Annotated in this window: 46 protein-coding genes and 1 other RNA gene (1 of these 47 cut by a window edge); 23 read left to right on the top strand and 24 right to left on the bottom strand. The window is 43.2% G+C overall.

Going from position 1 to position 52,553, the window contains the following annotated elements:
• On the bottom strand, positions 1-1,021 hold the 5' portion of the coding sequence (locus F6K46_RS01180) for a nucleoside-diphosphate sugar epimerase/dehydratase (protein ID WP_293055124.1). Its footprint begins 899 nt before the window's first position; the window shows 1,021 of its 1,920 coding nt (coding positions 1-1,021); the start codon lies at positions 1,019-1,021; the stop codon falls past the left edge of the window.
• 56 nt (positions 1,022-1,077) lie between these two features.
• Between F6K46_RS01180 and F6K46_RS01185 the strand changes: the two genes are divergently transcribed.
• Positions 1,078-1,215, top strand: coding sequence for a hypothetical protein (locus F6K46_RS01185; RefSeq protein ID WP_293055126.1), 138 nt, complete (start codon positions 1,078-1,080; stop codon positions 1,213-1,215).
• Here the strand turns inward: F6K46_RS01185 and F6K46_RS01190 are convergent.
• Together F6K46_RS01190 and F6K46_RS01195 are read right to left on the bottom strand one after the other, a co-directional pair.
• Positions 1,208-2,194: a glycosyltransferase family 4 protein gene (locus F6K46_RS01190; RefSeq protein ID WP_293055128.1), complete on the bottom strand. Its 987-nt coding sequence runs from the start codon at positions 2,192-2,194 to the stop codon at positions 1,208-1,210. The genes F6K46_RS01185 and F6K46_RS01190 overlap by 8 nt on opposite strands.
• A 363-nt stretch (positions 2,195-2,557) precedes the next feature.
• Complete coding sequence (locus F6K46_RS01195) at positions 2,558-3,775, bottom strand: IS4 family transposase (RefSeq protein WP_293055130.1); 1,218 nt, start codon at positions 3,773-3,775, stop codon at positions 2,558-2,560.
• Between the two features lie 409 nt (positions 3,776-4,184).
• On the opposite strand from F6K46_RS01195, the gene F6K46_RS01200 reads away from it, so the two are divergent.
• Complete coding sequence (locus F6K46_RS01200) at positions 4,185-4,457, top strand: hypothetical protein (RefSeq protein WP_293055132.1); 273 nt, start codon at positions 4,185-4,187, stop codon at positions 4,455-4,457.
• 52 nt (positions 4,458-4,509) lie between these two features.
• Here F6K46_RS01200 and F6K46_RS01205 read toward each other — a convergent pair whose 3' ends face one another.
• The 3 genes from F6K46_RS01205 to F6K46_RS01215 are packed head-to-tail and all read right to left on the bottom strand — an operon-like array spanning position 4,510 to position 6,829.
• Entirely contained in the window at positions 4,510-5,001 is a 492-nt protein-coding gene (locus F6K46_RS01205) for a DNA-binding protein (protein WP_293055134.1), read from the bottom strand.
• A gap of 57 nt (positions 5,002-5,058) precedes the next feature.
• Positions 5,059-5,220 carry a hypothetical protein gene (locus F6K46_RS01210; RefSeq protein WP_293055136.1) on the bottom strand — a complete coding sequence of 54 codons (162 nt, stop codon included), beginning with the start codon at positions 5,218-5,220 and terminating at the stop codon, positions 5,059-5,061.
• The gene (locus F6K46_RS01215) at positions 5,192-6,829 is read right to left on the bottom strand and encodes a lipid-A-disaccharide synthase (protein WP_293055138.1); all 1,638 of its coding nucleotides are present in this window, start codon (positions 6,827-6,829) and stop codon (positions 5,192-5,194) included. The genes F6K46_RS01210 and F6K46_RS01215 overlap by 29 nt, the downstream gene beginning before the upstream one ends.
• A 55-nt stretch (positions 6,830-6,884) precedes the next feature.
• On the opposite strand from F6K46_RS01215, the gene F6K46_RS01220 reads away from it, so the two are divergent.
• The 8 genes from F6K46_RS01220 to F6K46_RS01255 all read left to right on the top strand — a co-directional run bounded on the left by F6K46_RS01220 (position 6,885) and on the right by F6K46_RS01255 (position 18,960).
• Positions 6,885-7,034: a hypothetical protein gene (locus F6K46_RS01220; protein ID WP_293055140.1), complete on the top strand. Its 150-nt coding sequence runs from the start codon at positions 6,885-6,887 to the stop codon at positions 7,032-7,034.
• Between the two features lie 511 nt (positions 7,035-7,545).
• Positions 7,546-11,538, top strand: coding sequence for a magnesium chelatase subunit H (locus F6K46_RS01225; RefSeq protein ID WP_293055142.1), 3,993 nt, complete (start codon positions 7,546-7,548; stop codon positions 11,536-11,538).
• An 847-nt stretch (positions 11,539-12,385) separates the two neighbouring features.
• Positions 12,386-12,640 (top strand): hypothetical protein, encoded by a 255-nt coding sequence (locus tag F6K46_RS01230; RefSeq protein ID WP_293023148.1) that lies wholly within the window; start codon positions 12,386-12,388, stop codon positions 12,638-12,640.
• A 390-nt stretch (positions 12,641-13,030) separates the two neighbouring features.
• The gene (locus F6K46_RS01235; protein WP_293055144.1) at positions 13,031-14,062 is read left to right on the top strand and encodes a pyridoxal-dependent decarboxylase; all 1,032 of its coding nucleotides are present in this window, start codon (positions 13,031-13,033) and stop codon (positions 14,060-14,062) included.
• Positions 14,063-14,229: 167 nt separating this feature from the next.
• Positions 14,230-15,270, top strand: coding sequence for a PLP-dependent transferase (locus tag F6K46_RS01240; RefSeq protein WP_293055379.1), 1,041 nt, complete (start codon positions 14,230-14,232; stop codon positions 15,268-15,270).
• 13 nt (positions 15,271-15,283) lie between these two features.
• Complete coding sequence (locus F6K46_RS01245) at positions 15,284-15,655, top strand: SET domain-containing protein-lysine N-methyltransferase (RefSeq protein ID WP_293055146.1); 372 nt, start codon at positions 15,284-15,286, stop codon at positions 15,653-15,655.
• Between the two features lie 928 nt (positions 15,656-16,583).
• Entirely contained in the window at positions 16,584-17,867 is a 1,284-nt protein-coding gene (gene iscB / locus F6K46_RS01250; RefSeq protein WP_293055148.1) for an RNA-guided endonuclease IscB, read from the top strand.
• Positions 17,845-18,960 carry a tyrosine-type recombinase/integrase gene (locus tag F6K46_RS01255; protein WP_293055150.1) on the top strand — a complete coding sequence of 372 codons (1,116 nt, stop codon included), beginning with the start codon at positions 17,845-17,847 and terminating at the stop codon, positions 18,958-18,960. The genes iscB and F6K46_RS01255 overlap by 23 nt, the downstream gene beginning before the upstream one ends.
• A 27-nt stretch (positions 18,961-18,987) precedes the next feature.
• Here F6K46_RS01255 and F6K46_RS01260 read toward each other — a convergent pair whose 3' ends face one another.
• The 6 genes from F6K46_RS01260 to F6K46_RS01285 form a co-directional block, all read right to left on the bottom strand.
• Positions 18,988-20,325 (bottom strand): Gfo/Idh/MocA family oxidoreductase, encoded by a 1,338-nt coding sequence (locus tag F6K46_RS01260; protein ID WP_293055152.1) that lies wholly within the window; start codon positions 20,323-20,325, stop codon positions 18,988-18,990.
• The gene (rnc, locus tag F6K46_RS01265; protein WP_293055154.1) at positions 20,322-21,035 is read right to left on the bottom strand and encodes a ribonuclease III; all 714 of its coding nucleotides are present in this window, start codon (positions 21,033-21,035) and stop codon (positions 20,322-20,324) included. Before rnc ends, F6K46_RS01260 begins: the two co-directional genes overlap by 4 nt.
• Before the next feature lie 86 nt (positions 21,036-21,121).
• Positions 21,122-21,566: RNase P RNA component class A (gene rnpB, locus F6K46_RS01270), an RNA gene on the bottom strand.
• A 146-nt stretch (positions 21,567-21,712) separates the two neighbouring features.
• On the bottom strand, positions 21,713-22,090 hold the full coding sequence (locus F6K46_RS01275) for a hypothetical protein (RefSeq protein WP_293055156.1): 378 nt from the start codon (positions 22,088-22,090) through the stop codon (positions 21,713-21,715).
• Positions 22,062-22,649 carry a type II toxin-antitoxin system antitoxin SocA domain-containing protein gene (locus F6K46_RS01280; protein ID WP_293055158.1) on the bottom strand — a complete coding sequence of 196 codons (588 nt, stop codon included), beginning with the start codon at positions 22,647-22,649 and terminating at the stop codon, positions 22,062-22,064. The genes F6K46_RS01275 and F6K46_RS01280 overlap by 29 nt, the downstream gene beginning before the upstream one ends.
• 108 nt (positions 22,650-22,757) lie before the next feature.
• The gene (locus tag F6K46_RS01285; protein ID WP_293095790.1) at positions 22,758-22,913 is read right to left on the bottom strand and encodes a hypothetical protein; all 156 of its coding nucleotides are present in this window, start codon (positions 22,911-22,913) and stop codon (positions 22,758-22,760) included.
• Between the two features lie 451 nt (positions 22,914-23,364).
• Between F6K46_RS01285 and mgtE the strand changes: the two genes are divergently transcribed.
• Positions 23,365-24,756, top strand: a complete 1,392-nt coding sequence (mgtE, locus tag F6K46_RS01290) for a magnesium transporter (RefSeq protein WP_293055162.1) — start codon at positions 23,365-23,367, stop codon at positions 24,754-24,756.
• Here the strand turns inward: mgtE and F6K46_RS01295 are convergent.
• From F6K46_RS01295 to F6K46_RS01310, 4 genes are all read right to left on the bottom strand, one after another.
• A complete protein-coding gene (locus F6K46_RS01295; protein ID WP_293055164.1) occupies positions 24,734-24,904 on the bottom strand; it encodes a hypothetical protein in 171 nt (56 codons plus the stop codon). The two genes, mgtE and F6K46_RS01295, sit on opposite strands and share 23 nt — an antisense overlap.
• 277 nt (positions 24,905-25,181) lie before the next feature.
• Entirely contained in the window at positions 25,182-26,360 is a 1,179-nt protein-coding gene (locus tag F6K46_RS01300; RefSeq protein ID WP_293055166.1) for a M20 family metallopeptidase, read from the bottom strand.
• Positions 26,361-26,464: 104 nt separating this feature from the next.
• On the bottom strand, positions 26,465-27,856 hold the full coding sequence (locus F6K46_RS01305; protein WP_293055168.1) for an AtzE family amidohydrolase: 1,392 nt from the start codon (positions 27,854-27,856) through the stop codon (positions 26,465-26,467).
• 83 nt (positions 27,857-27,939) lie between these two features.
• Positions 27,940-28,128 carry a DUF4089 domain-containing protein gene (locus tag F6K46_RS01310; RefSeq protein WP_293055170.1) on the bottom strand — a complete coding sequence of 63 codons (189 nt, stop codon included), beginning with the start codon at positions 28,126-28,128 and terminating at the stop codon, positions 27,940-27,942.
• A gap of 299 nt (positions 28,129-28,427) precedes the next feature.
• On the opposite strand from F6K46_RS01310, the gene F6K46_RS01315 reads away from it, so the two are divergent.
• Entirely contained in the window at positions 28,428-29,282 is an 855-nt protein-coding gene (locus F6K46_RS01315) for a DUF4351 domain-containing protein (RefSeq protein ID WP_293055172.1), read from the top strand.
• Positions 29,283-29,296: 14 nt separating this feature from the next.
• Positions 29,297-29,437, top strand: coding sequence for a hypothetical protein (locus F6K46_RS01320; RefSeq protein ID WP_293055174.1), 141 nt, complete (start codon positions 29,297-29,299; stop codon positions 29,435-29,437).
• A 14-nt stretch (positions 29,438-29,451) separates the two neighbouring features.
• Here F6K46_RS01320 and F6K46_RS01325 read toward each other — a convergent pair whose 3' ends face one another.
• From F6K46_RS01325 to F6K46_RS01345, 5 genes are all read right to left on the bottom strand, one after another.
• Entirely contained in the window at positions 29,452-29,604 is a 153-nt protein-coding gene (locus F6K46_RS01325) for a hypothetical protein (protein ID WP_293055176.1), read from the bottom strand.
• Positions 29,598-32,501 carry a tetratricopeptide repeat protein gene (locus tag F6K46_RS01330; protein ID WP_293055178.1) on the bottom strand — a complete coding sequence of 968 codons (2,904 nt, stop codon included), beginning with the start codon at positions 32,499-32,501 and terminating at the stop codon, positions 29,598-29,600. Before F6K46_RS01330 ends, F6K46_RS01325 begins: the two co-directional genes overlap by 7 nt.
• Positions 32,502-32,782: 281 nt before the next feature.
• Positions 32,783-37,882 (bottom strand): hypothetical protein, encoded by a 5,100-nt coding sequence (locus F6K46_RS01335; protein ID WP_293055180.1) that lies wholly within the window; start codon positions 37,880-37,882, stop codon positions 32,783-32,785.
• The gene (locus F6K46_RS01340; protein WP_293055182.1) at positions 37,861-39,231 is read right to left on the bottom strand and encodes an AAA family ATPase; all 1,371 of its coding nucleotides are present in this window, start codon (positions 39,229-39,231) and stop codon (positions 37,861-37,863) included. Before F6K46_RS01340 ends, F6K46_RS01335 begins: the two co-directional genes overlap by 22 nt.
• A 360-nt stretch (positions 39,232-39,591) precedes the next feature.
• The gene (locus F6K46_RS01345; protein ID WP_293055184.1) at positions 39,592-40,125 is read right to left on the bottom strand and encodes an ureidoglycolate lyase; all 534 of its coding nucleotides are present in this window, start codon (positions 40,123-40,125) and stop codon (positions 39,592-39,594) included.
• 341 nt (positions 40,126-40,466) lie between these two features.
• Here F6K46_RS01345 and gntT point away from each other — a divergent pair, with 341 nt between their 5' ends.
• The 3 genes from gntT (at position 40,467) to F6K46_RS01360 (ending at position 43,755) form a co-directional block, all read left to right on the top strand.
• Positions 40,467-41,786 (top strand): guanitoxin biosynthesis MATE family efflux transporter GntT, encoded by a 1,320-nt coding sequence (gene gntT, locus F6K46_RS01350; protein WP_081431370.1) that lies wholly within the window; start codon positions 40,467-40,469, stop codon positions 41,784-41,786.
• Between the two features lie 255 nt (positions 41,787-42,041).
• On the top strand, positions 42,042-42,185 hold the full coding sequence (locus F6K46_RS01355; RefSeq protein WP_293055188.1) for a hypothetical protein: 144 nt from the start codon (positions 42,042-42,044) through the stop codon (positions 42,183-42,185).
• Positions 42,186-42,276: 91 nt separating this feature from the next.
• A complete protein-coding gene (locus F6K46_RS01360) occupies positions 42,277-43,755 on the top strand; it encodes a sodium-dependent transporter (RefSeq protein WP_075904001.1) in 1,479 nt (492 codons plus the stop codon).
• Between the two features lie 151 nt (positions 43,756-43,906).
• On the opposite strand, the gene F6K46_RS01365 is transcribed toward F6K46_RS01360, so the two are convergent.
• The 3 genes from F6K46_RS01365 to F6K46_RS01375 form a co-directional block, all read right to left on the bottom strand.
• Positions 43,907-44,668, bottom strand: coding sequence for a phytochelatin synthase family protein (locus tag F6K46_RS01365; RefSeq protein WP_293055190.1), 762 nt, complete (start codon positions 44,666-44,668; stop codon positions 43,907-43,909).
• A 361-nt stretch (positions 44,669-45,029) separates the two neighbouring features.
• Complete coding sequence (locus F6K46_RS01370) at positions 45,030-45,302, bottom strand: cyanobactin biosynthesis PatC/TenC/TruC family protein (RefSeq protein ID WP_075904005.1); 273 nt, start codon at positions 45,300-45,302, stop codon at positions 45,030-45,032.
• A 95-nt stretch (positions 45,303-45,397) separates the two neighbouring features.
• Positions 45,398-45,604, bottom strand: coding sequence for a cyanobactin biosynthesis system PatB/AcyB/McaB family protein (locus F6K46_RS01375; protein WP_075904007.1), 207 nt, complete (start codon positions 45,602-45,604; stop codon positions 45,398-45,400).
• A gap of 400 nt (positions 45,605-46,004) precedes the next feature.
• On the opposite strand from F6K46_RS01375, the gene F6K46_RS39985 reads away from it, so the two are divergent.
• The 7 genes from F6K46_RS39985 to F6K46_RS01405 all read left to right on the top strand — a co-directional run bounded on the left by F6K46_RS39985 (position 46,005) and on the right by F6K46_RS01405 (position 52,293).
• The gene (locus F6K46_RS39985; protein WP_293055194.1) at positions 46,005-46,214 is read left to right on the top strand and encodes an ion channel; all 210 of its coding nucleotides are present in this window, start codon (positions 46,005-46,007) and stop codon (positions 46,212-46,214) included.
• 12 nt (positions 46,215-46,226) lie between these two features.
• Positions 46,227-46,496, top strand: a complete 270-nt coding sequence (locus F6K46_RS01380) for a transporter substrate-binding domain-containing protein (RefSeq protein WP_293055381.1) — start codon at positions 46,227-46,229, stop codon at positions 46,494-46,496.
• Between the two features lie 86 nt (positions 46,497-46,582).
• Positions 46,583-48,691 carry a GNAT family N-acetyltransferase gene (locus tag F6K46_RS01385; RefSeq protein WP_293055196.1) on the top strand — a complete coding sequence of 703 codons (2,109 nt, stop codon included), beginning with the start codon at positions 46,583-46,585 and terminating at the stop codon, positions 48,689-48,691.
• A 21-nt stretch (positions 48,692-48,712) separates the two neighbouring features.
• Positions 48,713-49,159 carry an ASCH domain-containing protein gene (locus F6K46_RS01390; RefSeq protein ID WP_075904013.1) on the top strand — a complete coding sequence of 149 codons (447 nt, stop codon included), beginning with the start codon at positions 48,713-48,715 and terminating at the stop codon, positions 49,157-49,159.
• A 171-nt stretch (positions 49,160-49,330) separates the two neighbouring features.
• Entirely contained in the window at positions 49,331-50,947 is a 1,617-nt protein-coding gene (locus F6K46_RS01395) for an AAA family ATPase (RefSeq protein WP_293055383.1), read from the top strand.
• 64 nt (positions 50,948-51,011) lie between these two features.
• Positions 51,012-51,152: a hypothetical protein gene (locus F6K46_RS01400; RefSeq protein WP_293055199.1), complete on the top strand. Its 141-nt coding sequence runs from the start codon at positions 51,012-51,014 to the stop codon at positions 51,150-51,152.
• Positions 51,115-52,293 (top strand): restriction endonuclease, encoded by a 1,179-nt coding sequence (locus F6K46_RS01405; RefSeq protein WP_293055201.1) that lies wholly within the window; start codon positions 51,115-51,117, stop codon positions 52,291-52,293. The genes F6K46_RS01400 and F6K46_RS01405 overlap by 38 nt, the downstream gene beginning before the upstream one ends.
• Positions 52,294-52,553 lie beyond the last annotated feature (260 nt).

A 52,553-nucleotide genomic window follows, 5' to 3' on the forward strand; every position in this document is an offset into this window, starting at 1 on the left:
CGAGGTCAATATTGTACAGAGCAAATTCACTGAGTTCGTAGAGTACTAGACACTGGGGCTGCTGCTGAGCAATTTGGCGACACAGTTCTGAACCAATGGAGCCTCCTGCACCAGTCACCAGCACTACTTTTCCTGTCACCTGCATTTGTAGTAGTTCAACATCAGGTGTAGCTTCTTCTCGTCCGAGGAGGTCAGCAATATCAATCTTGCGAAGTTTATCAATAGAGACTCCACCAGAGAGTATTTCATTTAAGGAGGGTATGGTTTTAACAGGAATTGAAAGACTCTGTAGGCGTTCTAGAATACAGCGTTTTGTTTCTTTTGTTACCGAAGGCATTGCCAAAATTACCGTATCAAAAGCTTTTTGTCGCCAAAGTAACCGCAACTTAGCAGGAGAGTAAACCTTGAGTCCCTGTATGACTACACGGTGTTGCAAATCGGAGTTGTCATCGATAAAGGCAATTAGTCGGTAACTGCGGTGATTAGCTAAAGCAGCAGCAAGCTGAGAACCTGCTGCCCCTGCACCATAGATCAGTAGCCGTTCTGGCGGTAAATTGCTATCGGCGTAATAGGCTAGATTATGAGTTGAGCTGCGAATTAGCAGTCGTAACCCAATCAGGAGAAATAGAGTAATGAAGGCATCAATAATCAGAACTGAGCGAGGAAGAGGCCAAGAACCCTGTAAGTAAGCCAGGATCACTAAAACTCCGGAACTGTACAAAACAGCTTGGACTGCTGTGGTAATAAACTCTAGGCTTGTGTAGCGCAGAATAGGACGATAAATGCCACAGACTTGGAAGCCTATAAGTTTGACCACAATTAACAGGATAATTAGCCAGGCATACTTAAAAATTCCTGAGAGGGGAAGTGTTTTGTCGAAGCGGAGCCAAAAAGCTAGATAAATAGCAAAGCAAAATAAAAATGCATCTAGAGCAACGAGCAACTGGCGCTTCTGCCGTCTGGAGATTGAGTTATAGCCACCATAAAGCCTAATCAGCAGGTAGTTAATATAGGATTTCATCAAGATAACGAATTGATAAGGTTATTGCTTGTGCGATTGAGGTTCAAGTGTGGGGAGTGTGGGGCACGAGCGCGGGGAGATGGGGAGATGGGAAGATGGGGAGATGGGAAGATGGGGAGATGGGAAGATGGGGAGATTGGAGTAAGACCGAGATACGGATACTGTGGGAAAAAGTGCAATTGGCACTTAAGTAGACGACAGCATACACCTCCGTAGGTAAGTTTCTGCGCAGGCGATCGCCACAATTACGGAAGCTAAACTGCTCCAAGCTCCGATGGTTCGTAGGAAATCAATACTAAAGGCCATCAGAAGAGTTATGCAAATATAGGTAATCGCCACTTGACTATGGGACCAGCCTGATTTCTCGAGCCTCTGGTACAGATTACTACGGTGAGCTTTGAAGATATTTTCACCACGCAGCAGTCGCCGACAGAGGGTATAAATGGCATCGCCGATTAGAGGTAAAGTAAATGCCAGTGCTGACCAAGCAGAAGCCGGATTATGATTCTGACTTAGGAGGGTTATCGCCACCACAGCACCTAAAAAAGTACTACCGACGTCCCCCATAAAAATCTTGGCCGGTGACCAGTTCCAATAGAGAAATCCCCCTAAAGCTGCTACCAATAGCCACAGAAGGGGTTGATTCAACCAGAGGGCAAAAAATCCTAGCTGTACAGCAGTTACTCCGCCGACTAAGCCATCTAAACCGTCCATGAAGTTATAGAAATTAATCAGGGCGGTCATGGCAATGATGGTGAGTAGAGTAGCAATAAGCTCGCCTGCTATACCTAGGTGAGCTAGCCCAGGAAAGGGAAAAGCACCACAGGAGGCGACCACGACGGTAGCAACCGAGAATTGTACTAGATAGCGAACGCTGGCAGGAACTCCTCGCCAATCGTCGATAATGCCAATAATTACTAAGGGAATGAGGGCGAACCAAAGCGTATTTTGTCCGGAATCAATTAGGTTAAGACCAAGAAATTGGCTGGCAATGATGGCAATAGCAAAGGCAATAATAAAACCCAAACCACCCCCTCTGGGTGTGGGTTGACTATGGGAACTGCGCTCCTTGGGGATGTCAATAAGTTGTTGACTTAAGTTTTGTTTAATTAGAGCGACGCTAAGAAGGCTGAGGGAAAAACTGATTACACAGAGAGTTAAGAGTGGGTGCATTTCAACTTTTTGATTAATACACCACTATTTACTAGCCTCAGTTAAACATTCAGAATTAATAGTGATAAAATAAAACTCAAAATACGGTTCGTTTACAGAGTAAACGGCAGAAGTGTTTAAGCTGTCGCCCATTGAAACGACATATTATTAAATCAGAAAAAAAAACTGAAACTCTTGTCCCTTATGCCAGGTGCATCTCATTTTTGCTGTTTGACCCGGTGGGTGGAACGGGCATCTTGGTGGAATGGGCATCTTGCCCGTTACAATTCCGGACGGGCTGTCCCAACACTGGCGACCGGGAAAATGAGGGCGAGCCCTTCCCTAACGCACCCTACACAACATTTAGGTGCGACCCGTGGCGCTTTAAGGATGACAATAAGGCTCTAACTCTTGTTGTAGTTGGGATAGAGCCTTAAAGCCTCGCTGAAAAGAGAGAGATTTATTTCCCTTGAGATTAATCAGACTGTGGGCAAGTTCAGACCATAAAGTCATGGCATTAACCCAGGCATAAGTCAATAATCCCATAGTAAAATGACTATGGTGTGGTTCAATTTGTTCCTGAGCTTTATGGGTAGGAGTAACATAAATAGAAAGGGGAGTATATTTTAATGAATAGCCTGTCAAGGTAGAGAGGGTATAGGCAAAAGCAATTAACAAAACAAGAGCAAGTAAACGAGTAGAGTTAACCCGAGTTTGTTCTAAATTGTATCCACCGGTCTTACAGTCTTTAAATAGTGTTTCAATTCCCCATCTAGCGCGATAAACTGTTAAAGTCTTCTCAAGAGTAGGTAAGCTGGTCAGCAAGTACCAAGGGGCTTTATGTTGTTTGCCCCGGTATGTTTTTTTCCAACGAACTGCCAAGTTGAAAGGAGACAGATTCTGCTCTTTATTGCAGGTAATATCCTCGATAAATTGAGTGTCTACGGGTTGAAATCCCTGGGATTTTAAAGCTTGATAATTTAAGGATTTTTGTTGAATACAAGTACTTTTTTTTTGGCGTAGAATAAAGTCTACTCTTCTTAGCCTCAGCCACATTCCCAGCTTGGCACTGTGAAATTCCCTATCCCCTATGACAATAACCGGATAAGGTTTGATCAGCTTCAAGACCGGTTGAAGTACTTTTTTCTGAAAGGATAAATTACTACTACCTTTTTTGCCAATCAACTCCCAGTACACCGGCAGAGCATGTTTGCCCCATATTATACTCACCACCATTAGATTCCTTTCCTTCCATTGAGTCCGATCTATCACTAGCAAGATGTGCCCCGAATCAGAAAATTTTAATTTTTTCCGTCTTCTTCTTTGCTCTCGGTTCAGTCGCTCTCCGTTATATTCTTGTCTCAACCAATATTTGACTATAGGAAACCACAATAGTTTTACATTCCATTGCGGCAGTACTAAAAATCTCTGCAAATTTCGTAGTCTGCTCTCATAACTAATCGGTTGAGGAAACACACTTGCCAAAGTAGATAATTTGACTTGACGAAAGCTTTGAACCATCAATATTAATAGTTGAACTGTCAGATTCTGCTTCTCGTTGAGATGCTTTTCCAGTACTTTCTGATATAATGTCGGTAGCATTTTTTAGGTTTTAGGGTAGTCATAGACCACCCTAATCTTTTTTGGTTATTTTGGCTACACCCCCCTTCACCACTGCTTTTCACTACCCTTGTCACCCTTTAAGCCCGTGGCGAATTTAATTCTTAATGGGGAAAGCGCACCTTTACAAAAGCAATGCAGCAAGGGAACAGGGGGTTTCCACGGGGCTTTCAAGGTGCGGACGCAGGTGACCCACACAGACCCAAAACCATGAGGGACTGCATCAAGACAGTGAAATACACCCGTTCTAAATCGGGTACTGCTATACCCATTACCCATTCCCAAAAACCTGGTACTATTTGAGAACTTATTAATGAGCAATGATTAACCGGACTTGCTCTAAAACATTATTTAGGTTTGTGATATGCGAAACAGTAATAAGAAAAATCCTATGGTAATCGGCAGTTTAGTCGTTATTTTTATCAATCTAGTAATCGCTCTTATTTGTTGGAGGATTGCTCAACAATCTACGGGTTATGATGGTCTGTTTTATTTTTTTATATTGTCTATGATTGGTATCGCTCAGTTAGTCTATGTTATCCCAGCATTAATTGTGCTAAGATTGCTGGGAAGATGGGAATTGATTAAAGGAGTGATTCTTGGTGGTTTGATTACAGGTTTGTTGAATCTTGGCGCTTGGTTTTTAATGCAATCTTTAGCTTAAAGGTATAGGTAGCAAGAGTTATTGAGAAATAGCTCTTAATTTCACTAACTGATTAAACTGTTGCGTCAAGGATATCTTGAGACTGTTCTAATTTATCGTCGAGGTTCTCACTACCAGTAAACACTTTAGTAGTCACTGGAACGTTAGGCTCAACTTGGAGCCACACCGAATCACTAATAGACTCAGCTTGATTGGGTCGATAAACCAGTCGGCAGGCTCCTGCGATTTCTACCTCATGACAGCAATGAGTCCGCTCACCCCGTTTAACAGTAAACACTGGCAAAGATGTCTGGTTCTTGTGATTGCTTTTTAAGGCTTGCTCATTAACGTGGATATAGGTAGCTTCGAGATGTTTGTCCTGATTCCATGTACCTTTTGGTCCCCTACGACCTTCGGTTACCACTGGCACACCATCATATAATGGAATCTGCCAAAACCGACCCACTTTTTTGGCTCCTTTGATGCGATCTTTACTTAATAGCATCCGCAGTCGCTGAGACGATATACCCAGCAGAGATGCAGCTTGTGTTGTACCGACAACCATAACTAAAATACTATTGCGGAATAGTATTGTAATCCCATCTAACTGGGAAAGTCAAGCTCAAGTAGGGAGTAGGGGAGTAGGGAGTAGGGAGTAGGGGAGTAGGGAGTAGGGAGTCGGGAGTAGGGAATCGGGAGTCGGGAGTCGGGAATCGGGAATCGGGAGTCGGGAATCAAAAATTATCAGAATTGATTTAGGTACCCGATATAAAGTCTTTGTCAAGTTCTTGTTTAACCAGTTGAGCTAAGGTTTGGGCAGCTCCTGGTTTTCCCCGAACACTCTTTAGATGCGATCGCATTTCCGACAACTTCTCTGGATGCTCCAGATAGTCTAGGGCAAGTTGAGCAACCTCAAGCGGCTCAAGCTTCCCTACCAATTCTGGCACAATTTCTCTTTTTGCCCAAATATTCGGCCATGCAAACAGACGCTTTTGCCCTAGCACCAACCAGTTAATCACTTTCGCTAGGCTAGACCCTACTCCTGGTAACTTGACCAATAGACCGGGTAAGCCATCCCAAGCCCGCATCGCATCTAACTGTTGCGTCGGCAACAGCACAATCATGGGTACGGCCAGAGACCCCAACTCAGCAGTATTCGCTCCCACTGTGGTTAAGCAAAGACAACATTGTGATAACAACTCATAGGCCGGAAAGGACTCCCAGAGTTCTACACACAAGCCACTGGGGGTTTGGAGGAATAGTTGCGGGGTGGAAGGTTTAAGGTTAGGAGGTTGTTCGCGTAGCGTGGCCTTTTGGCCAAGGGTTGAAGGTTGAAGGGTTGAAGGTTGAAGGTTATTAGGTTGCAGGTTAGACGGTTGCAGGTTAGACGGTTGCAGGTTATCCCGATTAAAAGGCGACTGTTGATAAATAGACCTCTTGCAAAAGTATTGTTCTGATCGTGTTCTTGATGCAGTCGCTCCTGGAGAGAACCCCCAAGACCACGCTGCATCCGTTGGCCTCAATTCTTGTTCCCTGTTCCCTGTTCCCAGATCCGCTGTTCCCTTTTCTGGAAGAAGTCTAATAAGTTGAGCCTCTGACCATCCTGTCTTGTTAATGATGGGATTGTGATCTCGATTGGCAAATTTGGCTAATGTTTTGAGATCTATGGTAGGAGCAACGGGAATCACAAAGCGAGTTTGGGGTCTAGCCCTGTGGATGTGTTCAGCGATCGCTAAAGACAAAGGCACTCCCTGAGCTAGTTTGGCTGGTTTTGACCCCGGTAATAGTGCGATCACTTCAGTGGAATGTTCAAGGGTATCTTCCGTTAAACTTGCAATCTGAGAACCTGTAACCTTCAACCCCTGAGTAACCTGTAACTCCTGATTAACCTGAGAACCTGCAACCTGTAACCCCTTATTAACCTGTAACCCTCTAATTTCTGCCATTAAATCCCCTACTATGGTGAATTTGTGGGCATAGGTCTTAGGCACTTGAGCGATAATATCGGGTTTCATCACTCCAAAGTGGTCAATCCAGCGGTACCAACGAGCATCCCACTCGGCATAGACAACACTGCGATACCCTAAGCGCTTACTAATCACTACTGGGAAAAATTGGTCTCCCCCTAGGAATAGAACAACCCCTTTTGGATGCCAGTCCCAGTTTTCCGCTGTCTTCCCCCACAACAAGAATGGTAAAAAATCCTGCGCTGCCTGAACCCGGTCTACTTCTGGGTAGGATTTTGCGATCGCATCTTCTTTGCCCGTGGCATGAGGGCAAGGAGATAGCACTACCGATATCCGGAGTAATGAACGGTCATTCCCTAGAGTTTCCCGCAATGCCTTCACCACTGGTCGCACCCAGGTGGTCAACTCTCCTGGGCCATTGGACATAACTAAAATATCTGCTGCTGGCACTCTTCCCCACTCCTAATTATCACTATCTGGCTTGCTATCAGCTATCAGTTATCAGCTATCATCTATCAGCTATCAGTTATCAGCTATCAGCTATCAGCTATCAGCTATCAGCTATCAGTTATCAGTTATCAGCTTATGCGCTACGCCCACGCTACGCGAACAGCTTTCAGTCAAATGCTGAGTGCTGAGTGCTGACCACTGACTGCTGAGTGCTGACCACTGACTGCTGACTGCTGACTGCTGACTGCTTACCACTGACCGCTGACTACAAAATATTAAGTAATGATTAAGTAAGAAGCATAAGTAATAGTTGTATAAATCGATAAAATATCCTTATATATACAGCTAAGGTTACCTTTGTCAATGATTTTTATTGTTTAGTTTTTTTAAGGTAAGCGGATTTACTACTTCAGTAATTGTTAAGTAATTTTACAAAAATCAGTAATTTTTATATCGAATTGTATCAGATAACGGCTGAAACTCCCTGAAAGTATACGTTTTTTGATAGAAACTCTTTAGTTGGCAAAACAAAACCATCCCAACCAAGAGTGAGTGGTCACTGGTAGAGACGTTCGATAGCACATCTGTCAATAAAATCTAAATACGATCAAAACTATCAAAGGTGATCAGCCACTTACCGCCACTCAAGGTAAGGCACAGATAACGAATAATCAGGAAGGAGATCTAGCCACATGTTCACTCACGTCAAGTCCACCATTAGACACATCACCCCGGAACCCTTGAATGGGCGTCATTTGCTGAAGGTGGTCTATGTCGTGCTAGAACCGCAGTACCAAAGTGCATTATCAGCTGCTGTTCGGTCAATCAATCAAAATCAACCGGATATCGCTATTGAAATCAGCGGTTACCTCATTGAGGAACTCCGTGACCCAGAAAACTATGAAGACTTTAAACGGGATATAGCAGAAGCCAATATCTTTATCGCTTCACTAATCTTTATAGAAGACTTGGCCGAGAAGGTAGTAGCCGCTGTACAACCCCATCGCGATCGCTTGGATGCCGCAGTGGTATTTCCATCAATGCCCAAAGTGATGCGCCTGAATAAATTAGGTAGCTTCTCCATGGCGAATTTGGGTCAATCCAAGAGTGCGATCGCACAATTCATGCGTAAGCGCAAGAAAAAATCTGGGTCTTCCTTCCAAGACAGTATGCTCAAGCTGTTGCAGACCTTACCGAAAGTCCTGAAGTATATGCCCATGGACAAAGCTCAGGATGCTCGCAACTTCATGCTCAGTTTCCAGTATTGGCTAGGGGGGTCTTCTGATAACCTGGAAAACTTCTTGCTGATGCTAGCAGATAAGTATGTCTTTAAGCGCGAGAAGAAAAACAGCGAAACCTCTGTCCAATTCAAAGACCCAGTGGTTTACCCAGATATGGGGGTTTGGCATCCTCTAGCACCGCAAATGTTTGAAGATGTCAAGGAATACCTGAACTGGTATAGTAGCCGTCAGGATATCTCAACAGACATAAAAGACCCCCTCGCTCCCTGTATTGGTTTAGTCCTGCAACGCACTCACCTAGTGACAGGGGATGATGCCCATTATGTAGCTATGGTGCAGGAACTGGAAGCCATGGGAGCAAGGGTGATTCCCATATTTGCTGGTGGTCTGGATTTCTCTAAACCTGTAGATACCTATTTTTCTGAGGAACATGGCAAAACCGTAGTCCCCTTAGTGGATGCTGTGGTATCTCTAACCGGCTTTGCTCTAGTAGGAGGTCCAGCACGGCAAGACCATCCCAAAGCCATTGAATCCTTAAAACGCCTCAATCGCCCCTATATGGTTACACTTCCCTTAGTCTTCCAAACTACGGAAGAGTGGGAAGATAGTGAATTGGGACTGCACCCGATTCAAGTAGCATTGCAAATTGCCATTCCAGAGCTGGATGGTGCCATTGAACCAATTATCCTATCCGGACGGGATGGCGCAACTGGAAAATCCATTGCGTTACAGGACCGGATTGAATCAGTAGCGCGACGGGTAATGAAGTGGGCGAATTTGCGCCGTAAGCCCAAGCTTGATAAGAAAATTGCCATCACAGTCTTTAGCTTTCCCCCAGATAAAGGCAATGTTGGGTCAGCGGCCTATCTTGATGTATTTGGTTCCATCTATAAGGTGATGGAAGCCCTGAACAACAATGGTTATGATGTCCAAGACTTGCCGGAATCTGCTGAGGCACTGATGCAAGAGGTGATCCATGATGCCCAAGCTCAGTACGCTAGTCCAGAATTGAATATTGCTCACCGGATGTCGGTGATGGAGTATGAACGGTTTACTCCCTACTCCACTCGCTTAGAGGAAAACTGGGGACCACCACCAGGACATCTTAATAGTGATGGACAAAACTTGTTAATCTACGGCAAGCACTTCGGGAATGTATTCATCGGAGTACAACCTACCTTTGGCTATGAAGGAGACCCAATGTTACTGTTGTTCTCCCGTTCCGCAAGTCCTCACCATGGCTTTGCTGCTTATTACACCTATTTAGAACAAATCTGGCAAGCCGATGCGGTGCTGCACTTCGGAACCCACGGGTCTCTAGAATTTATGCCAGGGAAACAGATGGGGATGTCTGGAGACTGTTATCCAGATAATTTAATTGGTTCTATTCCCAATCTGTACTACTATGCTGCCAATAATCCCAGTGAAGCAACCATTGCTAAGCGCCGCAGCTATGCTGAAACCATATCCTATCTCACCCCACCCGCAGAAAATGCTGGATTATATAAGGGGTTAAAGGAACTCAGTGAGTTAATTGGGTCTTATCAAACTCTCAAAGATACTGGGCGTGGTGTTCCTATTGTTAACACCATTATGGATAAGTGCCGCTTGGTGAATCTTGATCAAGATATTGCGTTGCCCGAGCAAGATGCTAAGGAGCTGAGTGCCGAAGAACGGGATACTTTGGTAGGTCAGGTGTACCGCCGTTTGATGGAAATTGAGTCAAGGTTGTTACCCTGTGGGTTGCATGTGATTGGTAAGCCACCAACCGCAGAAGAAGCGATCGCAACTCTAGTCAATATTGCTAACTTAGACCGTAGCGAAGACGAAATCATCGGTTTACCCCGGATTATTGCTAACAGTATTGAGCGAGAGATTGATGAAATTTACAGCAACAATGACCAAGGCATCTTAGCTGATGTGGAATTGTTGCAAGATATCACCCAAGCTACCCGTGCTGCTGTTAGTGCTATGGTTCAAGCTCAAATCGACAGCGATGGACGAGTCTCTAAAGTCTCTAAACTCAACTTCCTCAACCTTGGTAAAAAAGCACCTTGGGTAGAAGCCTTGCACAATCTAGGGTACACCAACGTAGATTCTGAGGCGATCAAGCCTCTGTTTGACTATCTGGAATTCTGTTTACAGCAGATTGTAGCAGACAACGAATTAGGAGCAATGCTCCAAGCCTTAGATGGGGAATATGTGCTGCCCGGTCCTGGTGGTGACCCAATCCGAAATCCCGATGTGCTACCGACCGGTAAGAATATTCACGCCCTCGACCCTCAATCCATTCCCACCCTAGCAGCGGTGAAATCTGCCAAAATCGTAGTAGACCGACTGTTGGCACGGCAAAAGCGAGATAATGATGGGGCTTGGCCAGAAACCATTGCGTGTGTGCTATGGGGTACGGATAATATTAAGACTTACGGCGAATCCCTAGCCCAAATTCTGTGGATGGTCGGGGTTAAGCCAGTGCCCGATGCTTTGGGACGGGTGAATAAATTAGAACTAATTCCCTTAGAAGAGTTAGGTCGTCCTCGGATTGATGTGGTAGTAAACTGTTCCGGTGTCTTCCGGGATTTGTTCATCAATCAGATGAATTTACTAGACCAAGGGGTGAAAATGGCCGCAGAAGCCGATGAACCCCTGGAAATGAATTTTGTGCGGAAACACAGTTTGCAACAAGCTCAAGAGATGGGGATTAATCTACGGCAAGCTGCGACTCGGGTGTTCTCCAATGCGTCTGGTTCCTATGCCTCCAATGTTAATTTAGCTGTAGAAAACAGCACCTGGGAAGAAGAAGCCGAGTTACAGAATATGTATCTCAGTCGCAAGTCTTTTGCTTTCTCTTCTGATAGCCCAGGCACCATGGAACAGAGTCAGAAGATTTTTGAGTCCGCCTTGAAAACCGCTGATGTTACCTTCCAGAATCTTGATTCATCGGAAATTAGCCTTACTGATGTTTCTCATTACTTTGACTCTGACCCGACTAAAGTAGTAGCAAACTTGCGCAACGATGGTAAGAAACCAACCGCTTACATTGCTGATACCACTACAGCTAATGCTCAGGTTCGCACCCTATCAGAAACCGTCCGTTTAGATGCCCGGACTAAGTTACTTAATCCCAAATGGTACGAAGGCATGTTGAATCATGGCTATGAAGGGGTTCGTGAACTTTCCAAACGCTTAGTGAATACTATGGGTTGGAGTGCAACAGCTGATGCAGTAGATAACTGGGTTTATGAAGATGTGAATACTACCTTTATCCAGGATGAAGAAATGCGTCAGCGGTTAATGAATTTGAATCCCAATTCCTTCCGTAAAGTAGTCTCTACCTTATTAGAAGTTAATGGACGTGGCTATTGGGAAACTAGTGAGAGTAATTTACAGCTATTGCGCGAATTGTATCAGGAGGTTGAAGATAGGATTGAAGGAATAGAATAGGATTTTTGGCTATAGCGGTTTTCAATTCAGTGAGGTACACAATTTAGGGAATAGGCAATAGGCAACAGGGAATAGTGAATCATATTCCCCCCTTATTAAAGTCCCCCCCTTATTAAGGGGGGTTAGGGGGGATCCCTACTCAACTAATACCGTACCTCATAAATATGGAAAAGCCTATAGTCAAAATATAGCAATTCTATATCCCATAAGGTACCTATTATCCCCCATTGGTCCCCCTTAATCCCCTCAAATTGATCCCCCGTTGGTCTCCCTTAATAAGGGGGACTTTGAGGTGGAAAAGCGTACCTGATAACTGCGAGAAACGCTATCTAGCAATTCTATATCCCATAAGGTACCTATTATCCCCCGTTGGTCTCCCTTAATAAGGGGGACTTTGAGGTGGAAAAGCGTACCTGATAACTGCGAGAAACGCTATCTAGCAATTCTATATCCCATAAGGTACCTATTATCCCCCGTTGGTCTCCCTTAATAAGGGGGACTTTGAGGTGGAAAAGCGTACCTGATAACTGCGAGAAACGCTATCTAGCAATTCTATATCCCATAAGGTACCTATTATCCCCCGTTTCCCTTAATAAGGGGGACTTTGAGGTGGGAAAGCGTACCTCATAACTGCGAGAAAAGAGTAGCTTTTTAGAGACGTTCAATAGAGCGTCTCTAATTTTCAGGGCTTACGAATTTGCCCCCTAAATCCCCCAATTCTGGGGGACTTTAACTGAACTTTGCGGTGGGGAAATTTGCTGTAAAAAAAAATTTTTAAAACCCTTGACAAATAATACTATAATCGTTATAATTATAAGTTAGCAACAACAAGCAAAAGGTGAACTTTATGGATTCAGAATTTCGCCCAAACCCAGAGACTAATCCCGAGGATATAACTCCTAGTAATAATCCTCAAGAATCCTTTCCAAAAAAATACCCGGTTCAGCATATTTTGAAGGGGTCTCGCAAGGCCATAATCAACACCATGCATACTCTCCATGTAGTGGGTTATGCGGAAATTGTCGAGTGGACTCCTCTGCAGCCGACGGGACTTCCTGGGGAATTTATTACGATGATGACCAAGTACCTAACTCTGGGTTAAGCTATTAAATTGCTGGGGGGCTTTGCCCTTTCAAGGGTATGTTTTTTAGATTTGGGCATTCGCCTAGGTATTACTCAACAGAAATACATTTTGAAACCCAAACCCCAGGAAGGATTTGAGTATTCAATAAAAATCATTAGGGTGCGGCTCTTATAGAAAGACGATAGAATGGGGAAGAGTTTTTTAACCCAAGCTGTCCTGTAGCAGTGTTTTGAGAGAAAAAACCGAAGGACTCGACAGGCGCAACCGCAGCAGTATGAGCCAGGAATAGGAATGCGAGTTAAAATATCAGGCTCACAATGGAATATTGAAAATGTTCCTAAAATTCTTTCTTTACGCTGTGCTTACCTAAATGGGATGCTTTATTAATGATGTTTTTACAAAAATGAGATGCACCCTGGCATTTTCTATCCTGGTGGTTCACTATCGAATTTAGCTTCAGTTGCTCTTGCTGCCCAGCGAAGCAGAGGTAAATCTAGAGAACCTGTTGTTTTGATTTCCAACCACTGCCATTATTCTATCCGCAACGCAGTAGAAATTTGCGGTATTCAAAAAACTATCGGGATCGAGACGACTGTACAGGGCATTGTTGATCTTGATAGTTTGAAAAGAGCTATTGAGACTGCCAAAACCAATGGACTTAATCCCATCTATTTCTGTTGTGTACTAGGAGCCACCAACTTAGGATCATTTGATCCTGTAGAGCAGATACACGATATATTTATTGAGTATGATGTCCACCCCTGGATTCACTTCGATGCAGCTTGGGGAGGAGGGGTTTACTTTAACCCCAGAGGGGATTTTTATCGAGAAGTTAGTGCTATTGCTGACTCGATTGTGCTAGATTTTCACAAATTCCTGTCAGCTCCCCTACTGTGCTCTGTTCTCTTAGTCAAGGACAAGAGTAGCCTACAAAAAACAGATGTATCCCAGAGCGCTAACTATTTGTTTAATAACAAGCAAGATAAGAAATATAGTCTGAGTCTAAAATCTCTACAATGTTCCAGAGAAGCCTATGCTTTTAAACTATGGCTCATGTTCAAGTACCACGGCATTAGCTATTTTCAAGATTTGATTGAAAAGTTCTACGAAAATCAGCAAGAATTTAGAAGGCAACTGTGCGATCGCGTTTTGTATGTTGTCGAACCGCAATATTTCAATATTTGTGTCTGGTTCATTCCTCCAGAAATGACGATGGGACAAAGCATCTTGGACTATAGCATAGAGGAGCGACAAAAAATCGATAGCTTCAATTTAGCTATGTATGAAAAAATTGCTACAGATGGTTTCGCTAAGTTTAATTTTTCCAGTTTTAATAATTTTCCTACTTTGATCAGGATTATTGTTCACCATGGCAACTTAACGAAGGAAATCATATCTGAAATTGTTTCTTACCTGTATGACGTGTACAATTCAGCCTGACCTAGTTTATGGCAATTAGCATAAAATACAGATACTAATCCAATATTATGGCTAGAACAAGACAATTCCACTCATACAACAATTCAATTTTGCCCCCTGTTTATAAGAACGTAGCTTACTTTTATGATCAGGCACAAACTTAGGTCAAAGCATTACATGAAAAGTCAATCTCACGGGGACGCTACGGTAGGTATCATAACCCTAGTTGGGAAGAAACGGAAAAAGTATTAGCCCAGCTTGATGGGACAGAAGCTTGTGCAATCTTTACCAGTGGAATGAGTGCTATTTACAGCACCTTAATGGCATTTATGGAATCCTATAGTTGCTGCGCAACACTCCGTTATTTGTATAGAAATACACGACGGGTTTTTGAGGGACTAGATAGCCTTGGTATTAAAACCTTAATCCTTGACAACGCTGACCCAGCATTGTTTGCGATGGATTTACATAGAGTGGGTGAAGAAATTGACTTGATGTTTGTGGAAATGCCCTCAAACCCCCATCTCTATCTTGCATATCTTGAGAAGATTCGGGGTTTGCTACGGCCAGACGCGTTGCTCGTTGTCGATAGTACCTTGGCTAGCCCTCATAATTTTAAACCCTGTTTATGGGGAGCTGATCTGGTTATCCATAGTTGCACAAAGTATCTCAACGGCCACGCTGATATTATGTTAGGAAGTGTTGCTGGCAAGAAGAGTTTAATAGAGCAGATTCGATGTTTTCGGGATATTTCCGGTGCAGTGCCTAGCCCACAGGATGCCTTTATGTTGAGGCAACATTTGAAAACTTTTGAATTACGCATGAACTATTTAAATGATGCAGGGCAAAAGCTGGCGAATTTCCTGGATGCCCACCCGATGGTGTCGGCATCGTGCTATTTGGGATTAGACTCTCATCCCCACAGGGAGTTGGCGAGGAAATTTTTCACTAATGGATACGGAGGAGTTGTTACTTTTGAGTTGAAGCTTTCCAAAGAAGATACTTCTAGTCTAATTGACAATCTACAAGTTCCTTATATTGCCTCTAACTTTGGTTCTGCCGAAACCTACATTGAACATGTGTCTCCATTTTCCTATTACAATTTATCTGAAGAGGAACGACAAATGCTGAAAATTACTGACAGTTTAGTCAGATTATCCATTGGTTTTAACGATCCCATCGATAGTATTATTGATGACTTGAAAACAAATCTTGCAAAAGCAGCGTAGTGGGGATGTATATATGAAGTATGGCAGCTACTACAATTTAACGTTAAAGGAATCACCGGGAAAGGGTCGTGGTGTTTTTGCAGCGGAGGAGATATCGGCGGGTAAACTCATCCTGGTGGAGCCTGCACTAATGTTCTCAGGTTCAGATATTGATGGACTGCGATCTCATAAACTGTTCGAGTATATCTTTCAAATTGGAGATTCAATGGCGATCCCCCTAGGAGTTGGGACGTTTATAAATCATTCCGAAGATCCCAATGTCAAAGTCAACCGCCAGATAGATCAAGAACTATTTGAGTTTTTTGCCCTACGTGACATCACCCCAGAGGAAGAACTAACCCATAAGTACATTAGGGCACTGTGGTTTTCCCCAGCAGCGGAGTGATCTTGGACTAGTCTTCTTTGGGTGAGCGAAAAAACCCGTGGGAAACAGATAGCGAAAAAGCTAAAAGCCTTACTTAACAGTGATTTTTTGGATACCATGCTCTCTATCCCACCCAAAATTTCGTTCACCCGTCTTCTTCTTTTACTCTCCGAAAACTTTCTTGATTGCTTATAAACCCCCTACCACAACGACAACTGACCAGGGGAAACATTAGACCTACCTTCCTGGTGATACCCTAAATGACAGCCAGTACACACAGCACCATGCTAGTTGCTGGCACCAGTCGGGAAATCGAAGGTTTCATGCTCATAAAAATCAGCTACAGAAATGATAATATTATTTCATGAAATCCCATTTTATTCGGTTAAGTTTTATTAAAAAAATATGGCATTTGTAGCCTTTCCAAAAGTGTAAGTTTGTGTGTTATTATTTGCCTTTTTGTTCTGGTCCAACGAAGTACAATCAAGATTTGTTTGTTTTGGATTAAAACTGTGTGCATAAGCAGGTGCACAAAATTAATTACACATTTTAAAAAACTCAAAGCCTTACATTGTAAGGGTTACAGAGATTGGGAATAGGTAATTAATTTTGTTTAGGTGTTTAACTCCGGTAACAGTGCTTATCAGTATTAAATAGGCTATAATAGTACTAGATGCGCGAGCAACTTCACGTTAATGGCACCGTCAACTACCGCACACTTCCCTGGCGGGTAAGTGTGGGCTTGAAAAAGCCTGTTGACCAGACGGCTAGGTTTTCCTAGCAGCCGTTAAGACCAAGAGTTAAAATTCGTACCTTGAAATGCGTGCCAGTTTCAAGCTCTACAACTAGGTAATTAAACAGGTCATTCGGGAAAGCCAGTGTTACCGAGAAAGTACCGAGTCTTAACAGTGTCGAGGCAAACTTTACCAAGAAATTGAGAGATGCAGTAATGCGAGTTTTCGTTCTAGACAAAAACCTGAAACCTCTTGACCCGTGTCACCAAGCTAGGGCAAGAGAGTTACTAAAGAAAGGGAGGGCAAAAGTATTTAAACGATATCCGTTCACCATCCTCTTACTAGATAGAACTGTTGAGGAATCTGTAACTCATCCTCACAGAATCAAGATTGACCCGGGCAGCAAAACAACAGGTGTTGCTGTTGTTCAAGAAAAAACTGGGCGTGTCACAAGCGCTTTAGAAGTCTCACACCGAGGGCAGCGAATCAAAGATGCTCTTGAATCTCGTAGAGCATTAAGGAGAGGTCGCCGTAATCGTAAAACCCGTTATCGTAAACCTCGCTTCTTGAATAGAACTCGTAAACCCGGTTGGCTACCCCCCTCTATTGAGAGCCGGATTAGCAATATCGAAACCTGGGTAAGACGAATCAGAAAACTCTGCCCAGTTACGGCAATATCTCAAGAATTAGTTAGGTTCGACTTGCAGAAAATGCAGAATATAGAAATATCTGAAGTCGAATATCAAAGAGGCGAACTGTTTGGGTTTGAAGTCAAAGAATATTTACTCCAGAAGTGGGGAAGAAAATGTGCTTATTGTGGTGCTGAAAATGTTCCGTTTGAAATTGATCATATTGTTGCCAAGTCTAAAGGAGGTAGCAATAGAGTCAGCAATTTAACTCTGTCGTGCCACTCCTGTAATCAATCCAAAGGTAATAAACCTGTTGAGAAATTTCTGAAGAAGAAACCTGAAGTTCTCAAAAGAATTAAGGCTCAAGCAAAAACACCACTAAAAGATGCAGCAGCAGTAAACACTACCAGATGGGAATTGTACAGGCGACTTCAATCAACGGGCTTACCTGTAGAGTTGGGTTCTGGGGGTCTGACCAAATTCAATCGAAAGATTAGAGGGATTGAGAAAACTCACTGGACTGATGCTACCTGTGTTGGGACATCAACACCAATGAGACTTCTTCTTAACGGTGTCAAACCCTTGATTATTAAAGCCAAGGGTCATGGGAAAAGACAGCGTTGCGGAACTGACCGCTATGGCTTTCCGATTCGCCATGCACCTTCCCAAAAGTCCTTCATGGGATTTCAAACCGGAGATTTGGTGAAAGCCCATGTAAGACAGGGAAAGTATCAGGGAAACTACACAGGTCGTATTGCTATCAGATTTAAGCCGAGTTTCAAGCTGACCACAGGAGGTAAAAGTTTTGATGTGCATCCGAAATACTTGAAAACCATTCACAAGGCTGATGGCTATGAATATGTATCTTGAAAATTCCGATTCGCTATCGCTCAATTTATTTATTGGCGGCAATTCCCCGGACGCTGACCTTTCAGGTTCAGTCGTCTGCCCCCTTGCCGTATTTGAGGTGGATACTCATACCCCAAACCACATCACCCCTCAACCTGACCACCTGACCATTACTACAGCAAACCTACTAGAAGCTTTTGCTGATTTCCTGGATATCGATGTGGCAGCAGGAGATGCTGCAGCTGATACTGTTAATACCTACCGCCGCCAGGTTCAGCAGTTTGTGAACTGGTGCGATCGCATAAATCTTCATCCAGCCGCAGTTACTAAAGAGGACATTAAGCGTTACCGCCGCTGGATGGTAGACACTAAAAAATTCAAGCCAGCAACGGTATCACTAAAGTTGTCAGTTGTCAAGCGTTTTTATCAAGCTGCTGTGGAAAAAGGACTGATTACGATCAATCCAGCTCTTGGGGTGAAACCGCCACGGGAAAAGCTGGACCCGGCGGCAAGGATTACCTATTTGGAAAAGCCTGAAGTTGAGAAGTTGTTAGCAGCTGTAGCCAATGATGGTAGCCTTAAGGCAAAGCGGGATAAACTTCTGCTGGCAATCATGATATTGGAAGGTCCCCGTAGCATTGATTTACATCGGGCAAATGTCTCTGATGTAGTTAAGCAGGGGGGTAATCTGGGAATTCGGGTCGAAGGGAAGCGTAATATTAGAATAGTGCCATTAACACCAGATCTTGCTGAGTTGCTGATGGCTTATCTTGAAGCAAGGGCACAAAATGGGGAAGTAGTCAAACCATCCAGTCCTCTATTTATAGCTGTTGGAAACAGGGCGGGTGGCAAGCGGATTTCCCGACGGGGGATTCGGCTGGTTGTGGATAGCTATCTAGAGCAAACTAACCTTAAGCAAACACCAGGAAGAACTATATCAGCCCATAGCTTGAGACATACCGCAGGTACCTTAGCTCTCCGTTCTGGTGCTGAGTTACGGCAAGTACAAGATTTGTTGGGACATGCTGATCCCAGAACAACTTGTATTTATGCCCATGTAGCGGATCGCTGGGAAAATAATCCAGCATTGAAGCTGGGAATTAATCTGTCTTGATCATCTCAAGGGGAAATGAATAGCTAATTATTTTGGCAACTGGGGAACAGTAACTGGCACTCCTCCTTGGTGAAGGGATTGGCTTAAACAAGTGAGAATGTGTACTAATTGAGCACCAACCCAGCCAGAAGATATTGATGAAGGTTGGGACAAGCGGACACTGTTAAGAAAGCGATCGCATACTGAATAAAGTGGTTCAAATGATTCGAGATCAAGAACTTCACGATGTTGACCAGCAGGGATAAAGTACTCCCCGTTCTGTTCAAAATAACCATGTTGGATAGTTAAGGGTGCTTGGGCAACCATTTCATCAAAAATCAAGGTTCCCTGTGTTCCTACAATCCCAAGCCGCCGCTGTTTATCTGGATTGAGCCAGCACAGATGAATAAATGCTTGAAAGCCAGTGTGATAGGTAAGTGTGACCTGAACTAAGTCAGCTAGTCCTTGAGGGGTTGAAGGTTGGAGGTTAGCAGGTTGAAGGTTAGCAGGTTGAAGGTTATCGGGTTGAAGGTTATCGGGTTGAAGGTTGGAGGTTGGCAAGTTATCGGGTTGAAGGTTATCGGGTTGAAGGTTATCGGGTTGAAGGTTGGAGGTTGGCAAGTTATCGGGTTGAAGATTGGAGGTTGGCAGGTTATCAGGTTGTTCGCGAAGCGTGGCCTTTTGGCCAAGGTTAGCAGGTTGTTGAGGGGTAAGTGATTGACTACAGCCTTGGTTATCTTCAGAACTTTCAACCGGCAAGTTGCTAACTTGAAACTCTTTTTGAAACTGTAGCCACACCCTACCAGTAGCTTGGACTTGAACAGGTAGCTGTCCTAAGCAATGGTTAAAAATAGCAATATCGTGAATAGCTAAATCCCAGAGAGAATCGACATCTTGACGTACTGGTCCTAAGTTAGTACGGGCAGCGTATCCATAGCGTAAGTCTCCTAAGCATCCTGAGTTGACAACCTCTTGAGCACGCTTGACCGCTGGGTGAAATAGATAGGTATGGTCAACCATAAGCTGTAGCTGCTTTTCTTGAGCCAGGTGGCACAATTCTAGACACTCAGCCACATCAAGGGTTAAGGGTTTTTCTGCTAAGACGTGTTTCCCCTGCTGTAGAGCATCCTTAATTAGGGTGTAATGGGTAACTGCTGGAGTAGCAATTACCACTGCCTCAATTGTTGGTAGATCCCGTATCGATTCCCAATCTGTTGCTAAACGTACCTCAGGAGCGAGGTTATATTTATCTTTAATTACTGCCAAGGTTTCTGGGTATGGATCAACCACTGCGACTAAGCAAGCATCAGGGTGTGTCAAGAAATTCCTGACCAAGTGTTTCCCCCAGCGACCTGCTCCCAATATCGCTACTCCGGTTTCTTTCATTTTTGCCCTCTCAATTCCAGAAATGCCTGTTTGGCTGCTGCTTGTTCCGCAGCTTTTTTCGATCTTCCTGTACCTTCACCTAATTGTCGATTTTGTAGCCAAACTTGGGCAGTGAAGCGGTTGTTTGCCCCATGCACTTGTAGGTTTTCCGTCAGATGATACTTTGGGAGCAGTTTGTAGTGAGCTTGAGTCCATTCCTGAAGAGCATCTTTGTAGTTTTGGCGGGCAGGGTCTTGACGAATTTCAGTAGTCAGTTTTTGTAAGTGAGGGTCTAGCCAAGGACGGACTAATTCTAGGGTATGGGTACTTAAATATAATGCTCCCAATACTGCTTCAAAGGCATCAGCTAACCGGGATGTTTCGCCAGCTTTGTCCCCAGCCGCACTATTGGAAACGAGTAAATAACGCTCTAGACCATAGCTGCGAGCGAGTTGAGACAGAATGCGATCGCTTACCAGTACGGAACGAATGGCAGCAAACTCACCAACGGAAGAGTTGGGATAATTTTCCCATAGCCATTCTGAGCTAGCTAAACGTATTACAGCATCACCAACAAACTCCAACTGCTCATAGTTGTGTTCTGCTGAGATACTACAGTGAGTCAGTGCTAAATCTAGCAATGACCAATTCACAGCTGTAGTTTTAGATAGTCCTAACTTTTGAACTAACTTCTCTAATTGCTTCTGACGACGGGGGTCTTTGATGGTCATGGGTTGTCTTTTGTCCTGAGTCAGAGAGTCCTTGGTGACTAACCAGAGTATGGGAGTACTAATGACTAATGACTAATGACTGAATTGAGAGAAAGTCGGACATAAGCCGGGTTCTGTTCTCCCTAGCAACCATCAAGAAGCTACTAAAGAGGGTGGTTATCTATCTAGGACGGCTGTTACCAGACGCCTCATGCGGTTCTCCATATCCGGAACTGGTAAAAGACCAACCGTAGTTCCTCTCGACCTTGCTCCCAACCGGGGTTTACCGAGCCAGCACCTCTCGATGCTGCTGGTGCGCTCTTACCACACCTTTGCACCCTTACCTGTGAAAGAATTAGGAAAAAGGCAGGAAGAATACATTCATCCTGGAGCCTTCTACCTTTATCCTTCCCATCGGCGGTATGTTTCTGTGGCACTATCCTCACGGTCACCCGCACTGGGCGTTACCCAGCAAGTTTGGTCTTTCGGGAGCCCGGACTTTCCTCAGACTCGCAGAAAAATGCGAATCCGCAACCACCTGCGCCTACTTTCTCTCTACTCTAGTTTAGACTTAATTAGCAATTGGTTGTTAGGTGCTGGAATTGGAGTCAATCCAGAGGCAGAGACCATTATCTGTCCCAGGAGCAGCAACTAGGGAAATGCGATGGGACCTTGGAACCGCTGCACCAAAGCAAAAGCTAATCCTCTAGGATTTGTTGGATCACACTGTTAAGATCTCTGTCATCAGGGCGTTTTGTGAACTGTTCATGAGTGTATATCCAAACAAGTGTAATAACTGATGTGTTTGTATTAACTAAATACATCAATCTGATTTGTCCAGAAGCGCCTTGTCCAAACTTAAACTCAAGCTTATGAAATGTCAATCCTTGCGGTAACTTAATCTTTTTTGGTAAAGGTTCTTGGCTGTATTTCCTGGGATATGGGTCTTGTTTTAAATTTTCTACGATTTGGGTTACAAGCTCAACAAAGCTATTCCCGTGAACTTTCGCAAGTTTTTTTAAAGAACGCTTGAACTTCTCTGACGCTTCAATCGAGAAGGGATTTGATCCAGTCACTCACTTCTCCTTTACAAATAAGATTTGAAGATGATGAAGTAAAAGCGTCCTCCAAAACTGCTGATATCACCGATTCATATGCAGGGTGCTCACGTTCTATTTGATCAAGCTTCTGCTCACCTAATGCTTTCATATCCTTACGAAGAATTGGCTCAGTTGAGCTAGCGTCAGATGGTAAACCTTTGCGAGCTTTTTTCCAAGGAAACTCGCAGTGGGTCATATTACTAAGTCGAAAGGCATGGTAGCCACCAAAATATTCCCAAGTTTCTTCTAGAAGCTTTATCTTATCATCAGGGATATTGGAGAGGAAGTCTTTTTTAGGGATAGGTAATTGCTCAGCTTCAAACTTACTGTAAAAGCTGTAAGCACGAGGACACACAGGACCGTATCGCCATGCTTGAATTTGTTCATCAAACAATGGCTGATCGTAAAGGGCTAGATGTAAACTTTGTGCATAGTACAGAAGCTTTTGAAGCTTCATGTTGGTCATTTCAGCTTCCATGCCATCATCGTAAGCTTTTACGATGAAGTAGCGAGCCGCATTGAGACAATCAAGCATAGTTAGACTCGCAAATCTAATGTAAATAACCTTTAATGGTAGCAATTTATATTAATTGCTTGTGTATATCATTATAACTAAAACTACGTCAATAGTACAATTATACTACTAAACTAGGCAAGCTGTTCGCGTAGCGTGGCCGTTCGCGTAGCGTGGCCAAAAGGCCAAAAGGCCATCGATAGCAATCCGATTTGAGTGGTAAAACACCAGAACAGGGAGATAGGGGGAAGAAGGGGAAGAATTTTTCCATTGGTTTTTGTTCACAAATTAATTACTATCGGGCTGGATCAGGTACAGGGAAATCTAGCTTGATGGGATTACTCTCAAATAACTATTGCGCTGAAAATACTCTTGGACTAAGATGCCTCAAGTAGTGGTATTGGTGAATATCGGAATCCAATCAAGGATAGTTGTGTGAGCTACCAATTAAGAAACAAACGTTTTAGTAACTGTGTTAACTTTGGTTAAGTTAACTCAAACCTGATCAGCAATAAACATGGTTCGTATTTTACATTTCTTAATATAATTTCATTTATTTATTGATTTCCGACTAATTACCAAGTACTAATTACTAAGTACTACTTAATAAGTACTAATTACCAAGTACTAATTACCAATTACCAATTACCGATGAGTCTTGGAGCAGGTACAAAAGCATCTAGACTTGAGTCAGCACTGAAAAACAAGTAGAACCTACTCAAGAGGAGGGTTTGCATTGACTGAAAACCAAATTTCCCTCCAGACAATCTCGCGTAGTGAACTGCGACAGCTGGTGCGTTCTCAACTGCAGATACTGCTGGAGCAAGGTAATCTTCAGGGTGCTAAGCAAGTGCTGGTACCAGTACAACCAGTAGACATTGCGGAAGCGATTGAAGGATTACCAGAAGCAATGCAAGTGATTGCCTTCCGCTTATTGTCTAAATCTGAGGCCATTGAGGTGTATGAAAATCTTGACTCCAGTGTCCAACAGTCTCTAGTTGAGAAGTTTAAACATCAGGAGGTACTGGATATAGTAGATAAGATGTCGCCAGATGATCGAGCGAAGTTGTTTGATGAGTTACCAGCTAAGGTAGTCCGACGCTTGCAGTCACAGTTAAGTCCCAAGGAGCGCCGAGCAACAGCCCTGTTGTTGGGGTATGAGGAGGGAACAGCAGGGCGAATCATGACCCCTGAATATATTTCCCTTAAGGAAAACTTGACGGTTAGCGAGACCTTGGATCAGATTCGTAGCTTAGCCAAAACCTCGGAAGTCGTATATTACCTATATATAACTGATAACTCTCGACATTTGACTGGGATTGTTTCCCTGCGGGATTTGGTGATTTCTTCCACCGAGACCACCATGGGTGAAATTATGACTCGTGATGTGGTTTATGTCCATACCTATGCAGACCAGGAAGAGGTAGCACGGATGATCCAACGCTATGATTTCCTGGCTGTACCAGTGGTTGACCGGGAGCAGCGTCTAGTGGGTATTGTGACTGTGGATGATGTGATTGATATCTTGGAGCAGGAAGCAACAGAAGATATGTACGCGGTCGGTGGTGGTGTCCAATCGGAGGGAGATAATTATTTTCAAACCAATTTATTCACAGTTGCCCGCCGACGGGTAGTTTGGTTATTTGTCTTGTTACTCACTAATACGGTTACCGGTACGATCATAAAGTCCCAAGAGTCTATTTTGCAGCAGGTTGTTACCCTAGCAGCTTTTATCCCTTTACTCACTGGCACTGGTGGTAATGTGGGCGCTCAGTCTTCTACGGTGGTGATTCGTGGCTTGAATACTGATGAAATTCGTGACTTAGGCCCCGGTCAAGTGATTTGGCGAGAGGCACTGGCGGGGTTATTACTAGGAGTAATTCTGGGTACGATGGCTACTGGATGGGCTTACTGGTTACAAGGAGATTTTTTAGTAGCCCTATCGGTGGGAGTGAGTCTAGTTGCGATCGCACTTTTAGCATCAATTGCCGGTTCAGCCCTACCGTTTCTGTTCCGTCACCTAGGCTTAGACCCAGCTCTGATGTCCGCACCATTCATTACAACAGTTGTTGATGTCTTGGGTGTGCTGATTTATTTCAATATTGCTAAATCAGTCTTAGGGCTTTAGCATGCATGCAAAAGGGAACAGGCAACAGGGAACAGGCAACAGGGAACAGGCAACAGGGAACAGGCAACAGGCAACAGGCAACAGGCAAAAGACAAAAGGCAACAGGCAACAGGCAACAAGCAACAGGCAACAAGCAACAAAAAAACATAATATGTACTTAAAATTGTAGCAAAGCGCTAAAATTAACTGTATAATTAAATTGATAACTATGGCTAATTCAATAAGTCGTAACCCTTGATTTATTAAGGTTTTGAGGACTATTCAAGATTCATAAAGTGGAAGAAATAAGTCGAATCTCTATCAAAACTAATGCATTTAATTGAACTGATGTTTGTGAAAATTCCACCCCCTTAAACCTTTTGCCTCTTGCCTCTTGCCTCTTGCCTCTTGCCTCTCGTAACCAAAACTTTTTCACCAATCCCTAATTAACAGTCCTGGTGCCAGTACTTATAAATGGCATAAGCGAGAGTAACGACACCGGTAACAATAGCCGATTCATTCACTGCAAACAGAGGATGGTGCAGTGGGTAATTTATTTTATTTTGGAATCCAACCCCGAGGCGGAACATGCTGCCAGGAGCATGTTGTAGATAAACTGAGAAATCTTCCGCACCCATAGAGGCTTCCGGTATGATTAAAACGCGATCGCTTCCCCAAGCTTCCTTAGCTGCTGCTTCTAACAACTGAGTTAAAGCTAGGTCATTTTGTACTGATGGTACTCCCCGCTGATAGTTGATGTGATAGCGAGCACCATAACCATTACAGACATTGGCCACAATCTTTTCAATCCAATTGGGTAGGTCAGCATAGGTTTGGGGATGAAGCGATCGCACTGTTCCTACTAGTTGCACTTGGTCAGCAATAATATTCGGAGCTCGCCCACCACTAATTTGTCCAATTGTCAAGACCATCGGGTGTAATGGGTTCTGGGTGCGACTAATAGCTTGTTGGAGGGTGGTAATCACCTGGGCAGCAATCCAAATCGCGTCAATAGCTTGGTGAGGGCGAGCTCCATGACCGGATTCTCCCATAATTACGATTTCTAAATCATCCGCTGCTGCTGTTAATGCCCCATAGCGGATACCAATAGACCCTGCTGGAATTGATGGGAAAACGTGAAGACCAAAGATAGCACTGACATCCTTCATTCCCCCATCTTTGACAATCCAGTTTGCACCTTGAGCAATTTCCTCAGCGGGTTGGAACAGAAAGCGAGTATTACCAGGAAACGTTTCTCCGAGTTGGGATAGAACCATAGCTGTGCCTAAGCCTACGGTGGTGTGGACATCATGACCACAGGCATGCATGACTCCCGGTTGATGTGAGGCAAAATCCAGACAAGTTTGTTCGGTGATGGGTAGAGCGTCCATATCAGTGCGCAGTGCGACTAATCGCTCATCGGTACCACCAATCAGTTCACCGATAAGGCCAGTTTTGCCAATCCCTTCTTGTACATGAACACCACAGGAGGATAGGACCCCAGCTACGTAAGCCGCTGTTTGGTGTTCTTGACCACTCAATTCTGGGTGAGAGTGGAGATGACGGCGGATTTCGATCAGACGCGGGGCAATTTCTTGGGCTAACTCTTTAATCTGGGAGAGCATGCTGCTAGATAAAATTTTTTGATACTTAACTCTTTATACTTCTTTTTTAATGTGTGATGAGACAACTATTTCGCTAACAGAATATTGTCTTAATAATCGATTTGTTAAGACACAATCGGTGCTGAAACGATACCTTGCTCCTCAAGCACTGCAGCAACTCTAAGAATCATTGCTTCATGGTAGGGTGCAGCAATAATTTGTACCCCTAAGGGCATTTGACCAGGACGGTGAATTGGTACTGATAAGACCGGTAAGCCAATGAAGGATAAGGGTTGAGTAAATAATCCTAAGTTTGGACGAACTAAAACTTCTTCTCCGGCAATGACCATTGTTTCTTGACCCAGTAGGGGAGCAACACAGGGTGTAGTGGGAGCGAGGATAATATCGACATCTTGGAAGACTTCCCGAACGCGATCGCGAAACCATTGTCGAAACCGTTGCGCTTGAATATACCAATTCCCTGGAATTAGGGCACCTGCTAAAAAGCGATCGCGTGTAGCTGGGTCAAAATCATCGGGACGTTTACGCAAATTGTCCAAATGCAGGTTTGACCCTTCATTAGCCGTAATAATATAAGCTGCTGCTCTGGCTCGCTTGGCTTCTGGGATAGTAACTGAAGCAGTTACATTCAAGCTACTAGCCACTTTAGCCACAGCATCCAAGACTTCTGGTTCTGCCCCTTGAGCAAAATACCCATCTGCAACTCCAATCCGTAACCCGTCAATCCCCTCGTTAAGCTGGGGGACACAGAGTTCTGGGAGACGATTGCTACAAACGGGATCAGTGGGATCTACTCCCTGAAGGATATCAAAGATAGTAGCAATATCCCGTACAGAACGAGCAAACGGACCGATATGATCCAAACTAGCTGAAAACAAGAAAACCCCTGCCCGAGACAATCGTCCGTAGGTAGGTTTGAAGCCAAAAGTACCACACAACGCAGCTGGTACCCGGATCGAACCATTGGTATCGGAACCGAGAGTGATCGGTACTAATCCCGCCGCCACTGCTGCTGCCGAGCCGCCAGAGGAACCACCAGCAATGCGAGTGAGATCATGGGGGTTATGAGTTGCACCGTAATGGCTATTTTCCGTTACAAAGCCATAGGCGTACTCATCCATATTTAATGCTCCAACTAGGATAGCACCCGCTTGTTTGAGTTTAGTTACAGCAGTAGCATCACGGGAAGCAGGAGGATTTTCAGCATTAATTTTTGACCCAGCTAATGTTATTAAGCCAGCGATATCATATAAGTTTTTAACCGCAAAAGGAACTCCTGCCAATGGACCGGGATTGTTCCCTTTAGCAATAGCATGATCAATATCTTCAGCATCCGATAAAGCTTGGTCAGTGGTAACCGTTGTGAAACAGTTAAGGGATTGGTTACGGACAGTTATTTTTTCGAGACAGTTAGTAATGACTGTTTTGGCGGTGACTTGACCTTCTCGAATCGCAGTGGTAATTCCAATGGCATCAGTTGGGTTCACGGTTAGCATCCTAATTTCAACTATTATGATGATTGAGTAACGCTGATCAACCAATAAACTAGATAATTTGATAGTCAAAAATTATCAGCATCCTAAGGTTCAAATACAGGAGCAGCTGCGATATCATCAGGTAAGCTAAATTCTGTGACTAGAGATGCGATCGCATAAATTTTAGCGAAGTTATTGATAACACCAGGACGGTGTTCGGGCTTAAGGTCTAAATCAAGGAGTTGCGCCATTGCTTCGACATAGGTAGCGGTTTCAAGTTTTTTGGGCATCATTACTAGTTAGTCTTTACTAATTTAGTAGTTAACATTAATTGTAATCTATAAATATAATAGAATTTAAAAAACTGTCGTTAGCACTACGCATTGAGGACATTTATAAAAGCAGCAAAAGCTATTATAATAAGCTATTGCCTATTGCTAGCATGCCTATTGCCTATTGCCTTGCGCGTAGCGCTATATTACTCAAAACTCAACCCTAAAAACTCGACAGTCTCTTCCAAACTATTTTCAAAAAAACAAAGTAAAGTTAAGTTTTTCGTTACCTTAAGGATATAAAGACACCCGATAGGGCTATGAGTCAAACGAAAGCCGAACCGATTATTCGATGGGAAAAACTCCCCGACGAATTTCAATTACCCGATGACCCAGTGGAAAATCTCTATCATCCCTTATTAGCGGCTATCCTGCGAGAGATTCTGGAATTAGCCGGATTTGTCACTAACTCAATGCTGATTGCTTCCAACTTTGGACTCTGTGCCAATGTGGACGGTAAAACAGTAGTCAAAGCACCAGACTGGTTTTATGTACCTTCCGTGTTTCCAGTCTTACCAGGGGTGATTCGCCGGAGCTATACCCCTCACACCGAAGGAGAGGTACCAGCAGTGGTTATGGAATTCTTATCCGAGAAGGAGCAAGGAGAATATTCCCTGAACCCCCGTTACCCCTATGGCAAATGGTACTTTTACGAGCAAATCCTACAAGTACCAATTTATGTGATTTTTGACCCAGCGTCGGGAAGTGTCGAAATGCGATCGCTTAATTCAGGAAGCTATACCCTGCAACAACCTGATGCTAATGGACGCTACTGGATTGAATCCATGGGTTTGTTTCTAGGAGTATGGTACGGCAAAAAATCAGAAATTACCAACTATTGGTTACGGTGGTGGGATAGCTCTGGAAATTTATTACCTTGGGGAGAGGAGAAAGTTCAACAAAGTCTACAGCAAGGCTTACAGCAAGGCTTACAGCAAGGAAAACTGGAGCTAATTATGCGTCAGTTGACACGCCAGGTTGGAACAATTGAGCCTACTCTAGAATCACTCATCAACAACTTATCTGTTGCTGATTTAGATCAATTGAGTGAAGCATTGTTCGATTTTTCCGATGGCTCGGATTTATCCAGTTGGTTAGAGGGACTGAAAGGCTAATCAGATGTAAGCATATGCGCTACGCGCACGCTACGCGAACAGCCGTCAGCGGTCAGCTGTCAGCCCTTGGCTTAAAACAAGATATTCGGCTTAGGAGTTCAACGGACTCAAAGCCAAATACAATGAATTCCTTGGCCGAAAGGCCAAGGAACTGAGATTAAACCAATGCTTACCTCTTTAATTCAAAAGCTGATAGCTGATAGCTGATAGCTGATAGCTGATAGCTGATAGCTGATAGCTGATAGCTGATAGCTGATAGCTGATAGCTGATAGCTGATAGCTGATAGCTAATAGCTGATAGCTGATAGCTTATAATCAGCAATGCCTAAGAATCGGCTCAACTAAATAATCATAAATCAGTTGATATTGAGCGTCTGGTTCTTGCTGCCATTTCATCACTAAACCTGACTTGACCAATAGCTCTAGGATAAAATCTAAGTTGTCAGTGGATAACTGTAACTCTGCTCCTAAATCGTCTTTTGTTCGGAATGGTCGAGTGCCATCCTTATCCGTTAACAAACCCAAAATTTTCCAAGCCGCGTTTTGGTTTTCTGAACCACAATCAGAAACAACCCCTTCTAAATAGCGCTCCACTAGCTTTTCTTTTGATCCGTTTTGTCGATAAGCCGCTAAAGTATTGATTTGCTCAGTTTGCAGTTGCACTCCCACTATCTGTAATTCAATCGGGCTTACTTCTCCCACTGGTTCATTCTTAGCTAGGTCGTTTACCAACTCATCGACTAATGCATCCTCTAGGTAAAATTTAGCTCTAGTGGTTAGATTAGAAATAATCGATTTTGCCTCGTCTGGAGAAAAATTACCGACATAATAAAGGATACCTTTATTAAGAATATCATTATTAATGGCATCCAAATCTACCTGACGAGCGCACTTTAATAATAGGTGTAGATAATCCTCCCGTAAACACAGGATAACTTTGAGATAAGGAATATTAAGACAGTCACGGAAAAACTCAAAGAAGCGTTTTTGTTCAGCTGGCTCTCGGCAAGCAAAGAAAAACTCTTCAAATTGGTCAAAAATCAGGATGTTTATCTGGTTTTGCCGTTGATTTTTTTGCAACTGGTCTAGAAGAGTAGCCGGTTCTTCGCGTAGCGTGGCCTTTTGGCCAAGGTTGTTTTTATAACCTTCAACCTTTAAACCTTCAACCGTTAAACTTTCACCTTTCGACTCTAAGATACGTTTACCCAACTCTTTTTCCCAGTCAGTGTAAACCTTCAACCTAATCGGGACTATATCACGGTTACCAATGGGTTGCTGTTTCAGGGCGGGGATTAGCCCAGCTTCTAGTAAGGAACTCTTGCCCACTCCAGCTTGACCATAAATTACAGTTAGTTTGTGCTGGGTACTGGCAATGCGTTGGACTAGCTCTTGTACTTTGTGTTGCCAATGGGAAGCAGTCATGGCCTGAGATACGGTAGGGCTACCTTTACTCTTGGTCTGTGGTAACTGATTTTGTGGTAACTGATTCTGTGGTAACTGATTCTGTTGGGAGGATTTGAGTTTACCCGCACCGATAAAAGCAAGTAAACCATGCTCTTGTGCGATCGCAAGCCGTTCTTGTTTTACTGTAAATGCTGCTTGATATCGTTTTTGTTGCCAGTAGAGGGTTCCTAGAGTTTCCAGGATTTCCAGGTAGAGTTTCGGCTCATCACTAATCCCTAACTCCCTAGCCCGTTCCAGATGGCGAATCGCTGTGGAATGCTGACCCAAGTGCTGTTGGGCTTGAGCCAGAAGTAACAGATAGCGACCAACGGGAGATTTCTGTGTGATCTGTTCTGCATCTTGATCTATCTTAACTATTCCATTGAGGCAAGATAAAGCAGAATTTTCCTGATAGTCAAGGTACTGTTGCTGTTTTTGGGGTTGGATACTTGCCGGATGATAGGACAATTTTTTACTTCCCCCTCTTCCCTGTGTTCCATAGGCCAACAAATCTTCCCTATCCTGTGCAGCACCCTGTTCTTCTGTGACTTTTGTTATAATTACATTGGCATATAGTGCGTTTGTGTAAGCCTCCTGCCAGCAGGATTTTTGTAGCGCCACTGTTCCTAGAAATCCATAATCCTGAGCTAGTTGCACAGGAGCAGAGTAACTTCTGTGTAGCGCTAGAGACTTTTTAGCTAGACTTTCCAAATCCTCCCAGGCTTCCAGAGATTGCAGTATCTCACCGAGTTTATTAATAAACTTAGCCACTAAATCCGGTCGTTGCTCTTGTTCGAACACCACCAGACACTGCTCTAAATACTCTTTAGCCTTGTACCAATTTTCTTGATAGCTAGGGTCTCCTGGTCTATACTGCTTAGCCTGATCGCAATAGCATAATCCTAGGTGAAACAGGAGAACTGCTTCTCGCTCCCGACGTGAAGGGGTAATGGGCTTAGAGGTTATGAAGGTAGGCAGACCAAGTCCGGGGAGAATCTCACCATTGTTTTCTGGCTTGCTCTGCTGCTTACCTGGTTTCTGTTGCCAGAATTCTAAACTTTTCTGATAGTGGGTAATAGCAACATCAATCTTGCCCAATCCATACGCCTCTCGACCCCAGACAAAGTTAAGACTGCCTAGTAACTCTGGTGGCAACTCGTGGTTCCCACTTTCCAAATCCCGTAAGGCAAACTTAATTTCCTGACTATAACCAGCACCTAAGATAGCATCATTGGGGGAAATTTCACTGGCACCTAATTCTAATACTGTGCTAAATAAAGACTTGGCTTTTTGTTGTAGGTTACTAATTAGGCTTGAGGTTGGGATTTCAAACATAACCGTTGTTGCCCAACTGTGGAAATCTGGTGTGATGCGAATCAGCTTACACAGCACCTCATCGTTAATCCACAACACTAATGGAAACTGGAAATTTTTGCGAAACTCTTCTCTAACTTGGTTTGTGGCGATTAACAGCTCATCAAGGTCAGTGACTGACTCTAAACCAAACACCATCAAAGCGGCTGGCTGTTCCTCTCCGATTTCCTGTCGGAGGGTGGTGTAGAGTGTACAAGCAGATGGCTCTAGGAATACTTCCCGGATTGGCACAGAGGAAATTTTGTGTAGTCTGCGCACCACTCGCTTACGCCACTTGGCATAATTACAGTGTGCGAACATCAGTAAAAACTGTCCCTCACTAGCAGCTATTGCCCAGGCTAGTTCTTCTACAGTATCCCGGTGGTGATTAGCTACAGGGTCGAGTAGGGGTGATTTAATCATGATTTTAAGGATATTGCTTATGCCAGCAAGTGCTTATGCCAGCAAGTGAGGTAATTATGTTATCAGGAAATTAAATTCTATCCTGGTAGCAAAATGGCAATTTTTTGTGATTTTTTTGTGATTAGTCATGATAGGATTAAGTGTTAAGTAGTAACACTTAAATACTTAACACTACCTAGCACTATCTAACCGTACTACTTAACACTTATTAAAATTGCCATAGTTTTTTGCAATCCCATTCCAGACTGCTTCTGACAGAATCAGGACTCAGCAGGGAAGCACTAACGACACCAACGACGCTCCCTCTTATTGACCTTAGTATTGTGCTTTAGATAATCCTGCAGCCAATCGCAAGCAAGGGAGTGTAGTTGATCAGGATGTCTGATAGTCTCTAAATTCCATATAATTACTCTAGCAGATGAATCTGAAGAAGCAATAGTCTGGCCATCGGGACTAAAACTGAGGCTAACTACAGCACCATCATGGCCAGAAAAGGTTTGAGGTTGTTTACCTTTGGTGTTCCAAAGCTTGACAGTTTTGTCAGCACTAGCGGTAGCAATGGTTTCACCATCGGGGCTAAACACCACACTCCAGACGGTATTGTCATGACCTTTAAGAGTTTTTAGTTCATTACCATCACTAACATTCCAGAGTTTAACCATCTTATCCCTGGTAGCAGAGGCCAGGGTTTTACCATCGGGGCTGAAACCGACACTCAGAACCCAATCCTTATGACCATCGAGGGTTTGCAGCTCCTTGCCATCACTAACATTCCAAAGTTTGGCAGTCTTGTCTGCACTAGCCGTAGCAATCGTCTCACCATCAGGACTGAACCTGACGCTGTTGATCCAATTTTCATGACCAGTCAGAGTTCTAATCTCAATACCATTCTGATTCCAGAGTTTAACCGTGTTGTCCCGACTAGCCGTAGCGATAATTTTGCCATCGGGACTGAAAGCGATACTCCTGACCACATCCTTATGGTCAGATAGGGTGTGCAGTAACTTACCATTCTTATTCCAGAGTTTGGCAGTATTGTCTGCACTAGCGCTAGCAATAGTCTCACCATCAGGGCTGAAACTAACACCCCAAACCCAATCGGTATGACCAGTCAGAGTTCGCTGCAATTGACCATTTAAGCTCCAGAGTTGGATCGTGTTGTTCTTGCTAGCGGTAGCAATAGTCTGACCGTCGGGGCTATAACTGACGCTGTAAACGGTATTCTCATCCCCTGTGGGAATAGGGAGTTCATTACCGTATCGACTCCAAAGTTTAACCGTTTTGTCAGCACTAGCACTAGCCAAGGTCTGGCTGTCGGGGCTGAAATTAACGCTCCATACCGTACTTTCATGACCGGTAAGGGTTTCGAGTAGCTTGCCATTTCGATTCCAAAGTTTAACCGTGTTGTCAGCACTAGCGCTAGCAAGGGTCTGACCGTCCGGACTGAAACTGATGCTAGTTACAGTACTTTGATGAATTTCATGGTCATCCGTTCCCAATGTCTGATACCGAGTACCGTCAAGTTTCCAGAGTTTGACAGTTTTATCCTTACTACCAGTAGCAATCAGTTTTCCGTCGGGACTGAAACTGACGCTAAAAACCGCATCGTCATGGCCTTCTATGGTTAGAGGCTTTTTGTTGTACAAGCCATTCCGGTTTCTACGCCAGAGTTTAACCGTGTTGTCAAAACTCCCGGTTGCCAGCACCTTGCTATCGGGGCTGAAACTAATACTGAGCACTGCTTGATCATGGGCTTTGAAGATTTGGGGTTTTTTGCCTTCCAGACTCCAGATGATAACTCTTCCATCCTCGCTAGAAGCAGCAAGGCTTTTGCGATCAGGGCTAAAACGCACGCTCCAAACTAAATCAGTATGCCCTGTCAGGGTTTGAATATACTTACCATTCCGTTGCCAAACTTTAACGGTTTGATCTTTACTAGCCGTGGCAATCAACTTGCCATCAGGACTGAAGGTAACACTTCTGATTTCATCCTGATGTCCATGCTTTCCTGCTAACGTGTAGAGTTCTTTGCCTTCCTTGGACCAGATTTTGACAGTTTCGTCGGAACTAGCCGTAGCAATTAGCTCACCGTCGGGACTGAAACTAACAGTGTTGACTGTATCAGTATGACCTTCTAAGTGGTTGCGCTCTCTAACCCTATAAAAGGCTTGCTGTAGAGAACTCATCGCTATATCCTTAGTGTCAGAGCTTACCCGAACTGACCACTTGAGTTTTTTTCCTGCCTGTAAGGCATCTTTTAGTGGATCGAGGGCATGACTATTGGAACGATAAAGGGCTTCTGAGGATTTAATCAGAGCTGTGATTTCGTTGTTTCTGGCTTGAGCCCAAAATATAGCAGCAAAAACGGTTGAGATCGCTAACATAAAAACTACAGCAATGGAGCCGTTCAGTGCTATCTTCGACTTCTGTAACCGGGCTTGAGAGAGCCGATGTTGCTCTTGGACTTCCTTAAGTTTTGCGAGTAATTCGCTATCTTGCTGCTGGCGAATCACAGAAACTAGATAATCATGAACCAGTTGATAGCGGTTAACCGGACTTTCTCGTAAGAGCACCACTAATCCTGATTCGACTAGGATATTTAATACTAAATCTAACTGGTCTATTTTTTCTATTGCTAAATCTACTGCCAAGGCGTTTAAATCTTTTTCCAAATCCTGGCGGGTTTTAGGGGGGCGGGTGTTATTTTCTTCAGTCAGTAAATACAAGATAAGTTCAGCAGCTTTTTCATTCTCGGAACCACAATCTGCGATCACTTCTTGCAGATAACGCTGCACCAATTTTTCTTTAGGACCTTTTCTCCGATAATGAGCTAGGGTAGTAATTCCTTCAGTTTGTAGTTGAGCTCCTACGATTTGTAATTCAATGGGACGAACTTCGCCTTCACTGCTGCCTAGTTCCTGAACTAAGGTGTTTACTAAAGCTTCTTCTAAATAAAATTGAGAGCGCTCGGTTAGGCTGCGAATAATAGATTTAGAATCGTCTAAGGAGAAATTTCCTAAATAATAAAGAATATCTTTGTCGAGAATGTTATTGTTGATTGGATAAAAGTTTTGATGACGAATTCCCTGCAACAAAAAGTACAAATCATTTTCCCGTAATGACAAGATTACCTTGACGAAAGGAATCTGAAGACACTCCCGGAAAAAATCAAAAAAGCGTTTTCTTTCCGTAGGATTGTCCCAAATAAAGAAAAACTCTTCAAACTGGTCAAAAATCAGCACCGTTAGCAAATTGCGGTGTTCATTTTGTCGCAATTTCTCTAAAAGGGTGGCTGGTTGCAGGTTAGTTTGGGTTGAATGTTGCAGGTTAGTTTGGGTTGAATGTTGCAGGTTAGTTTGGGTTGAATGTTGCAGGTTAGTTTGGGTTGAATGTTGCAGGTTAGAAGACGGCTGTGAACCTTGACCGTTCAATGGGTCAACTTTCAACGGAGAAGACCCTTGACCGTTCAACCGGTCAACCTTCAACCCAGAAAACCCTTCACCGTTCAACTGGTCAACTTTCAACGGAGAAGATGCTAAGGATTTCCAGACTTCCCTGACCCAATCGGTATAAACCCTTACCAAAATTGGTACGACATCGCGGGTTCCAATTACCTTAGTTTTGAGAGTGGGGACTAATCCAGCTTCTAGCAGGGAACTCTTACCTACCCCTGACTGACCGTAAATCACTGTCAGTTTGTGCTGGGTGCTGCCAATACGTTCCACTAAGCGCTCTACATCGTTCTGACGTACAGAAGCAGTGATTTCCTCAGCAGCAGTTTCCTGCTCTAGGAGTAAGGTAGAACTTTGGCGTAGATGAGGTTTAAGCCGACCAGGTCCGATAAAGGCACGGAAACCATATTGCTGCTCAACAGAGAATCGTTCTTGTTTGACCCGAAAGGCTTCTAGATACTGCTTTTGCCGGAAATAAAGCGTCCGCAATTTTTCCAAAATGCGAATATAAAGTTGTGGGGCATCCATTGGACCGGTTTCCTTAGCCCTTTCCAGGATAGTGATCGCCTCCTCCGACTGACCCAAATGCCCCTTCGCTTTAGCCAGAAGCAGTAGATAGGACATTTGATACTGTCCGGAGGTATTAGTTAACCGTGTTAGGAGTTCTAACGCTTTCCTAGCTGCTTGCTGAGCGCCCATCCAACGGCAGTCTTGAAGGGCGACTGCAGCGATAAATCCATAATCTTGAGACAGTTGCAGTGAATTGCCATAGGTTCTATGCAGTACCAGGGAGCGTTGCGCCAGACCTTGTAAGTCTTTCCAAGCTTCCAGTCGTTGTAGGGTTTCGCCAAGTTTAGTAATAAACTTGGCGATTAAATCTGGGCGTTTTGCTTGTTCAAATGTATCGATACACTTTTGAAAATACCCTCTGGCTGTGATCCAGTGGTGACGAGTTTGGGAGCGATTGAGTTCAGCCAGGTTCAGATAACACAAACCGATATGAAACAGCAGTAGAGCTTGACGTTCTAGTGGTGAAGGGGTGAGGGGTTGAGGGGTTGAAGGGGTTGAGGACTGCTTCGGCAACCTCCGGAGGGAAGTAGGTATTTGGGTAGTTCGACCCAGTCTGGAGGTAAAACTAGTCTGCTGTTGTGTTTTCTGCTGTTGTGTTTCGCAGCTCCTAGATTGCTGCTGCCAAAAGGCTAAACTTTGCTGATAATACTCTAACGCCTGTTCGATCGGACCATTAATATAAGCTTCTCGACCAAGGACAAATGGCAAACTAGCTTCTTGGGTTATGTCTAAGACATCTCCACGAGTTTGCAAATCCCTCAAAGCTGAGTCCAATTCTCGGCAATAGCTGGAACCGAAAATAGCGGTATTGGGTAGGAACTGATCCCCACCGGCATCCAAAATACGAGTAAATAAATAACTCTCTCGCTCTGCTAGAGCTTCAATCAATTGACTAGAGGAGAGGACAAAATCTGTGGTTGTTGCCCAACTCTCTAAATCTGGCACAAACCGAATCAGCGTTTGCAATACCTCGTCATTTACCCATAACACTAGAGGGAAGGGGCAATGCTTGCGAAACTCCTCCCGCACTTGGTTGGTAGTGATTAGTACTTGCGACCGGTTGCTCAGGGACTCTAAACCAAAGACCATCACCGCAGCTGGCTGTTGATCCCCTAGCTGCTCCAAGATAGTGGTATAGAGACTTTTAACCTTAACCGACTGGTTCAGGTATATTTCCTGGAACTCAACAGCACAGACTTGCCGCAACTTCCGCACAATGTAATCCTGTAAAGCTTCATAGTTGCGGCGGGCTAAAATCAGGGAAAACTCCCCTTGGGACGTCTCAATCGCCCAGGCGAGTTCCTGCATTGAATTAAAGTTGTAGGCATCCGCATCTTCTACGCGGTATAAGCTAGGCATGATTTGAATCCTTCCGCTTCTGCCAAAATGGGATTAACGTCAAACCAAGACCCATCTTGGTCTCGGTACTCATAGACGAACATGCTGCGGATCAAGACTTGGTAACCTTCATCTCCAACTACCTTCTTGTGTTTAGCAACATGACACAATAGTTCCCACTCATCGTCTGAGATGGGTAGGGTTAGTTCATTGCGCCGGTCTCGAATTACAGTTTCTAACATGCCTTGAGACAGAGGTAATCGTCTTTCTTTCTTGATCCAGGTACTGAGGAACCGAAGCAAATTTCGCACATGACCCCCGCTAGCGTAACACAGGCGGTCTAAAGTGTCAGGGGAGTCGAACACCTCTTTTACTCTAGCAAGACGCTCTAAAGGCTCTAAATCAGGGAAGGCTCTAGCGAGTACCATTTGTCGCAGCAGTGCCATGCCCTGTTCATGGGGAGTACCATCTCGTAACCTTACCGGTACCATTGGTAACACTTTGGGATCTACTACAAAGCGCTGAGTCAAGGCACTATAGTCATTAGAAAATCGTAGGGCTAGGGGCATGGTGTAGACCACATGACAGTGTAACCCCTTTAACTGGGCTCCGCGATCGACAAATAGATATTCCGGCTGATCACGTCCCCAAGGCTTCTGGGAAGCGTCCACCCGATCGAGGTTATCTACAATCACCACTAGCCCTTGTTTCCCGAGTTGTTGGAGGTTTGCGATCGCAGGTTCGAGCAACTCTTGGTTAATCACTTCTAACAACCGATTGGTTTGAGGTTCGAGATATTGCCGTAACCGACTGCGCAGATCCGGGCTATCCTTAGCCTTAGCGGTAATCTCACCAATCCCAACTGCTAGGGAAACCGCCCCCTCCGTGTCTACTCCAACCTCACCAATCCCAGGAACTCCTACCCGACCGCTTAATTCAATTTCAGTGAGCAATAGTTTAGCCGCACCTGCCAGTAATTTTTTAAAGCCTTTCGGTTCACCTAGCTTAATTTTGTCTAAGCTTTCACTGACGCGACGGGCAATAGCGAGTAAAATGTCCCCAACATCTACATCTCCCATTTCCAAGTCTTGAGAAGACTCAAAATAGACCACGTGAAAGTCAGCTTCTTCCAATTCGGATTTCAACCGCAGTAATTCCGTAGATTTACCACAACCAATATGTCCAGTAAATAGCTCACAGGTCGGCTCATCCATGGAGAAGAAGGTGATATTGTCCTTCAACTCTTCGATGATCTTGCCCCCTCGCACTGAGGAAAAATCGATATAATACTTACGGTCTTCAGGCTGTTCTACCGTTAAGGTTTTGCTGGGATTACAGGCTTTATATAATTTTTGTATGTTTACTGTCATAGGTTTCCTTTCTCATTAGTCATTACTCATATTATCTGGCACCAAGTTAAAATTTACCTTTTAAGGTAGGGAATCGGGAATCGGGAATCGGGAATCGGGAATCGGGAACAGGTAAAAGTGATCAGATTTGATTATTTTATAACTGATTCGATCTGCAATACTATTAGTCATTAGTTAGTTTTGCTTAGTTGTTTTTTATTATGTTGTGACTAATTATGGCATTAGTATTTGCTGGTCATTACCGATTCTACTTTATCACTAACTATTATCACTCACTATAGGGATCTAGGTATCTGTGCAGGAATTGTGATAATTAGTTTAGGCCATCTTCCTTACTCCCTACTCCCTACTCCCTACTCCCTACTCCCTGCTCCCTACTCCCTGCTCCGCTGTTCCCTTTGCTATAACAATTTCAAACTGTAACTGATGGCTATCTATAAAATCATGGGTAAAATGATCGACGACATTGGTATCAGCAAGTTCCAAATTGTAGAAATCTATAAATTCTTGGTCAAAATAGGGACCAGCATGCCAAGTTCCTACTTCTAATTTAATAAAGCAGTTACCTGGAATCCGAAAAGCGGCGATATCCTCTAAAACTGGTTGGTCATCCTGAGTGGGAGGAGCTACAGCCATGAACCACTCTTTGCCTTCTAGAGAACCGAGACACTGAGTACATTGGACGTGGCGTGTAATTTTATCAAACTTACGACCTTTGTGGTGTAGCCGCATGATATAAAACCGGGATATCCCATTTTCGAGGTTTAACTGAGCATCATCTTGATCATAGGGTTTGCCATCTTCACTGGCAAAGATGACTTGACCGTAGGGCTGAAAGTTCTCTGATGTCACCCATTCCGCGTGTAGTTTTTGAATCGTCTTGACTTTACTCATCCTTAGGCTCCAGCGTCAGTAGTTAAAAATTAACAGCTTATTGATTTTAGCTTGTGCAAGTGCCTTGCTGTTCATCTTGCAACTAGTCTTTACACTTTTTATATGATATCCTTTATAGGGAATTTTTCAAAAATTCTTAAATCAATCATCAGTTTAATCTTTATGGTTAGGTTCGGCGTACATTCTTTATATTATAGTCGATTAATCTATCTCTATTAATCTCTAACTAGAAAAATAGGATTGGATATAATATTTAATCAAGCCACTAATCTGACTTACTAAAAAAGATTAAAATACCTTTATTATACCATTAAAAATGCCCTAATTATTAAGGTTAATTGATGACTTTTACTTGCTCAAACCAAGACAATGTGCTCTATCGCTTCTGGAAATTGGCGATCATCAATATTCTGTCTAATCTGACCGTACCCCTTGCGGGTTTAATCAGCGTGGCTTTCTTGGGTCATTTAGATCAAATCCGCCACTTAGCTGGAGTCGTAATCGCTACTATCCTGTTTAACTTCATCTACAAAAGTTTGGGGTTTTTACGGATGGGAACTACTGGAGTAACCGCTCAAGCCGTCGGAGGAAATGACCGAGATGCGATGTTGCTGGTGGGACTTCGTAATGGCTTAATTGCTCTGATTTTAGGTGTACTTATCTTAAGTTTACAGTATCCTCTCAGAGAGCTGGGATTTGCGCTGTTAAGTGCTACACCAGATGTCAAATTTTCTGGTATTGCCTATTTTAATGCTCGAATTTGGGGAGCTCCTGCAACATTACTCAATTTCGTAATCATTGGTTGGTTTCTCGGTAGAGAAATGAGTGGTAAGGTGTTGCTGCTGTCTATTATCGGTAACACCGCTAATATAGTTTGCGATTACTTCACTATTATTCGGTGGGGTTGGGAAAGCACTGGCGCTGGATTATCGGTAGCAGTTAGTCAATACGTGATGGTTTTAGTGGGACTAGTTTTAGTGACGCGAGAAATCCAGTGGCAAGAGCTAATATCAGTAGCGAGGCGAATTTGGAACTTGTCGGAAATAATAGCTACTTTTACCCTAAATAGTAATCTTTTTATTAGAACCTTAGCGATTATTTTTACCTTGTCTATTTTTACCAATATGAGCTCAGCTTTGGGTACCACAATCTTGGCGGAAAATGCTTTAATATTAGAGGTGTTAAGCATGGCTGCTTATTTGATTGATGGATTAGCATTTGCTACGGAAACTCTGACGGGTAATTTACAAGGTCAGGGAGCAAAAGAGCAGTTAGTACCTTTGTTGAGAATGGCTGGAGGAAGCTGTTTGCTATTAGGACTTAACCTTGCTTTCCTGTTTATGCTGTTTCCCCAGACACTCTTTGGCCTGTTAACAAACCACGCTGAGGTGATCGAATCGATTACTCTCTATATTCCTTGGTTACTGGTAGTGTTAGCATTTGGTTCCATTGCATATATGCTGGATGGTTATTTTCTGGGCTTAGCCGCAGGACAGACCTTACGTAATTCTACTGTAATCGCCTTGGTGGTGGGATTTGCGCCTATGGCTGTGGCGTCTTGGCAGTTTCAAAGTGTTCATCTTCTTTGGTTAGCTTTATCCTTGTTTATGGCAGGAAGAGCGATATTACTGGGCGTAAAGTTACCAAGCACGTTGAATTGAAATATAGGGTTTGTATTTGAGATGTAAACCTATAGCAATTATCATAGCTATGAGGTAAAATTTTCTGGATTTTAGGGAACAGGGAACAGGGAACAGGGAACAGGGAAGAGAAAAGAGGGAAGAGAAAAGAGGGAACACGTAAAAAATCCTGTGTATCTCATTAGGCTAAAAACCGCTATATAGGGTTTGTATTTTAGATGTAACGTAAGCATTCAGCTATCAGCCAATGGCTGAATGCTTAGGATGTAAACATAAATGAGATACACAGAATTTTTTCCCTACTCCCTACTCCCTACTCCCTACTCCCTACTCCCTACTCCCTACTCCCTACTCCCTACTCCCTACTCCCTACTCCCTAAAACCTGTGATCGAATAAGCAAACCGATGACAATACTTTAAAGAAGTATGAAGTATCAAGGATTAATTGTAAAGGATGAAGTATGAAGGATGAAGTATGAAGCATTAACTATCAAGATAGAGGGAATTGTAGATGGCTCGTCAACGTTGGGCTTCAAGAACAGTATTTCTCCTCGCAGCAGTAGGTTCTGCAGTTGGCTTAGGGAATGTGTGGCGGTTTCCCTACCTAGCTGGGAAATACGGTGGGGGAGCATTTCTAGTGCCTTACCTGATCGCTTTAGTCCTTATTGGGGTTCCACTGTTGATGCTGGAATTTGCGGTAGGACAAAAAATGCAACGGGGAGCCATAGGCTCATTTAGGAAATTACACCCCAATTTCGGCAGTCTCGGTCTGTTTGCCCTGATGTCAGCCTTTATCATTGTCTCCTATTATGCAGTTGTCATGGGCTGGAGCTTGATTTACTTTCTGGCATCCTTTGGGGTCAAGTGGTCGAGGGATGCTAAAAGCTACTTCTTTGATAGTGTTCTGCAAATCAGCGATGGGGTCAACGTATTAGGTGGTATCAACTGGCCAATCTTATGGTCTCTAGTTGTAGTCTGGGTCTTGATTTATTTCTGTGTTTGGAAAGGCACGACCAGTGTGGGAAAAGTCGTTGTCTACAGCGTGCCACTTCCAATTATTTTACTGGGGGTATTGCTATTACGAGCAGTAACGTTACCAGGTTTCCTCAATGGCTGGAAACTGTATCTTACTCCGGTTTGGAGTGCATTAGTTGACCCCGAAGTTTGGACAGCTGCATTCTCACAGATTTTCTTTACCTTATCTCTGGGATTTGGAATTATGGTGACTTATGCTAGCTACAAAAACTCACAGGATGACATTGCTAAAGATACCTGGTTAACTGCCTTGATCAACAGTGGTATCAGCTTATTTGCAGGCTTTGTGGTGTTCGGAATCTTGGGATATATGGCAGGAGTTACCAACACCCCCTTGGCAGAGCTGGCTGCTTCTGGTCCCGGTCTAGCGTTTGTGGTTTTCCCGGAAGCTTTAAGCTTAATGCCCTTACCTTGGCTGTTCAGTCTGCTGTTTTTTGTGATGCTGCTTTCCCTAGGCATCGACAGCGCCTTTTCCCTAGTAGAAGCTTTGAATGCGACTATCCTCGACAAACAACAACAGGGAAATGTTGCTAAGGTTTCAATTGGGGTTTGTCTAGGGGGATTTATTGCTGGAATTATTTACACTACCAGAGCTGGATTATACATTTTAGATATTGTAGATCATTTTGTTACTAACTATAACTTGATGTTGGTAGCTATTTTTCAATCTATCCTAGTGGGATGGTTGTATGGTGCTGAAAAGCTACGACGATACATCAACAAAGTTAGTGATTGGAAGGTTGGGAAATGGTGGAATTTTTCTATAAAATACCTGATTCCTATGGCTTTAGTCGCTTTGCTAGCAACCCAGTTTTCTAAAGATATTAGGACTCCCTATGAAGGATACCCAGCCTGGGCTTTAGGAATTGGCTGGGCAATGGTGTTTTTGCCATTACTTATTTTCCTGTCTTTGCTGGTCACAGACAAGACATTGATCAATGGGAGAACCGATTAATTTTAAGGATTAGTTTGTAAGTCGTTGGCCGTAGGCCACGCTACGCGAACAGCGGTCAGCGGTCAGCTGTCAGCTTAAAATAAACCTCAATATTGATAGATTAATGAGAATGCCATCAATTTGACCATCAATTTGACCATCAATTTGACCATCAACGGGTACTCACCAGCACAAACCCCCGTGTCTTTTTAGACTCTGAATCCTTAGTCGCCATGGCTTGCCACAATTCTTCAGCCTTGACCCAGACCGGAGGATACTTGTAACGAGAGACATCTAGGATCAGAAAACGGTCTGCTTCTTTGTTGTAGGCAGCTATAGGAGAAATATGTCCCCCAGTTTTCTGAGCAATGGCTTTGCGTAAGTAATTGACTAAGACAAAATTTTCCGCTTCTTGCAAATTCTTTACCACTATGTTGCGAAACTGATCCAGGGTCAAATCACCACCATGGTAAACCTCTGCTCTAACTGGATAAGTTTCCAATAATCCTGCTAATTGTTCCAAAGTCATGCCCCGACGAGCAATCACCTCAGCCATCCGCACTTCCTCAGTTTTGGCATTCAAAACATTCTTCTGGGTGAAGCGGTTAGTCCTAAATTCCGGTGCCTCTGGAGCTTGAATTGATAAAGCATTTAGCACCATGACCATACTAGCTACTCCACAGTAAGCCAGGTTTTCCTGAGTGACAAACTGAATACTTAGGGGCAAATAGTCTTCTCGGACTTGGCTTGCCATCAGTAACCTTTCTCCGTGATCGGAATCGAGGTTAATCAGATTTTCGGTCAGTGGAATTGTCTGGGCTAAGCATCCTCCATTGATAAGGAAAAACCCAATTAAAGTAGCTTGTAGGGGTATACGGAATACTTTTAGGAGACTTTTTTGAGCAGATTTTTTACCATAGTTGTAGTTAATCATATATACCAGTTCTCAATTGGATGAGGGACTTTAGTCTGGTGGTTTTAGGGAGTAAGGAGTAGGGAGCGGTGCGCGCCCGTTCGCGCCCCGCGTCGGCAAAGCCCTCAAGGTTCGACCCAAGGGCGATTTACTCACCCTAGGAGGCGCGCACCTTGAGCGAATTTAATTACGGGTCAAGGGCACGCCCTGGGAGTAGGGATGGATCGCTTTTGTAAAAATACGACCATTGAAGGCTATTATCATTTCAGGATAATTACCATTAATATAATAAAAATTTCCCCCATCTCCCTATCTCCCTACCCGTGAAATTTTAGTCGGACGCAAGAAACAGCCCTGCTATCCTTATCCCCTCATGCCCTGATTAAGCCCAAATGCGTCCCCGACGGAAAGGGGGGTCATTGTCTGGCTTCTGGTCTTTAAACATAACCTTCCACCGGGCATAATCTTCTAGACCAGTAGCAAGTAACACTGATTTCTTTTCTTCCTGTTCATTAAGCTCTGGTTGAACAGATGGAGAAGCAACCTCTGGTTGAACAGATGGAGAAGCAGCAGCAGGAGCAGCTTTGGCTTTTGGCTTCGCCTGGGTTTTTCTGCGACGACCGCGTCTGGGAGTTTTAGTTTCTTCTTCTGGCATAATTGTTTTTTACTGTTTGTTAGTGTTTGTTACGGTTTACGACATCTTATGTAACTGTTACCCATCTCTTAGTTTGACCTAGGGGCACCACCACATCAATACCATCCGCCCCAGCCGGAGGTTTTCAGTTGCTGATAACTAGGGTAAGCAAAGGGTGCTGGGTCATTGTAATTGGCACCATGGGTCAAGTCCATGCGAATAGTCACCAAGTCTTGGCCTCGACCATGAACTACATCCACTGCCCGATAGGGTTGAATCAGATCCGGTCTTTTGACTGGTGCTACTTGTTTGGGTAATCTCATCAAACACTCCTTTTCTGGTCAGTAGTGATATAATACGAACATTATTGCTTAGGAAGCAAGTTCTTTTTTGTTTCCATTTGGTTTTTTTCCTAAGTTTATAAAAATCTAAAAGCTGAAAAACCCGTCTCTTTAGATCGGGGATAAAATCCCATAGCGGCTTGAAGCGCCGTGATCAAAATATCTTATAAAGTCCCGAAACTTTAGTCTAAGTGTTGTAGAATAAAATAGGAAGAAGTTGAGGTCAGAGACAAAACCTTAGAGCTAATTTGTAAAGTAAATATTAAGAAGCTTGAAAGCCTTGCTATGATTATCTTTTGGTTATTAAATAGTTCAATTGTTCTAGTTTAGCGCAAGCCTGATCCTACAAGGATTACAGCGAGTTTACAAATCAGCTACAATTGTGGGCTATGGCGATAAATCTCCCGTTAGTGTTGTGGGGCGTTTGGTAGTAATTGTTTGGATGTTTACTGGATTATTCGTGGTTGCCTACTTCACCGCAGCCATCACAGCTGATCGTCTTGAATCGAATATTTCTGATCTTATCGATCTATTCGGAAAACAGGTTGCTACTGTCGCAGACACGACCTCTGCCAGATATATGAATCAATAGCCAGTCAAGCTGATTGAATTTGAGCAGCTGGAAGATGCATACAAAGCTCTCAAAGCGGGGCAAGTGCAGGCTCTAGTTTATGATTCACCAACGTTACTTTACGAAACGTCACAAAACGGAGAATACCAGATTGTCGGTGAGTTGTTTGCTGAACAAGACTACGGCATAGTTTTGCCTCAAGGTAGCCATTATCGCGAGCCAATCAACCGAATTATTTTGCAATTACAGGAAGAGGGAGAACTGACCAACCTAGAGCAAAAGTGGTTTCCTTCTAACCAGTAAGATTAGGTATGCTTAATCACGTACAATAGGGTCGATTCCATGCATAGTAATTGGTAATTGGCCATTGGTAATTGGTAATTGGTAACGTGACACAAAAGATAGAGCTTCAAATTGAAACAATTGATCAAAAATCCCTGCACCTAAGGACAGTCAAGGCTTTGGGACGAGCACACGCAAACACTCTTGGTCATTTTCCTGAAGGAGCGTTTGATCAACACGCAGTCAATCGTCAAATACTGGTGGCGCTTACTCCTGAAAAAAAGTGTACCGGTTATTTGTTATACCGGAAGGTGCGTAGGCATAATATCATCGTTATTGTTCATCTATGCATCGAGCCATCATGGCGTGGTAAGGGGATTGCTAGAAAGCTGGTTAATTATCTAAGTCAGAACACTCAGGACTTTTACGGCATTAAACTCAAATGCCGTCGTGATTATGAATTACATAAAATGTGGTCTCACTTAGACTTTGTTCCTTTGGCTGAAAAACCCGGAAGGAGCAAGGATGGAAAACTACTTACCGTTTGGTGGCGCGATCACGACCATCCCACCCTATTTTCTACGGTTGCTACCCAAAAACTTGAGTCTAAATTATGTGCAGTCATTGATACCAGCGTGTTTTTTGACTTGCAAGGAGATGAAGCTAGGTCAAAGGCCGAATCCGACTCTCTACTAGCTGATTGGTTACAGCCTGACTTGGAGTTATGTATAACTAATGAAATATTTAAGGTTATCAATACTATTGATGATACTAAACAAAGGAATGCTAAACGCCAGTTAGCCGATACCTTTACTCAACTCCCTTACAATCAGAAAGACTTTCAAACAGCTTGTCGCGCTCTAACCAAGGTTTTGTTATCAACTCAGATAACTCTCAATAAATCTGAACTGCGTCAGTTAGCTATAGCCATAGCTTCAGATGCACCATTTTTTTTGACTCGTAATTCACAAATACTAGCGATCACAGATGCTATAAATGAGGAGTTGAACTTATCAATTCTTAGTCCTACTAGTTTAATTGTTAAGCTAGATTATCTTCACGAATATATTAACTATCAGCCTGTACGCTTAGCAGGTACAGGTATCACTAGACAAGTTGTTCAGAAATTAGATCAGGTAGCTTTCTTGAGTCAAAGGTTTTTGGTTAGTCCTAAGGGAGAAAAACTTAGTGATTTTCAAGGAAGGCTGGGCTATATTATTGCTAATCCCGATAAATTCAAGTGTTATATTATTCTCCAGTCAGAAAATAATCCCCTAGCTTTAATTGCGTATCATACCCAGAAAAAACATGAGTTAAACATTCCAATTTTTCGGGTTAGATCTGGTCCTCTTGAAGAAACCCTGGCGCGGCACTTAATTTTTTGGTTTATATCCCTGTCAGTACGTGAAAATCTGCCATTTACACGAATTACTGAACCTTATTTGGATCACACTATTCTTAGCGGTATTCAAGATGATGCATTTTTTAAAGTTAAGGATGGTTATTTAAATGCCAATCTTCCGGTTGCCATAACTGCGACAGAATTATCCGACTATCTAACTCATTTAGCTAATCGAAGTCAGGATTATAACTTTTGCCTAAAAATTGCTGATACCCTCAAAACTGATAAATTAACCACAGCGGTAAAAACAACGCTAGACGTTGAACGCATACTGTGGCCAGCAAAAATTGTTGATGCTGATCTTCCTACTATAATCATTCCTATTCAAGCAGAATGGGCAAAGGAATTATTCGATGAAGACTTAGCTAACCAGCTCCTATGGAGATCGGAAACTGATCTGGCGCTAAAACGTGAACTTGTTTATTATCGAAGCCATCGAAGTAATGGTGGCTTAAAACCAGGGGTTGTTGGTAGAATTCTTTGGTATGTAAGCTATAATAAAAAGTATTGCGGCACAGGAAAGGTAAGAGCGTGCTCTAGACTTGATGAAGTAGTCGTAAATAAACCTAAAAATCTCCATCAACAGTTTCGACGATTGGGTGTATATGAATTAGAAGATTTAATGAAGCTTACCAAAAATGATCCTAATAAAAATCTGATGGCACTTCGATTTAGTGATACTGAACTGTTTAAAAATCCTATAGATTTGGCGGAAATTAAAGAAATACTTGGTAAGCGTTTAACACTTCAATCACCGTTGCGGATTGATAAGGAACAATTTACAATGATATATAGAGAAGGCACCCAAAATTAATAAAAATTACTCGTGTTAACAATGCCCAATGTGTTGTTATTATCAATTCGTCCTAAATATGCTAATCAATTATTCAAGGGAACCAAAAAAATTGAACTTCGTCGGGTGCGTCCTCGATTAGTACCAGGGGATATTGTTGTGGTTTATGTCTCGGCTCCAGATAAGGTTTTATCGGGTTTTTTTGAAGTGGAAGACGTTATTCAAGACCGCCCGGATATCCTTTGGTATAAAGTAAAGGACAATGCTGGTATAGAAAAAAAAGATTTTAATGAGTATTATGAGGAAGCCGCCGTCGGTTATGGGATTTGCTTAAAACTCATAGAACATTTTGAGCCACCAGTAACCTTACAAGATTTGAGAGCAAAATGGGCTAACTTTAGACCTCCACAATCTTATCATTACTTGACGACTAGTCAATTTGAGTATCTTAAGTCTATTGTACAGAATAAAATGGAAATTATGTCATAGCCTTATATCAATTAGCTAAATATTTGCTAAGAAGGGATTTTGGAATGGGTCATGGAGAATCGATAATGGATAATAGCAAGCCAATAACCCACTAGTGAGAATCAATGACTAACTAACTAAAATTTTATAATGTCTCAAACATGTTCTAATAAAAAAAATTAGGTGGATAGTATGGTGGGGGATAAGAAAGCTGAATTGGTCAGTCTATTTCAGGAATTTATCAGTTCATATCCCTACACACCGGTTGGGTTAAGTCACATGGCAACCTACAAAGAGCAGCGTCGCCTTTGGTGTCGGAATTTTGAAGCTATCTCTGCCATAGTGGAGTCTGGAGAAGCTATAACAGAACCGATACTATTTCAGCTATTCCCTGATAGAGAATTGGCGATTACGTTGAATAGTCAATATGGTGAGGGTGATGGTTCATGGATACTAACTATTCCTAGAAAATATGATAATTATTTAGAATTACAATTGCCGTCAACACTGACATCCCAGCAGCAATGGATACAAAGGTTAGTAGAGCAGATTGGTTACGACATCCTTGAATTTGTTGGTCGCTGCACTAAGCCTCCTAATCAGTTATCAGCAGCTTGTGATCAGTTTTCTACAGGGGAATACTCTAAAGGTTTTCCGACGGAAATGCTGACGAATCTCCTCAATGGGCTGCAACCAGATAGGTTTCTGTTAATCAATGATAATTCTCGACAGGTTATCAATTATTTTGTTAATACATCCTACGGAAAGAGACTGACAGATTATTCAGCGGCTAATGCTACAGGATTTAAGCTTATTAAAGCATTAGATAACACTATGCATCAACCGGGTGTACCAGTACTGAGGGATAATGATTTATTCGATATGTTTTGCTACTGGTTAGTTGCGGTTAAAGGGTATAATTTTTCGGGGAAAGAGGAGGTTATCGAATTTACCTCTGATGCTTCAAGGATAGCGTTACCAGAGGAGTATACGGTAAGCCAATGTGCTAAAGATACTGGTTTTGATATAGCAGAGTTAGAGGGATGGATACGTGCTATTGAACGCAAAGGACAAGGAATTTTTTACGGCCCACCAGGTACAGGTAAAACCTATAGTGCTCAAAAAATTGCTAACCATTTAATCAGTGGAAGTGATGGATTCACGGAACTTGTCCAATTCCATCCTGCCTATTCCTATGAAGACTTTATTCAAGGTATTCGTCCACAAAGTCAAAATGGGGAATTGAGATATCCTTTAGTTCCAGGCAGATTTCTAGAATTCTGTAATAAAGCTGAGTCTCGGCAAGGAATTTGTGTTCTAATCATCGATGAAATTAATCGTGCTAACCTCGCTAGTGTGTTTGGAGAATTATTGTATCTACTAGAGTACCGGGATCAAAAAATTCCCTTAGCTGGCAGTAATCAACTATTCAGTATCCCGAAAAATGTTCGGATCATCGGTACTATGAACACAGCGGATCGTTCTATTGCTCTAGTTGATCAGGCATTTCGCCGTCGCTTCGCGTTTATTCGGCTCTATCCCAACTATGAAATCCTGAGACGATATCACCAAACAACGGATTTTCCAGTGAATGAATTGATTAAGATACTGGAACAAATAAATAATGCGATCGCAGATCCTAACTACTCCCTCGGAATCTCCTTCTTTCTACTAGAAACTATAGCTGAGGAAATTGAAGATATCTGGCAAAGGGAAATTGAGCCATATCTAGAAGAATACTTTTTCGATCAACGAGACAAACTAGACCAATTTCGCTGGGACACTATAAAATTAAGAATTAAAAATTAAGAATTAAAAATTAAAAATTAAAAATTAAAAATCTAGCGTTTCAAATACTTATGAAGTAAATTCAATGTTCTTACCCCTACTCCCTATTCCCTATTCCCTATTCCCTATTCCCTATTCCCTATTCCCTATTCCCTATTCCCTGTTCCCTGGGCGTAGCGCTATAACAAATGACTATAATCAAACTAACGGAGTATCAGCCAGATAAGATTCCACGCTACCAGATTTCAGAATCCGTAATCGATGAATTGCAGCAAAAATACAGCAATCAGGTAACAGTAAACCTTCAATACTCCAAAACCGGGGATTATTGGCAACTAACCTCTCAAGGATGGGTAGGTTATATTCCCCTAACCAATGAACTGAGCATCCAACTCCAGCCGAAAGTCCCCCTAAACAATCTTTTCGGAATGCTGGACTATGCTTATAACCTTAGAAGCTTTCACATTCTAGAAGGGTTGATTGATTGTCAATCTCTAGAAGAATTTTACGATTACCTGGTCAGTATCCTTATTAATGGCATACGCGATCGCATTCGCCAAGGACTCTACCGCACCTACATCCCTACAACTGGTCAACTAGCATACCTTCGGGGGCGTTTGGATGTACAGCAAACTATCCAGAAGCCATGGGATATCAAACTTAACTGCCATTACGACGAACATACTAGTGACATCGAAGATAATCAGATTATCGCCTGGACACTCCACTGTATCTCTCGCACGGGTTTATATAGCGCTAAGGTAAGTCCCATGTTGCGCCAAGCCTATCATGCCCTACAAAACCTTGTCACCCTACAACCTTATAGCGCTAGGGATTGTATCGGACGAAACTATAATCGGCTCAATCAGAATTACCAAAGGTTACATGTTCTTTGCCGCTTTTTTCTCGAACACAGCGGACCAAGTCATCAAACAGGTAGTCATACCATGTTGCCCTTTCTAGTTAACATGGCAAAACTCTATGAACGCTTTGTTGCTGAATGGCTAAAATCGCACTTACCTACTGGCTTTGGCATTAAGATACTCGAAAGAGTAGACATCGACAAGACATTATATTTTTACATTGATTTAGTACTTTACGAGGTGGCGACTGAGAAAACATACTGCATTCTCGATACTAAGTATAAAATCCCTATTAGTCCATCTCGTGATGACTTTAACCAAGTAGTAATCTATGCCATCACACAAGATTGCCAAGAGGCAGTTTTAGTATATCCAGCTCCTTTAACTCAACCCCTTGATGTTAAAATTCGTGATATTCGAGTCCGCAGCTTGACATTTTCTCTGGATGGGAATTTGGAAGAAGCTGGTGAATTATTTTTAAAGAAATTAACAGGATTTACTTAGAACTGGGAAGCACACCCTACAGGTAGAGTGAGTGACATACTCCTACACTGACCTTACAGGTTCAGTGTAGGCTTCTTACCAACACCAGCTATTGCTTCGGTTACAAGGCCTATGGCCACGCTACGCGAACGGTAATTAAACTAAGCCGTGGGGTCGCCCCCGCCGACTCGTCTCCAAAACCGGACGTGAAAGTTTCCCCTCATCCGGCTCCTCGCGACGGAATCTCTTGTCAGTGGTACCTCTACATTAGAATGGATTTT

Origin of the sequence: Moorena sp. SIO3E8, assembly GCF_010692445.1 — a bacterium.
Lineage (GTDB): Bacteria > Cyanobacteriota > Cyanobacteriia > Cyanobacteriales > Coleofasciculaceae > Moorena > Moorena bouillonii.

What these genes read in the sequence shown, in the direction of transcription:
- F6K46_RS01215 (WP_293055138.1), bottom strand. Translation starts at nt 6,829, where the DNA reads ATGTCCAATGGCCCAGGAGAGTTGACCACCTGGGTGCGACCAGTGGTG.
- F6K46_RS01345 (WP_293055184.1), bottom strand. Translation starts at nt 40,125, where the DNA reads ATGAGTAAAGTCAAGACGATTCAAAAACTACACGCGGAATGGGTGACA.
- F6K46_RS01195 (WP_293055130.1), bottom strand. Translation starts at nt 3,775, where the DNA reads ATGCTACCGACATTATATCAGAAAGTACTGGAAAAGCATCTCAACGAG.
- F6K46_RS01375 (WP_075904007.1), bottom strand. Translation starts at nt 45,604, where the DNA reads ATGAGATTACCCAAACAAGTAGCACCAGTCAAAAGACCGGATCTGATT.
- F6K46_RS01330 (WP_293055178.1), bottom strand. Translation starts at nt 32,501, where the DNA reads ATGATTAAATCACCCCTACTCGACCCTGTAGCTAATCACCACCGGGAT.
- F6K46_RS01370 (WP_075904005.1), bottom strand. Translation starts at nt 45,302, where the DNA reads ATGCCAGAAGAAGAAACTAAAACTCCCAGACGCGGTCGTCGCAGAAAA.
- F6K46_RS01315 (WP_293055172.1), top strand. Translation starts at nt 28,428, where the DNA reads ATGAGTCAAACGAAAGCCGAACCGATTATTCGATGGGAAAAACTCCCC.
- F6K46_RS01395 (WP_293055383.1), top strand. Translation starts at nt 49,331, where the DNA reads ATGGTGGGGGATAAGAAAGCTGAATTGGTCAGTCTATTTCAGGAATTT.
- F6K46_RS01365 (WP_293055190.1), bottom strand. Translation starts at nt 44,668, where the DNA reads ATGATTAACTACAACTATGGTAAAAAATCTGCTCAAAAAAGTCTCCTA.
- F6K46_RS01390 (WP_075904013.1), top strand. Translation starts at nt 48,713, where the DNA reads ATGCCCAATGTGTTGTTATTATCAATTCGTCCTAAATATGCTAATCAA.
- F6K46_RS01235 (WP_293055144.1), top strand. Translation starts at nt 13,031, where the DNA reads ATGCACCCTGGCATTTTCTATCCTGGTGGTTCACTATCGAATTTAGCT.
- F6K46_RS01340 (WP_293055182.1), bottom strand. Translation starts at nt 39,231, where the DNA reads ATGACAGTAAACATACAAAAATTATATAAAGCCTGTAATCCCAGCAAA.
- F6K46_RS01205 (WP_293055134.1), bottom strand. Translation starts at nt 5,001, where the DNA reads ATGGTTGTCGGTACAACACAAGCTGCATCTCTGCTGGGTATATCGTCT.
- F6K46_RS01400 (WP_293055199.1), top strand. Translation starts at nt 51,012, where the DNA reads ATGTTCTTACCCCTACTCCCTATTCCCTATTCCCTATTCCCTATTCCC.
- F6K46_RS01190 (WP_293055128.1), bottom strand. Translation starts at nt 2,194, where the DNA reads ATGCACCCACTCTTAACTCTCTGTGTAATCAGTTTTTCCCTCAGCCTT.
- rnc (WP_293055154.1), bottom strand. Translation starts at nt 21,035, where the DNA reads ATGACCATCAAAGACCCCCGTCGTCAGAAGCAATTAGAGAAGTTAGTT.
- F6K46_RS01255 (WP_293055150.1), top strand. Translation starts at nt 17,845, where the DNA reads ATGGCTATGAATATGTATCTTGAAAATTCCGATTCGCTATCGCTCAAT.
- F6K46_RS01260 (WP_293055152.1), bottom strand. Translation starts at nt 20,325, where the DNA reads ATGAAAGAAACCGGAGTAGCGATATTGGGAGCAGGTCGCTGGGGGAAA.
- F6K46_RS01230 (WP_293023148.1), top strand. Translation starts at nt 12,386, where the DNA reads ATGGATTCAGAATTTCGCCCAAACCCAGAGACTAATCCCGAGGATATA.
- F6K46_RS01310 (WP_293055170.1), bottom strand. Translation starts at nt 28,128, where the DNA reads ATGATGCCCAAAAAACTTGAAACCGCTACCTATGTCGAAGCAATGGCG.
- F6K46_RS01200 (WP_293055132.1), top strand. Translation starts at nt 4,185, where the DNA reads ATGGTAATCGGCAGTTTAGTCGTTATTTTTATCAATCTAGTAATCGCT.
- gntT (WP_081431370.1), top strand. Translation starts at nt 40,467, where the DNA reads ATGACTTTTACTTGCTCAAACCAAGACAATGTGCTCTATCGCTTCTGG.
- F6K46_RS01405 (WP_293055201.1), top strand. Translation starts at nt 51,115, where the DNA reads ATGACTATAATCAAACTAACGGAGTATCAGCCAGATAAGATTCCACGC.
- F6K46_RS01300 (WP_293055166.1), bottom strand. Translation starts at nt 26,360, where the DNA reads ATGCTCTCCCAGATTAAAGAGTTAGCCCAAGAAATTGCCCCGCGTCTG.
- F6K46_RS01295 (WP_293055164.1), bottom strand. Translation starts at nt 24,904, where the DNA reads ATGTTTTTTTGTTGCTTGTTGCCTGTTGCTTGTTGCCTGTTGCCTGTT.
- F6K46_RS01335 (WP_293055180.1), bottom strand. Translation starts at nt 37,882, where the DNA reads ATGCCTAGCTTATACCGCGTAGAAGATGCGGATGCCTACAACTTTAAT.
- F6K46_RS01305 (WP_293055168.1), bottom strand. Translation starts at nt 27,856, where the DNA reads ATGCTAACCGTGAACCCAACTGATGCCATTGGAATTACCACTGCGATT.
- F6K46_RS01360 (WP_075904001.1), top strand. Translation starts at nt 42,277, where the DNA reads ATGGCTCGTCAACGTTGGGCTTCAAGAACAGTATTTCTCCTCGCAGCA.
- F6K46_RS01355 (WP_293055188.1), top strand. Translation starts at nt 42,042, where the DNA reads ATGAGATACACAGAATTTTTTCCCTACTCCCTACTCCCTACTCCCTAC.
- F6K46_RS01320 (WP_293055174.1), top strand. Translation starts at nt 29,297, where the DNA reads ATGCGCTACGCGCACGCTACGCGAACAGCCGTCAGCGGTCAGCTGTCA.
- F6K46_RS01225 (WP_293055142.1), top strand. Translation starts at nt 7,546, where the DNA reads ATGTTCACTCACGTCAAGTCCACCATTAGACACATCACCCCGGAACCC.
- F6K46_RS01245 (WP_293055146.1), top strand. Translation starts at nt 15,284, where the DNA reads ATGAAGTATGGCAGCTACTACAATTTAACGTTAAAGGAATCACCGGGA.
- iscB (WP_293055148.1), top strand. Translation starts at nt 16,584, where the DNA reads ATGCGAGTTTTCGTTCTAGACAAAAACCTGAAACCTCTTGACCCGTGT.
- F6K46_RS01280 (WP_293055158.1), bottom strand. Translation starts at nt 22,649, where the DNA reads ATGCTTGATTGTCTCAATGCGGCTCGCTACTTCATCGTAAAAGCTTAC.